Genomic DNA, 57,418 nt, shown 5'->3' on the forward strand with positions numbered 1-57,418 from the left:
TGGACTGATATCCCCGATCGACTACGAAAACACCGCCACCAACCCCGAACAGCAAGCAGCATAGTGGAGTCCTCCACGCTACGGGGGGAAGCTCAACCTGGGCAATTGGCCTGGACCCGTCCAGAACCATCTTCACGGCCTCGTCCTTGAACTCAGGCGAAAACTTCCGCCGACGCTGAGACACTCAATTCTCCGATCCAGTCTCTCCCACCTTAGTGGGCCGACTGTCCGGAAAGCGCGGGGCAACTCAGGGGTAGGTAGGAAGGTCGATGGCGTCTGAGGGTGGGTTGGTGAATCGGGTGGCGAGGCGGCTGATTTTGGGGTTGGTGGCGAGGCTTGCGATGGTGTTGAGGAGGCGGATGCCGGTGTGGGTTTTCGGGGAGGCCAGGCGGGGCGCGATCCATGGGACTTTCTGTGCTTGTGCGACGTAGGGCCGCATGATGGTTTCGTAGGCGTGGAAGGCGTCGTGGTGGTCGGTGTGTCGGCTGAGTTCGCCGGCGAGGACGTAGGCGCCGACGAGGGCGAGGCTGGTGCCCATGCCGCTGAGCGGGGAGGCGCAGTAGGCGGCGTCGCCGACGGCCGCGATCCGGCCGCGTGACCAGTGCTTGAGGTGCATCTGGCCGATGGATTCGAAGTAGAAGTCCGGTGAGTCGGCCATGGTGTCGAGGACGCGTGGGGTTTCCCAGCCGGCGTCGGCGTAGTGGCGGCGCAGGAAGTCCTGTTGTGCGGGGGCTTGCAGCCGTTCGAGTCCGGGTTGCGGGTACAGGAAGGACAGTGAGGCGCGGGTGGTGCCTTGGTTGTCGGGGCGCAGGAGGACGACGCGGCGGCCGGGGGCGTTGTACCAGCGGGCCCAGCGGCCGTCGGACTCGGCGCGGGGAATGGTGAAGTAGGCGGTGTAGAGACCGAACGAGCGGGTGCGGGCGATGTCGGCGAAGACGAGGTCGCGGGTGCGGGATCGGAGGCCGTCGGCGAGGACGACGAGGTCGAATCGCCGGTCCGCGCCGTTGCGGAAGGTGACGTCCACGCCGTCGCCGGTGTCGGTCAGCCCGGTGATCTCGTTGCCGAAGACGTAGTCGATGTCGTCGCGGGTGTGCTGGTGAAGCAGGCTGGCGAGTTCACCGCGCAGGAGTTCCAGTTCGGTGACGAACCCGTCGCCATCAAGGGAATCGGTGCCGAACGACGCTCGGATCCGGTTGCGGGCGTCGACAAAGTGCATTCCCTCCTCATGGGTGATGCGGTCGCGGGCGGCCTGTTCGAGGCCCATCCGTTCGATGACGGTGCGGCCGGCGCCGCGCAGGTCGACGGTCTGCCCGCCAGGGCGTAGTTCCGGCGCGCGTTCGATCACGGTCGCGGTCATGCCGTGCTGGTGGAGCCAGTAGGCGAGCGCGGGCCCGGCGATGCTGGCGCCGGAGATCAAGATGGTGCGGGACATGGGTGTCCTCCTTACGGAGCGGGATGCTGGGGTGCCTGATCATGGGCACCGGGCGCGGTGCCCATGATCAGCGGGAGCCGTCTGCGGTCCGGGAGGCGGGCGCGGCGCTCGCCACCGTGGTGTCCGCGTCCACGATGTCCGCCGGTGTCGTGGCGTCGGTATCGGCGGCGAGGTCCGCGTCGTCGGGGCGGGCGCGACGGGGGAACAGCGGTGAGATGAGCAGGAACAGTCCGATGACGATCGCCTGGACCACGAGGGCGTCACGGAAGCTCTCGGTGGGCTGGGTGACGTCGGCGAAGAACACGGTGCTGAACACCGCGACACCGACCGAGCCGCCGATCGCCTGGACCGCGGACAGGACGCCGGAGGCGGAGCCGACCTCGTCGTCGTCGACGGCGCCGAGCACGGTGTTGAACACCGCGGCGATCACGATGCCCGCACCGATGCCGGCGACGACGCTGCCGGGCACGATCTGCCAGATCGTGAAACCGGTGGTGTCGGCCAGAGCGATCCACAGCCAGGCGACACCCGCGAACTGGACGATGGCCCCGGCTTGCAGGACGGCCCTGCCGAGTTTGGCGGCGAGCAATCCCCCGCTGATCCCGCCGCCGACGGCGGTGCCCAGCGCGACCGGCAGATTGCCCAGCCCGGCCTCCCCTGCGGTGAAACCCTGGCCCATCTGCAGGAAGAACGTCAGCACCAGCTGGGTGCCGATCAGGCCGCCGAAGAACAGCGCGACCGCGGCCAGCCCGACGGTGAACGCGGGTTTGCCGAACAGGGCCGGGGTGACCAGCGGGTCGCGGTCCAGGCGCACGACACGGCGCTGCCACAGCGCGAATCCGACGTAGCCGAGCGCGGCGGCGGACAGCGAAAGCCAAGTCCACAACGGCCATCCCGCGGCCTGCCCCTCGTTGAGCGGCAGGACCAGCAGCGCGGACGCGGCGGCGACGAGCACCGCGCCGACGATGTCCACGCGCAGAGTCCGGACCCCGGCGCCGCGGGGCACCAGCCGCCAGGCCAACACCAGTGCGACGAGACCGACCGGGACGTTGACCAGGAACACCAGCCGCCAGCCGAGGCCGAACACATCCCAGTCGACCAGCGCACCACCCAATACCGGGCCCAGCACACCGCCGAGTCCCAGCACCGGCCCGAAGATCGCGAGGGCCTTGGTGAGATCACGGGGCGTCAGGTTGTCGCGCAGGATGCCGAGGCCCTGCGGCAGCATCATCGCCCCCGCCACGCCCTGGACCAGGCGGAAGGCGATCAACAGTCCGACACTCGGCGCGACCGCACACAGCAGCGACGCGAGGGTGAAGGCCACGAGCCCGAACAGGAACATCGGACGGCGGCCGAAGCGGTCACCGAGCCGCCCGCCCAGCACGAGGCCCGCGCCGAGCGTCAGGGCGTAGCCGCCGATCACCCACTGCAAGCCGACCGGACTCGAACCCAGGGACCGCTCGAGCGACGGGCCCGCCACGTTGACGATCGTCGAGTCGATCAGATCCATCAACTCGACGACAAGCACGGTGGCCAGCAGCCACCACACCGCCCGCGGCGATATCTTCTTCTCGGGTATAGACATGATTTTCTCCAGATTCTGGTGGTAGCGCCCGTTTCCAGGCGCGTTCGTACGCCGGAGGACATCCGCGCGGAACGAACGCCCCCGGTGGGCATGTGTGGCGGCTTGCCTGCCGCGGCGAGAAAAGTCAGCGCTTGGGGAAGGAGTCCGCTGTGTCCGTGTAGATCTGCACGACTCCGGTCAAGAAGGCCTCCACGACATCCCGGTCGCGGGGGGCCAGCGCTTCGACGAGGCCCTCCACGCCGCGCAGCAGCGGACGCAAGTGACCGAAGAGCCGGTCCGCCGACTCCGCGACCGGCTCGACCATCACCTTGCGGCGATCGGTGGGATGCGGACGGCGGACGATGTGCCCGGCCTTCTCCAGCCGGTCCACGACGTGCGTGCTCGCCGCGGTCGAGACCCGCAGCCTGTCCGCGAGCTCCTTGGCGGTCAACGGGCCGTCGGTGGTGAGGTGCTCCATTGCCGCCAGATCCGTGGCGTTGATCCCCAGAGCCCCGCTTAGGCGCTGCTCGATCACCCGCGTCAACGTCCCCACCTCTTGCAGGCGTTCCATCACCGCGTTGCCCACGCCAGGGGACTCGACCGTCCGCCGACCAGGCAGATGGTCCGGCCCGGCGGCGGGCGTCGTGTCGGCGCGACGAGAGCCGCGAGCAGAGGAAGTCATGGCCAGTAGACTACTAGATAAGTCACTAACTAGCTTAGCGAGTTTCTGTGATGGTTGCCACCAGGCCCAGGTCTTCCCCCGCAGCGGGGTCGCCTCCTACCGTCTGGTCCTCATGACGACAAGCAACACGGCCGGGCTCACCCCGGCCGGCCCTCAAATCTGGCCCACCCTGCGATGCCGTGACCTTCGCACTTTGATCGACTTCTACGAAACGGCATTCGGTTTCAAGGTCAGGGTCGCCTATCCCGACCACACCGGGCAACTCGTTCACGCCGAACTCGCCGGCCCTCGCGGCGGCGGCATCATGCTGGGCTTGGACGGCAACGACTACGTCGATCCACGACAGCGGATGCCCGTGGCGCCGGTTCGGTGCTACGTCGTCGAACCCGACCCCGACGCGCTCTTCGCCCGCGCCGTCGCCGCCGGAGCCGACGTGGTCCGCGAGCCCTACGACACGCCTCACGGGACCCGCGACTGCGAACTCCAAGACCCCGAAGGAAACCGTTGGCTCTTCGGCACCTCACCCGGCGAGCTATCCACCTCCTGAAGCAACCTCCGGGCCCTTCGGTCCCGCCACCCACAAGGTCAGGGCGGTTCGACCGGTGAGCCCAGTGCGCAACTGGTCGACCTCCCGCCCGAACAGCAGCGCCGGCCTCCGCATACCCGCGAACGTGGCCCGGTTGAGCCAGCGCGGCAGCGTTTGCGGAACATCCTGGCCGGGCCGGAGAACTCGCTCGCCGACACATACATCGGCACCCGGGAGCGCGGGCACGGCGGGAACACTGAGCTTCTCGGCCACGTACTGCCCGACAATCACGTGTCCGATGTGGACGACAACGTCGACATCGGACAGCACCGCCGCCGCCGGCAGCCGCTGCGCCAGCCCTAGCTTCGCCCGCGCCCCATCCGCTCATGTCGCATCGAGTGCGTTGCGCCCCGCTCCTAGTCCGGAAGGAATGATCACGTCACGTCCGCCACTCCGGCTGACAAGGCCAGTCCCTCAGTATTCAGGCGCGGTGACCGAGGCCGGATGGGAGTAACGCGGGCGGCGGTTTTGCTCTGTTCGGCCAAGGCAGCGTTCTCCAGACTCAGCAGGTTGAGCGACGCGGCGTAGATTGCGAGGCGTTCCTCAAGTCCTGCGGTGTAGGTCAGCAGCTCCGCGTGCTTCTTCTTGAGCAACTCGTAGTCGCCGAGTCGCTTCTCGAACGCGGCCGGGGTGTTGTCCGCTGCCTTCACACGAGCTTGGAACAGGTCCTTGAGGTCTAGGTGCTGGTGGGTGAGATACCAGCGTTTGACGCCTGCTTCGAGGGCCAGCTGGGAGATGCTGAGCCTGCCTGTGGATCTCACCGGGGTGTGAGCCGACCGACTTGATGAGGCGAAGGAGCAGGACTGGTTCGGTGAGGTCGCCGCGATCGAGACCACCCTGGCCGCCGCAACACAGAAGCTCGAGGCTATGCAGGCGTTGGCCACCCAATACACCACAGCCCTGGGTATGCCGAGTTTCCGCCCCGAAGTGGGAAGGTCAAGCTCAGACGGCTGACCCATGCAATCGCTTGCCCGTCCGCTTCTGCCGATGGGCGTGCGTCGGCTGGGCGAATCGATGTCAAGTCCGCTCTGTGATCCACCGGGTCAGGGTTTCGAGGTAGCCGGACGCCAGACCGGTGCCGCCGTCTACCTGAACGCGGTGGTTGGCGTGGGGAAACACCTCAACGGTCAGCGTGGCCCGAGGATGGCGATCGGGATGGCAGCCGGCCGCGGAGAACAGATAGATGCTGTCGGCCACCGGAACCAGTTCATCGGCGCCACCGAAGATCGCCAGGTGCGGACAGTGCAGGCGCAGCGCGTTCGGGATCGGATCGTGGTCTTGCTTGCGCTTGGTGAACTCCCAGAGACTCTCGTCCATCTCGGCCCAGTACTCGCTGAACAGATCATTGACAGCAGCAGAGATCGGCGCGGACCGGACCAGTCTCGTTGCTTCGGCGAAGTCGGCACCGTGCCGACCGGCGCCGACAAGACGGTCGTACGCGGCCAGAGCAGTATCGACGTCGTCGGACGTGACGCCGACTGTCTGCCGGAGGGCGTTAGCCAGTGCGTACCGGTCCTGAGCAGCGGGTGTCATGCCGGGGCAGCCGTTGGTGACCACCCAGGGAACATCCTCTCGGGCCGCGGCGCACAGGACGACCCAGCCGCCTTCGCTGTGCCCGAACAGTCCTGTGGTTTCGGCTTGCACTCCGGGTTGCGCACGGAGGAAGTCCAGGGCGGCGACGGCGTCGACCGCCAAGTCGTCGATGGTCGCTTCGCGCCAGTCACCGGAGGACGCGTCAACACCGCGCTTGTCGTATGACAGCACAGCGATCCCGGCTTCCACGAGGTGTCGGCGGATCGGGGGAAAGTGAGTGTCGTTGTTCCGGTCCGACGGTCCGGACCCACCTACCATGACCACCCCCGGAGCCGGAACACCGCCATCGGGAACAGCCATCGATCCCGCCAACACCACCTCGGCGCTTGAGAAAGCTACATCGCGTACGAGCTCATCGGTAGGGACAGCTGAACCAATTCAGGTCGGTCTCGGACTTTCAGTGGGTGCGCGCGACGCCGGCCAGACCACGCGACCGGGCGGCGTCCTTGCCGGCGCACGCGATGTCGGGGTGCCATTGAGGTAGCCACACCAGGCCGGGCTCGACCAGCTCCAAGTCTCCGAAGAACTCGGCGATCTGCTCACGCGACCGCATGATCGCCGTGTGATTGGTCCGGCGCCCGTACTCCTGCGCCACCTTCTTGCCCGCGTTCTGCGTCTCGACATCCTCCGGCGCGACATGAATATGCGACACCGCCAGGAAACTGCCCGGCGGCAGCATCGCGCGGTGGAACCCGAGCGCGGCGTGCGGATTCTGCCCGTCCGGCATGAAATGCAACAGGGCCACCAGCAGCAGCCCGATCGGCCGCGTCCGGTCGATCAGGCCCGTGTCGAGCACCCGATCCCACAGCAGACGCCGGTCGAAGAAATCGGCGTCCAGCGCGGCATGCCGGTTCGGGTCCGCAGTCTGCTCCAGCAGGATCTGCGCGTGCGCCCGGGCAATCGGCTCGTTGTCGATGTAGACCACCCGGCATTCACCCGGTGCCACCTCATCGGCGACCTCGTGCACATTGCCCTGCGTCGGCAATCCGGAGCCAATGTCCACGAACTGCCGGATGCCCTGCCCGACCATGAAACGGACAGCCCGGCCGAGGAACGCCCGATTCGCACGGGCGAAATCCCGGATCTCCGGCAGCACCGCAAGCTGCTGCTCGGCGAACGCCTGATCGACGGCAAAGTTGTGCGACCCGCCCAGCAGATAGTCATACACCCGCCCCACCGAGACCTTGTCCACCGACGCGGCCACACGGGCATCCTCATCCATGCTCATCGTGTACCCCAAGAGTTTTTCACAGAGGCGCATCAGTACCGGCACACTACCGGGACCGGAAACGGCTCGACGCCCACCGCCGGAGCGTCCACCACGTGCCACAGGTTCTCGTCACCCATCGACATGCCGCAGTTTGAGCAGCGGTTTCTGCACCGCGCCCAGCATCTGCCCGCACCCACGATCACGACGTCGGTTCATGCCCGGCCATCGGCGACGTCTCCCGCTCGCAAGGCATAGCGCCGCTCGGCGTAGGCGAGGTCGTCCCGCCAGAGACGCGCGGACGCACGGCGCATCAGGGGCCGCAGAGCCGGTGCGATCCGGGCGGCCTTGGCGAAACCGGGCCGGTCGGACGTGGCTATCGTCGCCTCGATCACGGCGGTACGCGGTCGTCCGTCGGGGCCGTTCCCGAGCGGCGTGGCATGGGTTTCGACCACGCTGCCCGCGCCTTCGCCGTCGACGATGGTCATCAGCACCGTGCGCGGCTCGGGGCAGGTGAACTCGGCGATCACCGGCACGCCCAGTTTCCCGGCGAGCCGGAAGGTCACTTCGACGACGAACTTGTCCTCGGCGCCGGTGACGTCGTTCCCTTGTGGAGCCGACAGGACCTTCAGCCGGGTGAACGAGTACGGATGGAACCACGCTCCGTGCCAAGGATCGAGCCGGTTCGCGACAACGTCCACCGGTTCGCAGGTCCCGGTCAGCGTCGCGACCGCGTCGATGGTGACGTCGCCTCGCGGACGGACGGGCACGATCGGCCGCTCCGTGGGGCTTTCACCACCGAAGCGGTCGAGGCGAACCCAGGCGAGCACTCCGTCGTCATGGGACGGCAGCCGTGACCAGCCCGGCCGCTCGGGCCCGATCCGCAATCCGTGCCACCGGCAGACCAACTCTCCACAATGGACACGAGCCTGGTCGAGCGGAGCACCGAGATGCGGGCAGGCACCCGGGCCGATGACCAGGTCACCATCCGGACCACGCCAGGCCACCAGTTCCCGGCCACCGGCGCGCAGACCCAGTGGCTGATCCGCGCCGATCTCACGACTGGCCGCGACGACGAACCAGTTGCCCGCCGGACGGGCGTCGGCGCGTTTGACCGCGGCGTCGATCAGCGCGGGGCGGCATTCGCGGTAGGTCGGTTCCTGCCGGGCCCAAGCCGGTTCCCGGAACGGCTGGACCGGCCACTTCGCCGGCCAGCGCTCGACCACCTGCCGCCTGAGATCCACCGGAAACCCTCCTGCCGCGCGTCCTCTGCCGGAACGATCCATACCCAGCAATCCTCAGGCACTTGAAGCGATCTCGCAACGGTTTAGGCTTTGAAGCGGGCGGCGGCGACCTCCAGCGCGGTGGTCAGATCGTTGACCCAGGGCGCGCCACGAACGTTGAGGCCCTCCCAGCCGGGACCGGCGACTACGACCTCGGACCCCTGCCGCTGCAGACGCTCACACAGCAGGACGTCGACGGTACTGGCGGACATCGACCACAGGACCACCAGCACCGGATCCATTCTGGACGCCAGACCGGCCAAGGTCTCCGCGGGCACCATTTGACCGAGGTAGACGGCGGGGACACCGATCTCCGCCAGGGACGCCCGGAGAACCTCGACCGGCAGGCTGTGCCGCTCCTCCGGGCAACAGGCGATGAGTACTCCGCGTTCAGACGGCGCGGTGGTGAATCGGGCGACGTAGCGTTGCAGTGCCAGGGAAACCTCGGTGGTGAGCGCCCATTCCGACTCGAAACACACGTCACCCCGGGACCAGCGGCCTCCGAGGCCACGCAGGATCGGCAGCAACACGTCGGCCCACGTCGCCGCCGCGCCGACCGCGTCGAGGGTCTCGTCCAGCAACGCCGCGATGGAAGCGAACTCGAGGTCTTCCGCGGCCTGCTCGAGTTCGTCGACCAGCCTGTCGACGGGTACGACCGGGACCGTCTCACCGATACCGGAGAACGCCGCCGCGGCCGCCTCGCGGGCGGGAATTCCCCGGTCGATCAGCCGCTGCATATGCTGCAACCTGCGAACATCCGCGTCCGAGTAACGGCGATGACGCCCGCCTGCACGAAGGGTGGGGCCGACCCCGTAACGCGAATCCCAGGTCCGGAGCGTGACCGGCGAGACGCCCAGCATCTCGGCGACCTTGCCGGGGGTCCACGAACCGCCGGCTCGGGGGCCGCCAAGGCCGCTCATCTCGTCGACGTCCATCCGTTCCACATTTCCGGTGCCAGTGCCCGCTCACAGGGCTATCACTGCGGGCAGCTTACGAGGTCACCGGACGTGGGCAGGCGCATACCGTCCCCGGAACGAAGAACGCCCGGCGGCGCCACGGAGGGGCCCAAGGGAAGGACCGGTCCACACCAGGCGCCGCCGGGCATCCGGAGCCAGGCGCGAGGGGCGCCGGGCTCCTGAGGGTGGCGGGGACCGGGCCACTCTCGTCCGCGAGACGGTCTTTCTTCGATCCGCGAGCGATCCGGGTTTGAGCCGGGAAATCCCGGGAAACCCACGATTTCCTTGCCCTATCAGCCGACACCGCTCGAGTTGCGGGCGTACCGCCGGATCTAGTAGACAAGGTACACCAGACGTGAAACGGTTATGAAACGAAATCACCGGATCGGCGGAGGGAAGGCGATGGCGTCGACAATGGCGGCGGGAACAGTGCCGTCGAAGGAGGCGCAGGTCGCCTGGCTGGACGCTTTGAGCGGGCGTTGTCTTGCCGAAGCCCACGGTTTCGTCGCAGCACGGGCCGCCGAGCACTTTTCCGGCCGTGGCGAGGGCGAACTCGCGGAAACCGTCCTCCCTCAGTTCCTCGCCGGAGGGAAATTCCTCCGGCCGATGTTCGCCTATGTCGGCTGGCGATGCGGAGGCCCGGAATCGGACGCCGCTCTGCGGGCCGCGTCGAGCTTGGAATTGCTCCATTGTTTCGCGCTGGCGCAGGACGACGTCATGGACGCCTCGGCGCTGCGGCGGGGCCGTCCCGCGCTGCACGTGCGGTTCGCGCGGTGGCATGCCGAACAGGGGTGGAGTGGCTCCGCCGACCGGTTCGGCGAATCCGCGGCGACGCTCGCCGGTGACCTTTTCCTGGTCTGGTCGGAGCAGCTGCTCCGGGAGTCCGGTTTGGACGCGGAAACGCTGTCGCGCGGCTGGCCCAGGTACGACGCGATGCGCGCGGAGCTGGCGGTGGGCCAACTCGCCGATCTGGTGAACGACGCCCGGACGCTTCCCGGCTGGGACGCGCTGCTCGACGTGCTGCGCCGGAAGTCCGGCAACTACACCGTCCGCAGGCCGCTGGAGTTCGGCGCGGCGCTGGCGGGCTGCGGTCCGGACGTCATGGCCGCCCTCGCCGAGTACGGCGGCCTGGTCGGCGAGGCGTTCCAGTTCAAGGACGACCTGCTCGGTGTCTTCGGTGATCCCGCGGTCACCGGCAAACCCGCCGGCCAGGACCTCCGCGATCGCAAGGCGTCCAGCGTCGTGGTGCTCGCCGTGGAGATGGCCGACCGGCGGCAGCGTGACGAACTCGGCGAACTGCTGAACCTGACCACGGTCGACGACGACGCGGTGGCCCGATGGCGCGAACTGATCACGGCGACCGGCGCACGCGAACGCCTCGGCGAACTCATCCGGGAACGTGCCGACAAGGCGCTCGCGGTCATCGACCCAGCCGTCGTCCCCCGACAGTCCGCGGACGCGCTGGCCGTCCTCGCCACCCGGTGCACGGAGCGCGACCAGTGAAAACGGTGCCCGGCCGGACGGACCGGATCGTCGTCGTGGGAGCGGGGTTGTCGGGGCTGGCGGCCGCGTTGCACCTGGCGGGTCGCGGTCGCGAGGTCACTGTCCTCGAACGCGACCCGGGCCCTGGTGGCCGCGCGGGGCGCGTCGAACGCAAGGGCTATCTGCTCGACACCGGCCCGACGGTGCTGACCATGCCGTCGATCCTGCGGGACACCTTCGGCGCCGTGGGCGCCGAACTGGACAAGGAACTGCCGCTCACCCGGCTCGACCCGGCCTACCTGGCACAGTTCGCCGACGGCAGCACCCTGCCCGTGCACACCGACGCCGCGGCGATGACGGACGCGGTACGCGAGTTCGCCGGGCCTGCCGAGGCCGCGGGCTACCTCCGGCTGCGCGACTGGCTGACCCGGCTCTACCGCACCGAGTTCGGCCGGTTCATCGACTCGAACATCGACTCACCGCTGGGCATGCTCAACCCGGATCTGGCCCGTCTGGTGGCGCTGGGCGGATTCCGGCGGCTGGACCCGAAGATCGGGTCTTTCCTGTCCGACGAGCGGCTGAAGCGGGTGTTCACCTTCCAAGCGCTCTACGCGGGCGAGTCGCCCATGCGGGCGCTCGCGCTGTACGCGGTCATCTCCTATATGGACACTGTCGGCGGCGTGTACTTCCCTCCCGGCGGGGTCGCGGCACTGCCCCAGGCGCTCGCCCGGGTCGCCGCCGAGAACGGCGTCACCTTCCACTACGGCGACCCCGTGCGCACGCTCGAACGCGACGGCAGCCGGATCCACGCGGTCCGCACGGCCGCCGGCGAACGCCATCCGTGCGACGCCGTCGTCCTCACGACCGAGCTACCCGAGAGCTACCGGTTGCTCGGCCGAGCTCCGACGCGGCCTGTTCCGCTGCGGCCCGCGCCGTCGGCGCTGATCCTGCACACCGGCGGCCCCGATACCCGGCCCGATGTCGGGCACCACACCATTTCCTTCGGACACGGGTGGCGCTCGACCTTCGACGAACTCATCACCACCGGCCGCCGCATGAGCGACCCGTCCCTGCTGATCACCCGGCCGACCGCGACCGATCCGGGCCTCGCACCGCCGGGCCGTCAGCTCTACTCGATCCTCGCGCCGGTCCCGAATCTCGACCGGGGCCCCGCGGATTGGGCCGCCGAAGCCGGACCGTACGCGGAGGAGATCCTCGCCGTCGCGCGGCAGCGGCTCCTGCCGGATTTCGAACCCGAGTTCACCGAGGTCATCAGCCCCGCCGACTGGGCCGACCGCGGGCTCGTGGCCGGAACCCCCTTCGGCTACGCCCATTCCTTCGTCCAAACCGGACCGTTCCGGCCCCGAAACCTCCCACGTGGCACCGAAAACGTCGTCCTCGCCGGAGGTGCGACGGTGCCGGGAGTGGGCGTGCCGACCGTGCTGATCTCCGGCAGGCTGGCCGCCGACCGGATCACCGGCGTGCCCGGACGCCGCTCGCGCGTCCTCGACCTGACCACGGAGGCGAGCCGATGACCCGACGCGAACTCGACGCCGCCGAAATCCACGACCCGAGCCTGCGAGCCGCGTACACCTGGTGCCGCGACATCAACGCCCGGCACGGCCGGACGTACTTTCTGGCGACCCGCATGCTGACCCCAGCGCAACGGCCCGCCGTCCACGCGCTCTACGGATTCGCGCGATGGCTGGACGACATCGTCGACGAGCCCGACGCGGACACCACCCCGGAGTCCTTGGCCACACGACTGTCCGAAGTGGAGGGTCGGTTTCTCGCCGAGCTGACCGCGGGGACCAGTGACGATCCCCTGCTGGCGGCGGTGATCGACACGGCGGCCAGGTACGAGCTGGAGGAACCGCTCTTCCGCGACTTCTTCACGTCGATGCGGATGGATCTGAGCGTCACCGACTACGCCACCAGACACGATCTCGACGATTACGTGCGCGGCTCGGCGGAGGTGATCGGCCTGCAGGTGCTCCCGATCCTCGGCGCCGTGGCTCCTCGCGAAGAGGCGGCACCGCGCGCCGCCGCGCTCGGCAAGGCCTTCCAGCTGACCAACTTCCTCCGCGACGTCGCCGAGGACTTCGCGCGCGGCCGGGTCTATCTGCCCGCCGACGAACTCAAGGAACACGACGTCGACCGCGAACGGCTCTCCTGGTGCGCCGAGCACGGCCGAGCCGACGTCCGCGTGCGGGCCGCGATCAAGGAACAGATCGCGGTGACCCGGCGCGTCTACGCCGAAGCGCGGCCGGGAATCGCGATGCTGCATCCGGTCTCACGCCCCTGCGTGGCCACCGCCGCGACCCTGTACGGGGAGATCCTCGACCGGATCGAAGACGCCGGCCACGACGTCTTCGCCGGCCGGGCGACGGTGTCCCGGCGCCGCCGGCTCGGGGTCGCCTGTGGCGCGCTCGCCCGTTCACAGTGGGCTCGGACGCGGCATCCCGCCCCCGCTCCCCCTTCGGCGGTGGGCTGAGTGGGCAAGGTCGAATACCTGGTCGTACTGGCGGCATGTGTCCTGGTGACGCTCCCGTTGGAAATCGCGGGCGCCCGCGTCTACCGGCAGCCGAAACGCCTCGCCCGCGCGCTGCTCCCGGTGGCCGTGGTCTTCCTCGTCTGGGACGCGCTGGCGATCGCCGGTGAGGTCTGGAGTTACGCGCCCGAATTCGTCACCGGCGTCCGCGCCCCGTTCTCCCTTCCGCTGGAAGAGATCCTGTTCTTCGTCGTGATCCCGATCTGCGGGGTGCTGACCTACGAAGCGGTCCAGCTCACCCTCACCGCGGTCCGGCGGCGCGGGAAACAGGCGGTCCGGCGATGATCCCTTGGGGTTACACCGTTCCGGCCGTCGTCTCGGTGATCGTGGTCGTACTGTTCGAGCTCGCCGTGCTGAAGACCGGGCTGTTCCGCAAACCCGCCTACTGGCTCACCATGGCGATCGTCACCGGCTTCCAGATCCCCGTCGACGGCTGGCTGACGAAGCTGTCCTCGCCGATCGTCCTCTACGCGCCCGAACACATCACCGGCTGGCGGTTTCCCTGGGACATCCCGGTCGAAGACTTCCTCTTCGGCTTCGCGATGGTGACCGCCGTGCTGCTGCTGTGGGAACGAGCCCGATCACGAGAGGAAGCGCGATGAACGCCATGGCGCGGGACGGTTTGCCGCGCGATACCGTGCCTTCGGCCTTCGACACCGAAGCCCGGTTCTACGACCGCCTCGTCGGCGCGAATCCCGGCTACCACGAACACTTGCGCCTTTCGGCCCGGCGGCTCGCCCTTCCCGCGGAGGCATCCGGATCGCGGGTGCTGGACGCCGGCTGCGGAACCGGCGCGTCCACGGCGGCCCTCCTGTCGGTGATGCCGAACGCCCGGATCACCGCCTTCGACGCGTCCGGCGAAATGCTGGAGCGAGCCCGGAGCAAGACCTGGCCGGACAGCGTCGAATTCGTGCACACACCGGTCGAGGAGCTGGCCGGGATCCACGGTCCGTTCGACGGCATCCTGGCGGCGTACCTGCTGCGTAATCTCATCGACCCGACCACGCAGCTGCGACGGCTTCGCGGGCTGCTCCGGCCGGGTGGGCGGATCGCGGTGCACGAGTACTCCGTCCGCGATTCCCCGCGCGCCCGCTGGGTCTGGAACGCCGTCTGCGCGGGTGTGATCATCCCGCTCGGGAAGCTCACCACCGGCGACGCCACGCTCTACCGTCATCTCCGCCGCAGTGTCCTCGAGTTCGACGGCGTCACCTCACTCGCCCGGCGCCTCACCGACGCCGGCTTCACCGGCGTCCACACCGCGACCGTCGGCGGCTGGCAGCGGGACATCGTCCACACCGTCGTCGGCACCGCGCCCTCGGAGACGGTGTGACCGGCCCCAGGGACCCCCGCCGCGTCACCCGGCCGGCCCCGCCAGGGCTGGCCGACGCCGGACTGCTCGGACGGCGTCCCACCGCCGCGATCGTGGGCGGCGGCATCGCCGGGCTCACCGCGGCTACCGGACTGGCCGAACGCGGCGTCGCCGTCACCGTCTTCGAACGCGAGGGCCATCTCGGCGGCCGGGTCGGCGGTTGGCGGGAACAGCTGGCGGACGGCACCGCGGTGACCATGAGCCGGGGTTTCCACGCGTTCTTCCGCCAGTACTACAACCTGCGCGCCCTGCTCGCGCGCACCGATCCGCGGCTGGACCGGCTCACCCCGCTGACCGACTACCCGCTGCTGGACGCACACGGCCGCATCGACACCTTCGCCGGGCTTCCGCGCACCCCGCCGTGGAACGCGGTGGCGTTCGCCTGGCGTAGCCCGACCTTCACCCGCAAGGATCTGCTGCATCTCAGCGGCCGCGAGGCGTTGCCGCTGGCGACGGTCAGCGTGCCGGAGATCTACCACCGGCTCGACCGCACCGACGCCTCGACCTTCCTCGAAGCGATCAACTTCCCGCCCGCCGCCAAGCACCTCGCGTTCGAGGTCTTCTCCCGCAGCTTCTTCGCCGACCCGCGCGACCTGTCGGCCGCCGAGCTGGCGACCATGTTCCACCTGTATTTCCTGGGCTCCAGCGAAGGTCTGGTCTTCGACGTACCGACCGAGCCGTTCCCCCAAGCGCTCTGGGACCCGCTCGCGAGCTATCTCACCGGCCGCCGCACCGACATCCGCACCGGCACGACGGTGACCGGCCTCGGCCGGACCCCGGAAGGTTTCGCCATCGAATCAGGCGGCCGGACAGAGAACTTCGACGGCGTGGTCCTCGCCTGCGACGTCTCCGGGCTGCGCGAAATCGTCGCCGCTTCACCGGGTATCGGCACCGAGGCCTGGCGAGCCGACGTCGGCGGTTCGCGTACCGCCCCGCCCTTCCTGGTCCGGCGGCTCTGGCTCGACCGCCCGGTCGAGTCACATCGTTCACCGTTCCTCGGCACCGGAAGCATCCCGCCGCTGGACAACATCAGCCTGCTCGACCGGTACGAGGGAGAAGCTCGGCGCTGGGCCGCCCGCACCGGCGGATCGGTCGTCGAACTGCACGCCTACGCGGCCACCACCGAGGACTCGAGCGGGTTGGAAAAGGCACTGGAAGGCCGCCTCCACGAGATCTACCCGGAGACCCGGGAAGCTCGCGTCGTCGGCGAAATCACGTTGTGGCGCGAAGACTGCCCGCTGTTCGGCGTCGGCGACTTCGCCCGACGGCCCACGGTGGAAACCCCGGACCCGGCCCTCGCGCTCGCGGGCGACGGCATCCGGATCGACCTCCCGGTCGCCCTCATGGAACGCGCGGCCGCCACCGGCTGGACCGCGGCGAACACCCTTCTCGGGCACTGGGGCCTTGCCGGGCACCCGATCCGGTCGGTCCCCAACCACGGCCGGATCCGTCTGCTGAACCGGCTGGCCGCCTCGAAGTCCGACTGAACGCCTATGGCGCGTCTGATAGTCCTCTGCGGTGGCGAGCGGGAATCAGTGTGGTGCCTTCGCGATGCGGAGCGAAGCCCCCGTACTGGACCGTGCTCGGGCCTTGCGACAGCGCCCCGCGGCTCTCCCGGGTGGCAGTGCCGGAGCATGACTTTCGCCGTTGACTTGGCGGAGTGATCTGGCTGCACCGCAGAGGACGCCGTGCCCTGGCTCCCTTGGCCGGGATGGGTGTCGGCGAGGCACTGACATCGGACCCCGGAGCGCCGAGGGCACGAGCCCGCGGACGTCCACGGAGGTTCGCGACCAACACAGCAGATGCGCGGTGGCACGAGTTCGTGCCCGTTCTGTCAGCCACACGACTCGAACTGCTCGGCCTCACGCTCGGCGATCGCACCACGCACGGCGGTCGCGGTGAAGGCCAACGCGGCGGCGGCGACAGCGGCCAGGGCGGCCAGGCCCAGGGCGTACGAGCCCAACGCCCCGTACAGGGCGCCCATCACCAGTGGCGGCACGAATCCGCCCAGACCACCTGCTGCGCCGACGATCCCGGTGACCGAACCGACCTTGTTCCCCGGTGCCAGCAGCGCGACGAGCGCGAAGACAGCGCCACTGCCGGCGCCGAGCGCGGCGGCCATGGACAGGAAGGTGATCGTGCCGACCGGCATCAGGGCCGGGGTGAACGCCGTGACCGCAGCCGCGGCGGTGACCACCGCGAAGACTCCGGCCAAGACCCGCACCGGTCCGATACGGTCGGACAGCCACCCGCCCACGGGGCGCATCAGCACGGCCAAGAGCACGAAGCCGGCCATCCGGTTGGCAGCGTCGGCCTGCGTAAGCCCATAGGCAGCCTTCAGATAGGCGGGCAGATAGACGGAAAACGCCACGTAGCCACCGAAGGCGACCGCGTACAGCGCCGATGCCTGCCACGTGATGGGCAGGCGAGCCGTGTCGGCCAAGCGGCGGCGGGCGGACTCGGTCGGCACCGTCCGGCCTGGTGCGTCCCGCAGCAGCAGGAACGCGGTGACGGCGTAGAGGGCCAGTACGACGGCGGTGAGTACGAACGGTGTCGCCGCTCCGCCGGCGTCCACGAGCGGCACGGTGGTCAAGGCACTGATCGCGGTACCGCCCATGCCCGCCCCGAACACGCCGATCGCCAGTCCACGTCGCTGTGGCGGGAACCAGGCGTTGACGAACGGCACCCCCACGGCGAACGCGGTACCGCCGATGCCGAGGAAGAATCCGCCGACCAGCAGGGCCGCCAGCGAGGTATCCCCCACCAGGCCGAGGAAGAGCACCGGCACGATCGTCGCCACCGAGACCAGCGGGAACATCACGCGTCCGCCGTACCGGTCGGTCAACGCACCAACGGGGATCCGCCCGACCGAGCCGACCACGACCGGGACGGCGACCAGCAGCGCCTGCTGGAACGCGCTCAGCCCGAGGTCCTCTTTGAACAGTGGGCCGAGTGGGCTCAGCAACGCCCACGCCCAGAAGTTCACCGCGAAACCCACGGTCGCGATCGCCAGCATGAGCATCCGCCGACCGGCCGGTGGTCCGCCGTCGTTCTCGTCCTTGTTGCCCATGGCCGGATCCGTACCCGGCGTTGTCACGTGCGTCGTCATGTCGCCTCGGACGTTCTCGTCGTAAGTAGTGGACAGCTCAAGGATGCGAACCGAACCGGCGGATCGACAGAGATCGACGGTCCCGTCCTCGCGGGCCGAACGTCCCTTTCGGCGGAATCGCCGTCCGGCTTTCCTCGACGGCGTGGACGAAACACCTCGGACCGACCTCGCGCCACCGACCGCGGCGCGCCCGCGAGGGCCGTTGTTCGTGTGGGCCAACGCGGTGGTGCTGGGCTGGCTGGCCGTCGCCGTCGTGCTGTCGGCCGCGCACCAAGTGCTCGGCTTGCCGGGCTGGGTCGCGCTGCACGCCCTGCTGCTGGGTGCGGTCACCAACGCCATCTTGATCTGGTCCGAACACTTTGTGGTGACGCTGTGCCGCGCACCGGCCCCACCCGTCCGACGGGTGGCGGCCGGACTGATGGCACTGAACCTTTTCGTGGTCACCGTGCTCGCCGGAGTCACCACGGACGTATCCGTGGTGACCGGTGCCGGTGCCGCGGGCGTCTGCGTGATCGCCGCCGTGCACACCGTTTTCCTGGTGCGTACCTACCGAAAGGCGCTTCAGCGCCGGTTCGGCCACCTCATCGGCTTCTACGCCTCGGCGAGCGTCGCGCTACTGGCCGGCGCCGTCACGGGTGCGGCGCTCGGCACCGGGGCCGCGACCCCGATCTGGTACTCGCGCCTGTGGGGTGCGCACGTCCACCTGACTTTGTTGAGCTGGGTGGGATTCGCGGTGCTGGGCACCCTGTTCACCCTGTGGCCGACCACACTCGGCACCCGGATCGCCGACGGCACCGCTTCGGCGGCGCGTCGCGCGCTCCCGGTGCTGGCGGTGGGACTGGTCCTCACCGTGGGCGGCATTCTCGCGGCGAGCCAATGGCTGACCCTCGCCGGTCTCGCGTGCTACGCCGCCGGTGTCACTGTTGCGATGATCCCGCTCGTTCGTGCGCTCGGCACCCGCCGTCCGCGAGGTCCGGCGGCTTGGATGCCGGCCGCCGCCATCGGCTGGACGGCCGCGTCCTGGCCGCGAAGCTGATCCTGTTCACCCTGGTCATGGCCGCGGCGACCGTGCACGGCATCGCGCAGGCCAAGCGACGGCCCGCCGCCGCACGAGCCGCGTCCATCACCGCGCTCGTCGGCTCGCTCGGCGTGATCCTGCTCGCCACCGGCCTGGTCGAACAGTAGCCCGCCGGATGGCCCGGCAGGACGGGACCGAAGGTCCCTCCGTGCGGGACGTTCGCCTGGTGATCGGCGGGCCGCTCTCGCCGAACATAGGTGATGCCTTACCGGTCACCCGCCTCGGTCCCGGTGTCCGGATCACTCGAAGGAGCCGCGTCCCCGTGTCTTCCCATCCTGCCCCTGCGAACGACCACGTTCCCGGCCACGGGCCGCTGCTCGGTGCCCGTCGTTTCCTGACCAAGGAGACGGTCGGTGACCACGGCCGGACCCTCCACCAGATCGATTCCGGTGCCTGGGAGTCGTTCTACCGCGACCGATGGAGCTACGACCGGGTCGTGCGGTCGACCCATGGCGTCAACTGCACCGGTTCGTGCTCGTGGAACGTATTCGTCAAGGACGAGCTGATCACCTGGGAGCACCAGGCGACCGACTACCCGACCACTGGCCCGGACAGCCCGGACTACGAACCCCGGGGTTGTCCGCGCGGGGCGTCTTTTTCCTGGTATGAGTACTCGCCTTCCCGAGTCCGGCACCCCTACGTACGGGGCTCGCTGATCACGATGTTCCGGGCGGGGCTGCGGCGGTTCGGCGATCCGGTCGAAGCCTGGGCCGACATCGTCGAGGACCCGCGCAAGGCAGCCGTCTACAAAGGACAGCGCGGTCGCGGCGGGTTCGTGCGCGCGTCGTGGGACGAGGTGACCACCTTGGTCGCCGCCGCGCATGTGTACACCACCAAGGCCTACGGGCCCGATCGTGTCGTCGGGTTCTCACCGATCCCGGCGATGTCCATGGCGTCCTTCGCGGCGGGCACCCGCTACCACGCGTTGCTGGGCGGCACGCTGCTGTCGTTCTACGACTGGTACGCCGATCTGCCGATCGCCTCGCCCCAGGTGTGGGGCGACCAGACCGACGTCCCCGAGGCCGGCGACTGGTGGAACTCCACCTACCTGGTCATGTGGGGCTCCAACATCCCGGTCACCCGCACCCCGGACGCCCACTTCCTCGCCGAGGCCCGCTACCGCGGCACCAAGGTCGTCGCCGTCAGCCCCGACTACGCCGACAACGTCAAGTTCGCCGACGACTGGCTCGCCCCTCGGCCCGGCACCGACGGTGCGCTGGCGATGGCCATGGGCCACGTGATGCTCACCGAGTTCTTCCGCGACCGCCAGGTCCCCTACTTCACCGACTACGTGCGGTCCTACACCGACCTGCCCTTCCTGGTGACGCTTCGCGAACAGGAACCGGGCGTCTATGTCGCGGACCGGTTCCTCACCGCCGCGGACCTCGGCGACGAAGATCCTGGCGCGCGACACAAGACCGTTTTGCTCGACGACACGTCCGGTGCCCCGGTGGTGCCGGGTGGGTCGCTGGGATTCCGCTACGGCCCTGAGGGCGAAGGCCGGTGGAACCTCGACCTCGGCGACGTCGTGCCCGCGCTCGGCGTGCTCGATCACGCCACCGGACAGGTTCCCGTGGACCTCGCCCGGTTCGACATCGGCGAGACCGAGGGCGGCGCCACCATGCGCCGCGGTGTTCCGGTCAAGCGCGTGGGCGACCACCTCGTCACCGGCGTCTTCGACCTCATCATGGCCCAGTACGGCGTCCGTCGCGGCGACCTGCCCGGCGAATGGCCGACCGGGTACGCCGACGCCGACGCCCCGCACACGCCCGCGTGGCAGGAGCGGCTCACCGGTGTTCCCGCGGCGATGGCGGCCAAGATCGGGCGCGAGTTCGCCCGCAACGCCGAGCGCAGCCGCGGCCGTTCCCTGATCGCGCTCGGCGCGGGCGCGAACCAATGGTTCCACTCGGACATGACCTATCGCGCCTTCATCGCGCTGGTCACGCTCACCGGCTGCCAGGGCGTCAACGGCGGCGGCTGGGCGCACTACGTCGGCCAAGAGAAGGCGCGGCCGATCACCGGGCAACAGCACATGAGCTTCGCCTTCGACTGGCAGCGACCGATGCGGCACCAGGCGAGCACCCCGTTCTGGTACCTGCACACCGACCAGTGGCGCTACGAGAAGGTGCCCGCCGACGAGCTCGCTTCGCCGCTGGGACAGGGACGGCTGGCGGGTATGGCGTTCGCCGACACCGTCGCGGCAGCTCAGCGCATGGGCTGGTCGCCGGGCCATCCGGCGTTCGACCGCAACCCGCTCGACCTCACCGACGAGGCCGCGGACGCGGGCGTGAGCACGAGCGAGCACATCGTCTCAGAGCTGCGCGCGGGACGGCTCAAGGCCGTCGCCGACGACCCGGACGACCCCGCCAACTTCCCCCGCTGCCTGACCTTGTGGCGGGCGAACCTGCTCGGCTCCTCCGGCAAGGGCAACGAGTTCTTCATGAAGCACCTGCTCGGCGTGGATTCGCTGGCGTCGGCCGACGAGTGCGGTCCCGAGGAGCGTCCCCGTGACGTGGTGTGGCGGGACGAAGCGCCCACCGGCAAGCTCGACCTGCTCACCGCGATCGACTTCCGGATGACCAACACCGGCCTGCATTCCGACGTCGTCCTGCCCGCCGCCACCTGGTACGAGAAGCACGACATCTCCACCACCGACATGCACCCGTTCGTGCACGCGTTCTCACCCGCCGTCGCCCCGCCGGGTGAGGTGCACACCGACTACGACGCCTTCCTCTCCATCGCCGACAAGGTCAGCGAGCTGGCGGTCACCCACCTCGGTACCCGCCGCGACGTGCTTGCCGCGCCGCTGCAGCACGACACGCCCGACGAGCTCGCGACGCCGTCCGGCCGGGTCCGGGACTGGAAGCGCGGCGAGTGCGAACCGGTGCCGGGCGTGACGATGCCGAAGCTGGTCGAGATCGAACGTGACTACACGCTCATCGGCGCGAAGATGCGTGCCGTCGGCCCGTTGCTGGACAAGCTCGGCACCACGACCAAGGGCATCACCGTCGACGTCACCACCGAGCTGGAGTACCTGCGCCACCAGAACGGCGTCGTGCCCGACGGCCCGTTCGCCGGCCGTCCGTCACTGTCCACAGCGGACCGGATGTGCGAGGCGATCCTCGCGCTGTCCGGCACGACCAACGGCCGCGTTGCCCACGAAGGCTTCCAGCAACTGGAAAAGCGGACCGGTCACCAGTTCACCGACCTGATCGAGGGCCACGAAACCGATCACGTCACGTACGCGTCCACTCAGGAGGCGCCGCAGCCGGTGTTCACCAGCCCGGAGTGGTCCGGCTCGGAAAAGGGCGGGCGCCGGTACTCGCCGTTCACCATCAATGTCGAACGGCGCAAGCCGTGGCACACTCTCACCGGCAGGCAGCACTTCTTCGTCGAGCACGACTGGGTCGCCGAACTGGGCGAGCATCTGCCCGGCTACCGGCCGCCGTTGAACATGGCCCGGCACTTCGGAAAGCCCGGCGAACTCGCCGACGGCGGCGTGACCGTCCGGTTTCTCACTCCGCACGCGAAGTGGTCGATCCACTCGATGTACCACGACAACGAACTCATGCTCGCGCTCTCCCGCGGTGGTCCGGTGATCTGGATGAGTGTCGAGGACGCCGCCAAGATCGGTGTCGCCGACAACGACTGGGTCGAGGCCGTCAACCGCAACGGCGTGATCGTGGCCCGCGCCGTCGTCAGCCACCGGATGCCCGAGGGCACGGTGTTCCAGTATCACTCCCCCGAACGCACCGTGAACGTCCCGAAGACCGAGAAAAGCGGCAAGGGCAAGGGAAAGCGCGGCGGCTACCACAACTCGATGACCCGGCTGCTCATCAAGCCGACCCATCTCGCGGGCGGCCACGCCCAGCTGACCTACGCCTTCAACTACTACGGCCCCATCGGCAGCCAGCGCGACGAGATCACCGTGATCCGCCGCCGCGGCCAGGAAGTGGAGTACTGACATGCGCATCCGCGCCCAGGTCGCGATGGTGATGAACCTCGACAAGTGCATCGGCTGTCACACCTGCTCGGTGACCTGCAAACAGACTTGGACCAACCGCGAAGGCACCGAGTACGTCTGGTTCAACAACGTCGAGACCAAACCCGGTATCGGTTACCCCAAGCACTACGAGGATCAGGAACGCTGGAAGGGCGGCTGGAAGCTCGACAAGAAGGGACGGCTGGTCCTGCGCTCCGGCGGCCGTGCGAAGCGGCTTTCGCGCATCTTCGCCAACCCCGACCTGCCGACGCTCGAGGACTACTACGAGCCCGCGACCTTCGACAAGGACGTCCTCGTCACCGCGCCCGCCGGGCTCACCGACACCCCGGTCAAGCAACCGAGGTCGGCCCTCACCGGGGAACCGATGAGCCTCGAATGGGGCGCGAACTGGGAGGACAGCCTCGGCGGCGCCCACGAGCGCGCCGGCACCGATCCCAACATCACCGCGATGGACCCCGACGCGGCGGCACGGGTGCGGTTCGAGTTCGAGAAGACCTTCATGTTCCACCTGCCGCGGATCTGCGAGCACTGTCTCAACCCCGCCTGCGTCTCGGCCTGCCCGTCGGGCGCGATGTACAAACGCGAGGAGGACGGCATCGTCCTGGTCGACCAGGACCGCTGCCGCGGTTGGCGCATGTGCGTGAGCGCCTGTCCCTACAAGAAGGTCTACGTCAATCACGCCACCGGCAAGGCCGAGAAGTGCACCTTCTGCTTCCCGCGCATCGAAGCCGGCCAGCCCACCATCTGTTCGGAGACCTGCGTCGGCAGGCTGCGCTATCTGGGCCTGGTCTTCTACGACGAGGACGCGGTGCTCGCCGCCGCCTCCGTGGAAGACGAGCGGGAGCTGCTGGCCGCGCAACGAGCGGTGTTTCTCGACCCGCACGATCCCGAGACGGTGCGTATGGCGACCGAGGCGGGCCTGCCCGAGGAGTGGGTGCTCGCCGCACAGGCCTCGCCGGTGTGGAAGCTGATCAGCGAGTACAAGATCGCTTTGCCGCTGCACCCGGAATACCGCACCCTGCCGATGGTCTGGTACGTCCCGCCGCTCTCCCCCGTGCTGGACGCCGTCAACGCCGCAGGGCGCGACGACACCGACGCCGACGACGTCTTCCACACCATCCGTGATCTGCGGATCCCCGTGGAATACCTCGCCGAACTGTTCACCGCGGGCGACGCCGACGCGGTGGCGGGCGTGCTGATGAAGCTCGCCGCGATGCGTTCCTACATGCGCGCCCGCACCCTCGACGGCACCGTCGCCGAGGAACTCTGCGAGGCCGTCGGCATGTCCGGCAAAGAGATCGAGGCGATGTACCGGCTGCTCGCGATCGCCAAGTACGACGAGCGCTACGTCATCCCCGCCGCCTACGCCAAGGACGCCGCCGCGCTCGAAGCACAGGCGGCGTCCACTTCGGACTGTTCGCTGGACTGCGCCGGCGGCCCCGGGATGACCGAACCGGCCGCGACCGCCGAGCGGTTCCACCTCGTGACCGAAGACCGGCAGGTCCGCCCGGGCCGCCGGAGCCTGTTCGCGCGCCGCGGCGACGGCAGGCTCGGCCTGACCATCGATCCCGCCGGAGGCCGCTCATGACCGCGCCCGAACAGTCCTTTGTGGAGGGTACCGACCGGACCCGGCTGTTCGAACTCGCCTCGGTGCTGCTCACCTACCCCGACGCCGCACTGATCGGGGCCGGGAAGGAACTGTCCGCCGCCGTCGGCGAGATCACCCACGACGAGGTTCGGGAACAACTCACCGCGTTCCTCGACTGGTTCCTGACCACCGACTCCCTCCAGGTCGAGACCCACTACGTCCGCACGTTCGACCTGCGTCGGCGCTCGGGGCTGTACCTGACCTACTACCTGCACGGCGACACCCGTAAGCGCGGCATCGCCCTGCTCACCCTCAAACAGCGCTACCGCGCCCACGGCCTGCGCCTGACCCCTGGCGAGCTGCCCGATCTGCTGCCGGTGGTACTCGAGTTCGCCGCGGTCGCCGGCCCGGGCGACGGCGAGGCGCCGCTGCGCCAGCACCGCCGGGGACTGGAGCTCCTGCGCTCCACTTTGGACGAATGCGGATCGCCCTACCGGCACGTGCTCGAGGCGGTCGTCGCCGCGTTGCCGCCACTGACCGAGGCCGACCGGGACACGATCCGCGCGCTCGCCGAAGACGGCCCTCCCGTGGAATCGGTCGGGCTCGCGCCGTACGGCACCGATGTCGCCACCATCGGCTTCGGTCCCGATCTCAGTACCGAAGCGTGTGCCCACGCGCACCCCTTCAACAACCGTTCGATGGAGAGTGCCCCGTGAGCACGTTCGTCTGGATCGTCGTCCCCTACGCCTGCCTGGCGGTGTTCCTCCTCGGTCACGTGTGGCGGTGGCGCCACGACCAGTTCGGCTGGACCAGCCATACCAGCCAACTGCTGGAGAGCCGCATCCTGCGGCTGGGCTCACCGTTGTTCCACCTCGGAGCGTTCGGTGTCATCGCCGGTCACGCCATGGGCCTGCTGGTGCCCGCTTCGGTGACGGCGAAGATCGGGATCTCCGAGCACTTCTACCACGCCACCGCAGTCTGGGGCGGCACCGTCACCGGTGTCATGCTCGTGGCTGGCCTCGCGTTACTGATCGCCCGCCGCTTCGTCAACCGCCGCGTCCGCCGGGTCACCACGACGATGGACAAGGTGCTCTACGTCGCGCTGGCCGCGATGGTGGTACTCGGGATGACCGCCACGGTCGGGACCAATCTCCTCGGCGAGGGTTACGACTACCGCGAGACGATCGCCGTCTGGTTCCGCGGCGTCTTCTGGTTCTCTCCCGAACCGCACCTGATGACCGGCGCGCCGCTCGTCTATCAGCTGCACGCGATCGGCGGATTCCTTTTCCTCGCGCTGTGGCCCTTCACGCGGCTGGTCCACGTGTGGTCGGCGCCGCTGGCCTACCTGTGGCGCCCCTACGTCGTCTACCGCGGCCGCCGGGGGAAGCCCGTGACTCCTGCCCCGACACCGGCCGACGTGCGGGATCGAGCCCTGCACGACACCCGGCAATGAGGCCTGGACGGGCTCGTGAGTGGCAGCGGACTCGCCAGTGAGCCCCGATTCTCCTTGAGGATCGGTACAGGCAGGAGCGGGACTTGCCGAAGAGACACTTTCCCGACTGTCCATAAGGGACATTTTTCGAGATATCAGTGCCAGAGTCGAGCGATTTGTGCGGTTGCCGAGGGGGTCGTGAGTGGCAAAGAGGGTTAGAACCCTACTTGCCACTCACGACCCCCTCGCCAAATCGGGCATATGGCCTTGAAACAGGCATTTCGTCGCTGAAAAGCGTCCCTTGTGGACAATGAAGAGCACGGCTGACTCCTGTCGGCCAGTCCGGAACCACGCCACTCACGACCAACCCGACCCACGACCAGGCCAGCGAAGGGGTCTTTCACCGCAGAGGCTCGGTCACGCCACGTTTGTCTTACCCCTCAAGTAAGGAGGACATACCGTGCCCGCTCCCGCTCAACCCGGGCTGATCGGCAAGACCGTCGGCGACGTGCTGGTGCGGCGACCCAAGACGTCACCAGTGGACATCTCCGTCGATCAGGCCCGGCCTGCTTCGCCGACGACCACGTCCACATGCTCCTGCTCACGGAGTACGGACGTCTCATCGGCGCCCTCCTCCGCACCGACCTTCCCGCGGATCTGGACGGTGCCGACCTCGCTCTGCCCCACTCGCGGATGTCGGGCCGGACGGTCACCGTGGACGTGCCCGCCGAACAGGCACGCCTGCTCCTCTTGGCACGCGGACAGCGGCGCCTCGCCGTGGTCGATCACGACGGGGCCATCGTTGGCCTGCTCTGCCTCAAACGCCGTCTGGCCGGATTTTGCAGCGACGCCGACGTCTCCGCCCGTGCCTCGGAACGCTCATCTCGGCTGGAGTAGGCCGACGGGTGTCGTGGGGGTGGGCGCGGTCCAGTGTTCCCGAACCGCCACTGTTGCCATGCCGCGAAGCCAGTCCCAGGGACACGCCAGGTTCGCCCTTATCCTCGACAAGTACATGGGCGTCAGCCCCGTTCGAGCATTCCGGGGCCGAACACCTCGTAGTGAACGCGCTCGGCGGGCAGGCCGCGCCGGATCAGTCCGGTGCGGATCCCGTGCATGAACGGCAAGGGGCCACACAGGTAGGCGGTGGTGCCCGGAGGCAACGGGAGCGCGTCGACGTCCATGAGACCGGGCCGCGAGCTGTCGTCGTGGCCGTTCTCGTACCAGTACAACTCCTCGGCCTCGCCCAACCCCTTCGCGGTCTGGGCACATTCGCGGCGAAGCGCGTGGTGAGCGGGTGAGCGATCGGCGTGGGCGAGGACGATCCGCCGCGTCGGCTGGGTGCGGGCGAGGTGATCCAGCATGGCGGCCATCGGGGTGATCCCGATGCCGGCGCTTACCAGGAGCACCGGTCCGTCACCGGTGTCGAGGGTCGTCTCGCCCGCGGGTGGCCCGAGAAGCAGGGTGCCGTCTTCGGTCACGCGGTCGTGCAGGTGGTTGGACACCGCGCCGTCCGGGGCGCTGTCGCGGCCGCGAACCCGGCGGACGGTGATCCGCAGCGAGCCCCTTCCCGGACCGTGTGACAAGGAGTACTGGCGAGGCTGGCGACGGCCGTCGGGCAGGTCGACGGCGACCGAAACGTATTGGCCGGGCAGGAAGTCCGGGACGGCCGCGCCGTCATCGGGCACCAGGGTGAACGACACCGCGTCGACGGCCTCGTCGAGGCGCTTGGCCACGCGCCAGCGGCGCCAGAGGGCGGCGGGATCGAGGTCACCACGTTCGTAGAGGCGGGCTTCGGCGGCGATCAGCCGACAGGCGAGCAGCCAGCAGACCTCGTGCCACGCCGCGGAGACCTCAGGGGTTACCGCGGCACCGAGGACCGTGCCGACGGCGGTGAGCAGATGATGACCGACGAGCGGGTACTGCTCGGCCCGGATGCCCAGCGACACGTGCTTGTGCGCGATCCGCTCGGCGACTCGCTCGAACGGCGCGGCGTCGTCGCCGTCCTCGGCGAGCAGATACTCGGCGAAGCCGGCGACAGCCGACGCCAGCGCGAGCTTCTGACGGCCGTCGGCCTGGTTGCCCTGGTTGAACAGGTCGAGCAGTTCCGGATGCGCGGCGAACATCGACGAGTAGAACTCACCGGTGATTTCCACGGCGTGCGCGCGCACGACGGGCAAGGTGACACGAACAACCGCGGCGGATGCTGGGGACAGCAAGGAATTCTCCTTCTTCGGGGAATAGGACCAGGCCTCTCGAAGGCGCCGATGCGGCCACGACCGGTCTCTTTCCCCGATCCTGCCGGGAACGGGGTGCGGCACCAAGGGATCTTCGGCGTACTCGGCCGGGGACCTTGGTCCCTACGAAACTCGGCCGATGGCACTGGGACCGGAACCCGGGGAACGGCAGGGTGGATGACGTGATCAGCACCGCCCATGGGGGCGGGACTTACTCTCCCGATTCGAGGACACGATGACCGCACCAGACGTGCGACCGGTAGTGGTGGGTGTGGACGGCTCTTCTTCGGCCCTCCAGGCGGCGCGCTGGGCCGCGGCCGAAGCGGCAAGGCGGAAGGCGCCGTTGTCGATCACGCATGCCTGCATGCTGATCCCGGTACAGATGCCGCCCGGGGTCGAGTTGCCGAGGCCCTACGCCGACGCGCTGATCGAACAAGGACGGGAAGTACTCGCGGCGGCGGCGGAGGCGGCCAGGGATGCGGCCCCCGAGGTCGACGTGACCACCGAGCTGCGCGGCGGAGCCGCGGCGGAGCACCTCATCGGGCGCTCGGCCTCGGCGGAGTTGATCGTGCTGGGCTCTCGTGGCCTGGGTGGGTTCACCGGGCTGCTGGTCGGCTCGATCGCGGTCGCGGTGGCGACCCACGGACACTGCCCGGTCATCGTCGTCCGGGGAACGGATCGGCCGCAGGACGCACCGGTCGTCGTCGGTGTGGACGGCTCGCCGACGAGTGACGCGGCTTTGGCTTTCGCCTTCGACGCCGCCGCGGCGCGCGGTACGCGTCTGGTCGCCGTGCGCGCGTGGTCGGACTTCGCCGTGAGCAACGCCTGGGAGTTCGGGTCCGCGCTGGACTGGGAGGTCATCCGGGCGGCGGAGGCGCGGTTGGTGGAACAGCGGCTCGACGCCTACCGGAGCAAGTACCCCGACGTGCCCGTTCAAGGCATCGTCGTTCGCGACCGGCCGGCGCACACCTTGCTCGAACACTCCGAGAACGCCCAACTCGTCGTTGTCGGTTCCCGAGGCCGAGGTGGTTTCCGCGGGCTGCTCCTGGGCTCCACCAGCCAGGCGCTGATCCACCACGCCGCCTCTCCGGTGGCCGTCGTCCCGCCCGCTCGGCAGTGAAAGCCGCGCCGCTGACCGGACGCGGGACACGCCAGGTGCCGGACGTCTCCGATCCGTGGTGCTTGGAGACCGGAGAGCTGGCGTCTCGCCTCGACGTCGATCCGGGGCGTGGTCTGGACTCCTCGGACGCGAGCGACCGGCTCGAGGTGACCGGGCCCAACCGGCTCGCCGAGGCGCCGAGCAGGCCGTGGTGGCGGGTACTGGTGGCACAGGTGGCCGGCCCGCTGAACCTCGTGCTCGTGGTGGCGGCCGCGTTGGCGGGCGTGGTGGAGCGGTCGTATCGGGAAGCGCTCGTCATCGGACTGGTCCTCGGCCTGAACGGTGTCCTGGGTTTCGTGCAGGAACGAAGGGCGGATCGCGCGGTCGCCGCGCTGAAGAGCCTGCTCAGCCCGTCGGCCCGGGTCCGCCGCGACGGCAGGGTGACCGAGGTGCCCGCGGCCGAGCTCGTGCCGGGTGACGTCGTCCTGGTGGACGCCGGTGACCGGGTGCCGGCGGACGGCCGGGTGCTGTCGACAGTGAACCTGGAAACCGATGAATCCGGTTTGACCGGCGAATCCGCCCCCGTCCCCAAATCCGCGGCGCCGCGGCAGGGCGAGATGGCGCTGCCCGATCGGACGTCCATGGCCCATATGACGAGCATCGTCACGAGGGGCCGTGGCGAGCTGCTGGTCACGGGCACCGGCATGCGCACGGAGATCGGCAAGGTGGCCGGGCTGCTGGAACGCACCGATTCGACACGGACCCCGCTGCAGCGGCAGCTGGACAAGCTCGGTGTCCGCCTGGCCTGCCTCGCCGGGGTGGCGGTCCTCCTCGTGGCGGTCCTGCAATTCGCGGCCGGCGGCGGTATCGGTGAGGTGATCACGCTGGCCGTCGCGCTCGGCGTAGCCGCCATCCCGGAGGGGCTGCCCGCCGTCGTCACGGTGACACTGGCACTGGGAATGCGGCGGATGGCGCGTCAGCGCGCGATCGTCAAACGGCTCCCCGCCGTGGAAACCCTGGGCGCGACGACGGTCATCTGTACCGACAAGACCGGCACACTCACGCTGAACCAGATGACCGCGCGTTCGCTGTGGTATGCCGGACGCCGTTACCTGGTGTCGGGTGAGGGCTACGGCTTCGAAGGCGCGATCACCGCCGAAGACGGCGGTGAAGTCCCCGATCTCGGTGAGCTGCTGACCAGCGCGGTGCTGTGCAACGACGCGGTGGTCCAGGACGCCGCTCTTGTCGGCGATCCGACCGAGGGCGCGCTGGTGACCCTGGCGGGCAAGGCGGGATTGGACGTCATGGCGCTGCGCGGCGCCACTCCCCGCGTCTCCGAGATCCCCTTCGACTCCGCTTTGAAGTACATGGCGACGTTCCATCGTCACGGGCCCGCGATCCGTGCGCACGTGAAGGGCGCGGCGGACGTCCTGCTCCACCTGGCCACCCATGTGCGCCGGGAACACGGTGACGTCCCGCTCGACGACGACGCACGCCGCCGGGTGCTGGCGGAACTCGATCATCTCGCCGGACGAGGTCAGCGCGTCCTGGCTGTCGCCCACGGCGACATGGACGCCGGGGCGCCCGCGCTGCCGCGCCGACTGGTCCTGACCGGGCTGATCGGCCTGCTCGATCCAGCACGACCGGAAGCCCGCACCGCGGTCGCCGAATGCCATGCCGCCGGAATCGACGTCAAGATGATCACCGGTGATCACCTGGCCACCGCTACCTCCATCGCCCGCGCGGTCGGCATCGGGGGCGACGGCATGTCGGGACCGGACATCGACCGGCTCGACGACCATGCCCTCGAACAGGCGGCGACCACTACCGGCGTGTTCGCGCGGGTGGCGCCGGAGCACAAGATCCGCATCGTCGACACGCTCAAGCGGCGAGGTGAGGTCGTCGCCATGACCGGTGACGGCGTGAACGACGCGCCGGCGCTCAAAGCCGCCCACATCGGGGTGGCCATGGGGATCACCGGCTCCGACGTGTCCAAGGAAGCCGCCGCGATGATCCTCACCGACGACAATTTCGCGACCATCGTCCGGGCCGTCCGCGCCGGCCGCACCATCTACGACAACATCGTCAAGTTCGTCCGCTTCCAGGTCGGCACCAATGTCGCCGCGATCCTCACCATGGTGATCGGCTCCCTGTTGTTCAGTACCGGAACCAGCGTTCTGACACCGCTGATGTTGTTGTGGGTCAACGTGATCGCCGACGGTCCCCCCGCATTGGCGCTCGGTCTGGAACCACCGCGGCGATCCGTCATGGATGAGCCGCCACGACGCCCGGGAGCGCAGATCCTCAGTGCGGGCCGCCTGGCGCGGATCCTGTTGTCCGGACTCGTGATGGTGGCCGGGACCCTCTACGCGTTCGCACACGGCTTGGACCGCGGCATCGAAGTGGCGCACACCCTCGCCTTCGTCACCTTCGTGGTGTTCCAGCTTTTCAACATCCTCAACGTCCGCGACGAACACTCCTCGGCGTTCGGAGGGCTCTTGTTCCGCAACAGGCGGCTCTGGGCCGCGCTGGGTTCGGTGCTCGCCCTGCAGGTCTGCGCCGTGTACCTGCCCGCCGCGCAATCCCTGTTCGGCACGACAGCCTTGACCGCCCTCGACTGGCTCGTCGCCACCGCGATCGCGTCTTCCGTCCTGTGGGCCGAGGAACTGCGCAAAGCGGTGTCACGCCGACGGCCGGCCCGGCGATGATCCGCGCAAGAAACCCCGTCGAGGCAATCGACCTGCCGCCGGGCCGGAAAACCGGCGCCGAATGCCTTCAGCTCTTCGTCAAGCCTCGGAGGGCACGCAAGCGGAACCGACCGGGTGCGATCACTCGCTTTCTCCGGGGTACTTGGCCAGGATCTCACGAAGCGCGGCGACGAACCGCAGGGATTCGTCATGTTCTCGCTGCCAGACGTTGCGGCCGAAGATCAGTCCGGTGGCGCCGGCGTCCATCGACTCGTGCGCCTTCTCCAACATGGCTTCGTCGCCCAGCTTCGCTCCGCCGGAGACCAGCACCAGCGTCCTGTTGGCGGACCGCACGACGGCGTCGATGGCCTGCTGAGTGGTGAACTCCTCGTCATAGGACGACGGCACCGCCGCACGCTTCTCCGGATGCGGAAAGTTCACCTTCACCACGTCCGCGCCGAGCTCGGAAGCCGTCCGAGCCGCGTAGTCGACGGCGTAGAAGGAATCCTTGCCGCCTTTGGCCTCGATGGCGGCACCGCGCGGGTATGCCCAGACGATCAGCGGCATGCCGAGGCGGTGAGCATCCTCCCGGACACGCCGGTACTGCTCGAAATCCGCCTCCTGCGCGGGAGTCCCGACATACAAGGTGTAACCGACGGCGTCCGCGCCGAGCCGCACGGCGTCCTCCACCGTCGCGTTGACCGGGGAGAGCGCCCGCTCGTCGGCCGGGATGTCGGTCTTGCCGTTGAGCTTCAGCACCAGCGGGACCTCACCCGCGTAGTCCCAGTAGAACTTCTCGGCGAGCCCGATCTGCGTGACGATCCCGTTGAACCCGCCTTCGAGGGCGAGTTTGACGATGAAGCGAGGGTCGCTCGCCGCCGGGTTCGCGAAGAAGTCACGCGGCCCGTGCTCGAGGCCTTGGTCGTACGGCAGGAAGAACGCGGTCCCGTTGCACAGCCCGTGCCGGAACAGGATACGGCGCAGCCTGGCCTTCTTCCCTGTGTTGAGGCCGAGTTCTCGCAGTACGGGTCGGGTCGGCATGGTGCACCTCCGGTCGGACGGGCGGATTCACCGACCACGCTTCCAGCACACGGGACTGGTCGCGCCCGCCGTTCGTCCCCGCTCGCCGGGACCTTCGGCACCAGAGCGACGAATTCAGCGGTCGAGGCGGACCACTGCCAGGCCGATTCCACCGAGGCCGAACAGAGCCGACGTCGGGACCTCCGTCCCTCCCGCCGGGGACGCCGATCGGAGATGCTCGACGGACGGCGAACGACCGACGGGAGCGGATGATGAACCACGACGAGGAAACCGAACACCACAAGCCTCCGTCCGCGGTACTGGGCTTCCTCACCGGGGTGCAGCTGACCCTCGCCGCGGTGGCGTGGACCGATCTGGCGATGCGGCCCGCCATCGAGATCCGGGGTACCAAGAAGGCATGGGCCCTCATCATCGCGATCAACTTCATCGGGCCGATCGCCTACCTCACCTACGGCAGAAGACCACTCGACCCCGGTGCCCGGCCCGCCGAGCGGGTGTGACGATGCTTCAGACGGTCGACGTCGGTGAACTGTCCATATCCGCGTACCGGACCGTGGTGCCCGACCAGATCATGGAACCGCTCGCGGAGGTCACGAACAGGCTCCGCGGCGCGCGGGTGCTGCATTTGAGCGCGACGCCGTACGGCGGTGGTGTTTCCGAGCTGCTGCGCTCGACGATCCCGCTCTACAACGATCTCGGAATCGACGCCACCTGGAAAATCATCAGTGGCAGGCCTCCGTTCTTCACCGTCACCAAGAAGCTGCACAACGCGCTGCAGGGCGCGGATGACGAACCGATCACCGAAGCCGATCGCGCGCTCTACGAACAGACCGCGGCGGACAACGCCGCGGAGCTCGCCGCCGATCCTCAGTTCCCCGGCTACGACTTCGTTTTCGTGCACGATCCGCAGCCGTCCGCAATTCTGTCCTTTGTGGACCATGGATCGGCGAAGTGGATCTGGCGCTGCCACATCGACACCTCCGCCCCCGACCCGGCCGCGTGGTCCTATCTCCGGCCCTTCCTCACACCGTACGACGCGACCGTGTTCACCATGGCCCAGTTCGCCCCGCCGGACCTCGACCGGACGGGCGTCAACATCATCCCGCCCGCGATAGACCCGCTGAGCCCGAAGAACATGTCGCTCGACGACCGCACGACGCGGGCGGTCCTCAACTGGATCGGGATCGAACCAGACCGCCCGCTCGTCACCCAGGTGTCCCGCTTCGACCCGTGGAAGGACCCCCTCGGCGTGATCGCGGCCTTCAGGACCGTCCGGCGGACGGTGCCGGACGTTCAGCTGGCACTGGTCGGCTCGATGGCACTGGATGATCCGGAGGCCTGGGCGGTCTATCGCGCCATCACAGCCGAGAGCGAGGGAGATCCGGACATTCACGTGTTCACCAACCTCACCGGTGTGGGCAACATCGAGGTCAACGCCTTCCAGCGGATGTCGACCGTCATGGTGCAGAAGTCGATCCGTGAAGGCTTCGGTCTCGTCGTGTCGGAAGCGCTCTGGAAAGGGACACCCATCGTGGCGGGCGCGGCGGGAGGGATCCCGTTGCAGGTCGCCGATGACTCGGGCGGAATACTGGTCGACTCCGTGACCGAATGCGCCGACGCGCTGAGTGCCCTGCTCACCGATCCGGCCAGGGCGGCGGCACTCGGCGCGGCAGGCCACGAAAGGGTCCGGAAACACTTCCTGCTGCCGCGTCTGCTCCTCGACGAACTGACCCTCATGGACGACGTGGCCGCCGGGCGCGGCGCCGCCGAGCTGACCACGACAGGAGACCACCGGGACCCGGTGTGCGGGATGGCCACCTATACCGCCGAACCGGGGCTGGAGACCAACCTCGGCGGCCAGACCTTCCGGTTCTGCTCACACCGGTGTCAGGAGATCTTCGCTCGAACCGAAGCAGGGGTCCCGTGATGACGACCCAGCGATGGCATGGTGGAGAACTGCGTCAGCAACGACTCACCGGCGATTGGACGATCCTCGCGCCTGGCCGGGCCGCCCGGCCGCACGGTGACAGGGATGGATGCCCGTTCTGCCCTGGCCCAGGCGAGGACACCCCGCCGGAGCGCTGGCGCCTCCCGGCGGCCGACGGTGTCGGCTGGCGCGTCCGCGCCGTCCCCAACCGCTACGCGCTGTCCGATCGGCATGAGGTGATCATCGAATCCCCTCGTCACGATTGGGATCCTGTGACCGGGAGCGACGCGGAGCTGACCGACGTGCTTTTCACCTGGCAACAACGGCACATCGCCCTTCGCGGTTACGCCGCCCAGGTCGTGATCTTTCGCAATCACGGCAGGGCGGCGGGGACCTCGCTGCCTCATCCGCATTCGCAGCTCGCCGGGCTCCCGGTGCTCGCCCCCGGCACCCGCCGCAGGCTCGAAGCGTTCCGCGAACACCATCGGCGGTTCGGACGGCCCTTCGCCTCGGACGAGCTCGCCGAGGAGTTCGCCGTGGCCGAAAGAATCGTCCACAGCGCGGAGAACACCGTCGTTTTCGCCCCTTTCGCGCCCACCGCGGCCTACGAACTGCGTTTGGTCCCCAGGCAAGCCCGTGCCGACTTCGCCATGGTGCCGAGGTCCGAACTACGGGAAATCGCGCACACGTTGCGTCTCGTTCTCGGCGCCCTTGGCGAGGAAATCGCCGATCTCGCGTACAACGTCGTCGTCGACACGGCACCGACCGGCTGGGAACAGGCACCCTTCCTGACCTGGTCGATCCACGTCCTGCCCAGGCGGACCGTGCCCGCCGGCCTGGAATCCGCCACCGGGATACCGGTGGTGACGACGACACCCGAGCGAGCCGCCGCCTGCCTCAGGGCACGCTTGACGAAGGCTGCCGGGATCGGTTGAGGGCTGGGACCACCGCGACCGGGCACCGAGCCCGATCGAGAATCGCGTGTGTGGTGATCCCCAGTATGGGTCTGCCACGCATTCGCCTCCGGCGCGACCCGACGACGATCAGCCGCGGGCCGGCCGACGCGGACAGTATCCCGTCCGCGCGATGGCGTTCGCGGACCAGCCGCGGCCGGACGATGGCGCCGGACCTTGCCCACCGCAGGTTCTTGACGCTTTCGGCCAGCATCCGGGCGCTGACGGCTTCGTCCTCACGGTCGTACCACACCCGGACCGCGACCAGCGGGCAAGCGCGGACGGCGGCCGCCGCATACGCGAAACGCAGGGCGGCCGCTCCGTCCGGTGAATCGTCCACACCGACGACCACCGGTCCGGTGTCGGGCGGCTGATCCCGCACCACGACCACCGGCGCCTTGCTCCGGGCCACCACTGCGCGGGCGACCCCACCGAGAAAGGGATTCGCGCCACGGCCGAATCCCCAGGCCCCGACCGCGATGACCGCCACCGAACCCGACCGCTCGATGAGCTTCTCCACGGCGTCGCCGGGCTGGAGCACGCGCGCTGATGGCTGCCCGGGCACGGTTTGCCGCGCTATGGCTTCTGCCCGGATCAGGCAGTTCATCCCAGCCTCGCGGGTCGGTCCATCGCCGACGGAGGGGGTGAAGACGTGGAGCAACTCGAGGGGTACGGCCCGATAGGCCGCCTCGCGGGCAGCCCAGCGGGCCGCGGCCTCACCGGCCGGCGAACCGTCGACGCCGACGAGGACCGGCGAATTTCGCGGCTCGCTCATGAATGGCTCCACCGCCGGGACACCGTCTTCCATTCGCGTTCCCACCCATCGGTGCGCGCCCGGTCGAGGAAGAACCGGCTGACTCGGTACCCCAGCCAGCTGAGGATCAGAACCGCCGCCCACAGACCCAAACCGGCTCCGAAGCCGCGGAAGGCCGCGTTCGATCGGGTCAGCGGTGCCTCGACCGGCTCGCCACCCTCGCCGAGCCACACCTGTACCCGGGCGCCCGCCGTCATCCCTCGCGTCGCGGGCACCTTCCCGGCTCGGAAGGAACCATCGGGAAGCATCCAGCGCGCCATCACGGGCGTGGTGTCCGCGGTGCCCCCGGACCGAACCGCTATGACGACCGGCGCCCCGTCCTCGATCAGTACCGCTTCGGCACGGTGCCGGACGGCGGTTTCCGCCGCCGACCTGTCTTTTCCGGCCGCGAACACCGCCGAACCCGCGGCCGCGGCGAAAGGCAGCCCCGCCGTCGCGACGAGCACCGCGAACACCAGGATCAGTCCCTCCAGCCGGTCCACGGGCCTGGCCAGCGGCTCGTGACCGGGATGAACGATCCGCCAGACTCGCAGGAAACGTGATGGGATGTTCATCGTCGACCTCCGGGGTCTTCCCTCGAAATGTGCGGTTCTCAGCGTTCTCTCACCGCGTTCGGACCACGAGGGGCGACAGTCCCGGCTCCCTGGGACCTCCAGCCTCATCGACGAGAGCGTCGGTGCCGTCTCGGGCCGTCGGCTTTCGTTTTTAGGTGCAGTACTTCGTCACCTGACGGCGTGGACTCAAGGCGTCCGGAGCCGATCCGAGAAGCAGGCGGTCATCAGTTCGACGACCGCTTCCTTGGTCAGCTCGCGGGTTCGGTGAACCCCCGCCATCCTGCCCAGGTACAGCACCGCGACACGGTCGGCCACTTCGAAGACGTCGTTCAAGTTGTGGGACACCACGACCACGCCCAAGCCCCGCTCGGCCGGCCGCCGGATCAGCCGCAGGACGACCTCGGTCTGCTGGACTCCCCATGCCGCGGTCGGCTCGTCCATGATCACCGGCTTCGAGTGCCACAGCACGGCCTTGGCGATCGCGACCGCCTGACGCTGACCGCCGGACAACGACCCGACCGGCTGACGGACGGAGGTCACGATCGGCTGAGCCGATCGGGGCGCGGGCCATCCATCCGGGCCAACACCGATCACCACACCGACGGGTGCCGCGGCCTTGCTCGATCCGTCAAGAGAGGTCCTTGGGCCGCTCCGCCCGGGACGTTCAGCCCTCCTCGCCCCACCTCGGCCTCGCTGATCATGGATCGGACCCGACGGTGGAGGTGCCATGGCGACCGGCGCACACGTGACGCAGCGTATCGAAGTGCACGGCACCGTCCAAGGCGTCGGCTTCCGCCCGCATGTCCATCGCGTCGCGACGACGCTGGGCATCGGCGGCGAAGTGCGGAATGTCGGCGGCCATGTGGTGATCACCGCGTCCGGGCGACCGGAGGTGCTCGCGGCGTTCCACCGTGACGTGCTCGAAGGTGCGCCGGCTCCTGCGAGGGTCGACCGCGTCACCGTCACCCCGCTGGCCGCCAGACCGTACGAGAACAGCTTCGCGGTCGGAGACAGTGCTGCCGGTGTGGGAACCCGCGCGATCTCTCCGGATCTGGCCACCTGTCCCGCCTGCCTGACGGAACTGTTCGATCCGGCCGATCGGCGCTACCGGTACCCGTTCGTCAACTGTTCGGCATGCGGCCCACGGGCGACGATCGTCGAGGAGCTTCCGTACGACCGGGTCCGGACGACGATGAGCCGGTTCCCGATGTGCGGCGCCTGCACCACGGAGTATCACGACCCCGGCGATCGCCGATTCCACGCCGAACCCATCGCCTGCCCGGACTGCGGGCCGGCTCTGTCCTGGGCGAACACCACCGGGCCCGCGGCGCTCGCAGCGGCGATCGAGACGATCGGGAACGGCGGCGTAGTGGCGATCAAGGGAATCGGCGGCTACCAGCTGGTGTGTGACGCGGGAAACGACCTCTCGGTCGACAGGCTGCGGACCGTCAAGGAACGGCCGGGAAAGCCGTTCGCGGTAATGGTGCGCGATCTTCGCGAAGCGGCCCTGCTGTCCTTTGTGGACAAGGAAGCGGCTCGCCTGCTCGAATCGCCGGCCCGCCCTATCGTGCTCCTCACGGCACGCCCCGACATCGCGGTGTCCGGTGTGGTGGCACCACGCCTTCCCGAGATCGGCCTGTTCCTTCCGAACAGCCCACTGCATCACCTTCTCCTGCGTGACCTCGGCCGCCCATTGGTGATGACCAGCGGGAACCGCGCCGGTGAACCGATCGTGATCTCCGATGAGCAGGTCCGGTCCGGACTCGGATCGTTGGTCGACGGCATCCTCACGCACGACCGGCCGATCCTCTCCCGCTATGACGACTCCGTGGTCCGCGCGGGACGCGTCGTGCGACGCGCCCGCGGATACGCGCCGGAACCCTTGCCCCTACCTGTCGCCTCGCCAGAGACAGTGCTGGCCTTGGGGGCGCAGCTGAAGAACACGGTCACGCTGGCGACCGGTGAGCACGCCGTGCAGGGCCCGCACATAGGTGACCTCTCCACCGTCCCCGCCTTCGAAGTCTTCGAAGACACGGCCCGCGGACTGTGCCGGTGGATGAACGTGATGCCGGAGTGCTGCGCCCACGACAAGCATCCTCGCTACCGGTCGACCGTTCACGCGGGGAACTGGCCCGCCGATCGGCGCATTCCGGTGCAGCACCATCACGCCCACGTCGCCGCGACGGCCGCCGAACACGGAGTTCGAGGGACGTTCATCGGGGTCGCGTACGACGGGCTGGGTTTCGGCGATGACGGGACCTTGTGGGGCGGCGAGATCCTGCTGGCGTCCTACACCGGCTACCGGCGGTTCGCCCGGTTCGGCCACGCCCCGCTGCCCGGTGGCGAGGTGGCCGTGCGACGTCCGGACCGGATGGCGTTGGGCTATCTGGTCGGGGCCGAGGATTTCGGAGACGGCTCCCTCCCGCCCCCACCGGAGAACCGGGAAACCGAACTGGTCCGGCGGATGATCGAGCGTGGCGTGAACTGCCCGGTCACCTCCAGCGCGGGAAGGCTGTTCGACGCTGCGGCGGCACTGCTCGGGCTCTGTAGGGTGAACACCTATGAAGGAGAAGCGGCCGTTCTGCTCGAAGCCGCCGCCGCGGGCGAGCCGGTGCGGAGGCCACTCGCATGGAAGCTGCACCGCCGCGACGGCCTGTGGGTCTACGACCCCGTACCGACACTGCGTGAACTCATCGGCTCGGCTCGGCCGGCGAACGAGCTCTCGGCTCGGTTCCACGCGACGATCACCGAGGTCACCGTCGCACTGGTGACCAAGGCCGCCGCCCTCAGCGGCACGGACACGGTGTGTCTCGGTGGTGGCGTGTTCCAGAACCGCAGGCTCACCGGCGCTGTCACGAACTCCTTAGCCGACTTGGGTTTCCGGGTGTTCACCGGAGACAGGGTCCCGGTCAACGACGGCGGGATCAGCTACGGGCAAGCGGCCATCGCGGCGGCGCTGCTGGCAGGGAGGTAAATCGATGTGTCTCGGTATACCCGGGCGGATCGTGAGCGTGGAGGAGGACTTCCCTCGCGGCGGAATCGTCGACTTCGACGGCCTGCGGAGACCGGTTTGCCTCGCCTACACACCGGAAGCCGCGGTCGGTGATCACGTGATCGTCCACGTCGGTTTCGCGATCAGTGTCGTGGACGAAGAGGAAGCGGCACGGACGCTGGAAGTGCTGCGCGCGATGCCGGACGCGATCGAGACGGAGCTGGGATCGTGAAGTATCTCGACGAGTACCGGGATCCCGCGCTGGCGCGCAGGCTGCTCGGTGAATTGCGCGCCACCGCCACCAGGCCTTGGACGGTGATGGAGGTCTGCGGCGGCCAGACGCATACGATCGTGCGGCAAGGGATCGACGAACTGCTCCCCGCGGGCATGCGAATGATCCATGGTCCCGGCTGCCCGGTCTGCGTGACGCCACTCGAGATCATCGACAAGGCGCTCGCCATCGCCGCCCGGCCGGAAGTGATCTTCACCAGCTACGGCGACATGCTCCGCGTGCCCGGTACCTCCGGAGACCTCGTCGGGCTCAAGGCACGCGGTGCGGACGTCCGGGTCGTCTACTCGCCTTTGGACGCCGTGCGGATCGCGCGGGAGAATCCGGAGCGCGAGGTGGTGTTCCTCGCCGTGGGATTCGAAACGACCGCTCCCGCCAACGCGATGGCGGTGCTGGACGCGGCCAAGACCGGTGTCACCAACTTCAGTGTCCTGGTGAGCCACGTCCTCGTGCCGCCCGCGATCACGACGCTGCTGGAGGCGCCGGACAACCAAGTCCGGGCCTTCCTCGCCGCCGGGCACGTCTGCGCCGTGATGGGCTGGACCGAGTACGAGCCGATCGCCGACCACTACGGTGTCCCGATCGTGGTGACCGGCTTCGAACCGCTCGATCTCCTGGAAGGCATCCTGATGGCGGTGCGGCAGCTCGAAACCGGCCGCGCGGTGGTGGAAAACCAGTACGTACGTGCCGTGCGCCGGACCGGCAACACCGCCGCTCGTGACGCCGTCGCCCAGGTGTTCCGGGTGACCGACCGGAAATGGCGCGGCATCGGCGAGATCCCCGCCGGCGGGCTCGCGCTCGACCCCGCGTTCGCCGACTTCGACGCGGACCGGCGGTTCGCCACCGGGGACATCGTCACCCGTGAATCCCCCGCCTGTATCGCGGGTGAGATCCTGCGCGGCACCCGTCTGCCGACCGACTGCCAGGCCTACGGAACGGCATGTACGCCCCGGACCCCGCTCGACGCGCCGATGGTGTCGAGCGAAGGAACCTGCGCGGCGTTCCACAACGCCGGACGCGGATTGGAGCTCCGATGACCAGCCCCGCCGGCCTTGCCGGTCCCGTCTGCCCGATGCCGTCCGCCGAAACCGAGCGGGTACTGCTCGGCCACGGCTCGGGTGGGCAGCTCATGACCGAACTGCTCACCGACGTGATCACCGCCGAACTCGGCACGGGCGAGCCGCTCGAGGACGCCGCCGTCGTCGGTGTCGGTGGCGTCGACACCGTGTTCACGACCGACGGATTCGTCGTGACGCCGCGCTTCTTCCCCGGTGGGGACATCGGTTCGCTCGCCGTGCACGGCACGATCAACGATCTCGCGATGCGCGGCGCCATACCGGTCGCGCTGAGCCTCGCCTACATCATCGAAGAAGGTCTTCCCATCGCCGAGCTGAGGCGGATCACCCGTTCGGCGGCGGCCGCCGCGGCCGCCGCCGGAGTCGAGATCGCCACCGGGGACACCAAGGTGGTCGGCCGTGGTGCGGCCGACGGGCTCTACGTCACGACCACCGGAATCGGCCTCCGGCCCGAAGGCGCACGGCCGTCCGCGGCCGGGGGCAGGCCGGGTGACGTGGTGGTCCTCTCCGGCCCGATCGGCCTGCACGGCACCGCGATCCTGAGTGCCCGCGAAGGGCTGGGTTTCGAAGCGGAGATCGCGTCGGACAGCCGTCCACTGCACCGGCTGGTCGCCGCGATGCTGGCGGCGGGCGGCACCGGAGTGCACACCCTCCGGGACCCCACCCGGGGTGGGCTCGCGAGCGCGCTGAACGAACTCGCTTCCGCCTCCGGCGCCGGCATCGAGATCACCGAGGCCGACGTACCGGTACCGCGGCCGGTCGCCGCGGCGTGCGAACTGCTCGGACTCGACCCGATGCACGTCGCGAACGAGGGCTGTCTGGTCGGGCTGGTCGCACCGGAATCCGCGCGGGACGTCCTCCGGGCCATGCGTGCGTTGCCGGAGGGGGTGGACGCGACCGTCATCGGCGAAGTGACGGACGGCCCGGCTGGCCGGGTCAGCGCGCGCACCCTGATCGGCGCGACCCGGATCGTCGATGTCCTGATCGGTGAACAACTTCCGAGGATCTGCTGAGAGGTGAACCCGATGGACGCCGTCCTGGATCTCGCCGGGCTCGACGCGCTGATCGGCGCGCTGATCGCGAGCGGCCGGAAGGTGATCGGCCCGGTGCTCCGCGACGAGGCGATCACACTGGCGGAACTGGACTCCGCGGCCGATCTCCCCTCCGGGTGGGGTGTGGAGACCGGTCCCGGTCATTACCGGGTGCACCGGCGTGCCGACTCGGCGGTGTTCGGCCATTCCGCCGGGCCGCAGTCGTGGAAGCGGTTCCTGCATCCGCCCCACCGTGCCCTGCTCACCAGTGGGCCCGCCGGGTTCCGACCGGTCCGTGAAGAGCCCGTCGAGTACGCCTTTTTCGGCGTCCGGCCCTGCGACCTGGCCGCGATCGGCAAGCTACGCCAGATCGTCGGCGGGCCGATGCCGTTCGTGGTCGCCGCGCAGTGCACCGAACCGGGTGCTGTCTGCTTCTGCGCTTCGATGGGCTGCGGGCCATCGGCCGACGCGGGGTACGACCTCGCGCTCACGGAACGGATCGATCGCGAAGGCCACCGGTTCCTCGCCGTCGCCGGAACCGCGGCGGGTGCCGATGTCCTCACCCGTCTGCCACGACGTCCGGCGCACGAACATGATGTCGCGCTGGCGGACACGGACGTCGCGGAGGCGGCCCGGCGGATGGGCAGGACCATGCCGGAAACCGATCTCCGTGACCTCCTCGCCGGCAGCCGCGAACACCCCCGGTGGGAGGAGGTCGCCGGACGCTGCCTCACCTGCGGCAACTGCACCATGGTGTGCCCGACATGCTTTTGTGTGTCCATAGAGGACACAACTGAACTCGACGGCGGTGCGACACGTGCGCAACGCTGGGCGTCCTGTTTCGAGATCGACTTCTCACAGTTGCACGGAGGGGCGGTGCGGACCTCGGGAGCCGCTCGTTACCGGCAATGGATGAGCCACAAACTCGGTACCTGGTATGACCAGTTCGGTACTTCCGGCTGCGTCGGCTGCGGTCGCTGCATCGCCTGGTGCCCGGCGGGAATCGACATCACCGAGGAAGCGGCAGCACTCGCGGAAGGTGCGTCACGATGACCGCCCCGCACTCCGGGACACCTTTGCTCGCCCGCCTGTCCGAAGCACAACGCCGGGCGGTCACCGCCCTCGGCCGGATCGAGGACTACACCCCCGGAACGCGGCTGTTCGACGAGAGCGGCGACGCCGACCGGTGCTGGCTGATCATCTCGGGCCAGGTCGCCGTGGACACCCACGTCCCCCACTGCGGCCCCGTGGCACTGCAAAGCGTGGGTGCGGGAGAACTGCTCGGCTGGTCGTGGCTGATCCCGCCGTATCGCTGGCATTTCGGCGCGGTGACCGTCGCCCCGACCCGCGCGTTGGTACTGGACGCCGGGCAACTGCGCGCACTCATGGAGACCGATCCGGCGCTGGGCTACCGGCTCACCCGGATTCTCCTCGAGACCTTGGTGAACAGGTTGCAGGCCAGCCGGCTCCGCCTCCTCGATCTGTACCGGAACCCGGCGTGAACTCCGATTCGTGGCTCCCCCGCCCCTACCGGGTGGCGGACCGGGTGACCGAAACGAGTGACTCGGTGACGTTGACATTGGCTCCGGCAGGCGATCGGCTGCCGGAGTTCCGCCCCGGTCAGTTCGCCATGCTCTACGCCCATGGCATCGGGGAGATACCGATCTCCGTCAGCGCGATTCCCGGCGACGGGACGCTGGTGCACACCATCCGCGCCGTCGGCCCGGTGAGCCGGGCACTGCACGATGCCGAGCCCGGCACGGTCCTGGGTGTGCGCGGCCCGTTCGGCACGGCATGGCGGCTCGACGACGACGAGGACCTTCTCCTCGTAGCAGGCGGGATCGGGCTCGCACCGCTGCGACCCGTGCTCCGGCAGGCCTTGACATGTCGATCTTCCCGCCGCGTCATCCTCATCGCCGGCGCACGGACACCCGCTGACCTTCTGTACCGGGAAGAGCTCCGTCGTCTGTCCGATACGGATGGTCCCGAAGTCGTACTCACCGTCGACCGCGGCGAGGTCGGCTGGACCGGGCGCGTCGGCTTCGTCACCGAACCGCTCGCCACGCATCCGATCGATCCCGCGCACACCACCGCGCTCCTGTGCGGGCCGGAACCGATGATGCGCTTCTGCGCCAGAGCTCTGCTCGGCCGTGGCGTGCCCGCCGAGCGGATCGAAGTTTCCCTGGAACGGAACATGCAATGCGGCAACGGCCTGTGCGGGCACTGCCAGCTCGGCCCGCTTCTCGTCTGCCGGGACGGGCCCGTCGTCGGCTACCCAGTGGCGGAACCCCTCTTCCCGGTGAAGGAGTTGTGATGCTCTCCATCGCGGTCTGGAAGTTCACCTCGTGTGACGGCTGCCAGCTGACACTGCTCGACTGCGAGGACGAACTGCTGCCCTTGACCGAAAAGGTGAAGTTCGCGCATTTCGCCGAAATGACCAGTGTCTCCGAACCGGGTCCCTACGACATCTCCCTCGTCGAAGGGTCGGTGACCACCGCCGCCGAAGCCGAGAGGATTCAGCGCATCCGCGAACAGTCCGCGGTGCTGGTCGTGATCGGTGCGTGCGCCACCGCCGGCGGGATCCAGGCCTTGCGCAACTTCGCCGACGTCGACGAGTTCCGCTCCGTGGTATACGCGCGTCCGGACTACATCGAAACCCTGGCGACATCGACGGCGATCGCGGAACACGTCAAGGTGGATTACGAACTCCGCGGTTGCCCGATCGACAAAGGTCAACTGCTGGAGCTTCTCACCGCGTTGGCTGCCGGGCGCGCGCCGGATCTGCCGGACACCAGTGTGTGCACCGAATGCAAACGCCGAGGCCTGACCTGCGTGATGGTCGCGCACGGGACTCCCTGTCTCGGACCGGTGACGCACGCGGGTTGCGGCGCCCTGTGCCCGGCGGTGAACCGCGGCTGCTACGGCTGTTTCGGCCCGATGAAACAGCCGAACGTGCCCGCGCTGGTCCCGTTGCTGCGCCGGAGTGGAATGGGCGACGACGAGCTTCACCTGGTGTTCAGTACCTTCAACACGGCGGCGGAGTGGTCATGACCCATCGCGCGAATCGCATCCTGCAGGTAGCGGGACTCGCACGGGTGGAGGGCGAAGGCTCCCTTCACGTGCGGACGAAAGGCGACCAGGTCGAGAGCGTCGAACTCGCCATTTACGAACCGCCGAGATTCTTCGAGGCCTTCCTCCGGGGCCGGGACTTCCGCGAGCCACCGGACATCACCGCCCGGGTGTGCGGAATCTGCCCGGTGGCCTATCAGTTGAGTGCTTGCCGGGCCATCGAAGACGCTTGCGGCGCCGACGTCGGCCACCGACTGCGCGCGCTGCGGCGGTTGCTGTACTGCGGTGAGTGGATCTCCAGCCACACTCTGCACATCTATCTGCTGCACGCGCCGGACTTCCTCGGCTTCCCGGATGGCATCGCGATGGCCGCCGCCCACCGGGAGACAGTGGAACAGGGTCTCGCGCTCAAAAAGGCGGGAAACCTGATCATGGAGACGATCGGAGGACGCGCGATCCATCCGGTCAACGTCCGGGTCGGCGGCTTCTACCGGGTCCCTGAGTTCCCCGAGTTGCGCGCACTGGCGGATACGCTGCGACACGCCTTGGACGACGCCCTGGAGACGGTGCGCTGGGTATCCGGATTCGACTTTCCCGACCTCGACGTACCCCATGACCTGCTCGCCTTGCGGGACACCGATGGCTATCCACTCGATCGGGGCGAACCGGTGGTCAGCACGGGCCTCCGATTCACCTCCAGCGAGTTCGGAGAGCATGTGGCGGAGCACCAGGTCCCGCATTCGACGGCACTGCACGCCCGGCTGGACGGGCGGATGTTCCTGACCGGGCCGCTCGCGCGGTACACGCTCAACTCCGACCGGCTGTCCCCGCTCGCCGTGAGCGTCGCGGCCGACGCGGGCTTGGAAACCTCATGCCGCAACCCGTTCCGCAGCATCGTGGTCCGCGCCGTCGAGGTCGTCTACGCCGTCGAGGAGGCCTTGCGGATCATCGAAACCTACGAGCGGCCGGATCGGCCGTTCGTCGAAGTGTCCCCTCGTGCGGCGGTCGGCCACGGGATCACCGAAGCTCCACGCGGCCTGCTGTACCACAGCTACGAAATCGACGCGGGCGGGCGGATCCTGAGCGCGGACATCGTGCCACCGACCGCCCAGAACCAGCCCGCCATCGAGCACGACGTGGCGAGGCTGGTCGGTCGCCACGCCGGACTCGACGACCATGCACTGGTCTCGCTTTGTGAACGCGCGATCCGCAACTACGACCCCTGCATCTCCTGCTCGGCGCATTTCCTCGATCTCACCAGGGAGCACCGGTGAACTCGGTCGTCATCGGAGTCGGCAACGAATTCCGGCGTGACGACGGCGTAGGTCCGGCTGTGGCTCGCGAAGTCGCCCGGCGCGGTGTTCCCGCGGAGATCAGTGATGGGGACACCGTGCGGCTCATGGAAACCTGGGAGTACGCGAGCCTCGTCATCCTCGTCGACGCGGTGCGATGCTCGCCCGGTGTGGACGGCCGCTGGCACCGGACCACCCTGCCCGTCCACGGCCCCGTCGCGAGTTCACACGGCTTCGGAATTCCCGAGGCCGTCGAACTCGCGGAGGCACTAGGCCGCCTCCCCGGGCATTTGGTGATCTTCGCGGTGGAGGTGACCGACGTGGGTTTCGGCCTCGGCCTGAGCCCGGCCGTCGCGGCGGCCGTCCCGGACGTCGTGAACGCGGTCCTCGCGGAGATCCGGCAGACGTCGTGAGTGGCGATTCGGTTTCGGGGCAAGAGGGTTCCAGGTATCTGCCGCGGGGACCTTCATGTACCTCACTGAACCTCCCGGCCACAGGAAGAACGCGGCAGGTGCCCAAGAGAGGACTCGCCAGAATCCCGATCGCCTGTACCAGCACCGACCGTCTTGGTCGCGGTATCCGGTGGTGAAGGCCTCCTTGCCTACGGGGTCGTGAGTGATGAAGAGGGTTCTGTTGAGGGGTAAGTCAAGGTGGCGTGACCGAGCCTCTGCGGCGAAGGAACCCTTCGCTGGGTCAAGGCAGAGAGGCGGCCTTCGCGGCGTGGTTCCGAATGGGCCGACAGGAGTCAGCCGCGCTCTTCAGCGTCCACAAGGGATGCTTTCCAGCGACGAAATGCCTGCTTCAAGGCCATATGCCCCGGTTCGGCGAGGGGGTCGTGAGTTGCAAGTAGGGTTCTATTGAGGGGAAAGGCAAAGGTGGCGTGATCGAGTCCCCGTCATGCGGGCCGTCTTCGCCTACTTCGCCGACTTCGTGATGAGATCGCCGCCCTGGACAACAGGGTTCCGGACTGACTTGCCGGCCGACTCCGGCGTGACGTGTCCACCCGGGACGCTTCACGCCGATTGCGCGCCCGATTGATGTCATGATGTCCGCTTCCCGCCGGGATCGTGAGCGGCAAAGACGGTTATTGAGGGGTAAGGCAACTGTGGCGTGTTACGAAGCCACTTTCGCACCGTCAGCCGAAGTGATCGACCCAGGTGGTGGTGAAGGCCTCCTTGCCTACCCTGAAGGTAGGGAAGGAGGCCTTCGCTACGTCGTCGACATGGCCCGGGGCGTGTGTCGAAGGCGGCCATGAGCGGACCGCCCACCGCACCCGACACGTTTGCCTCACCCCTCAATAACCCTCTTTGCCACTCACGACCCCTCGTCAAACTGCACGAATCGCTTAACTCGGACACTGACACCCGCAGAAACTGTCCCTTATGGACAGTCGGGAAGGTGTCTCTTCGGCGAGTCCGCTCCTGCCGCCAACTCCGGCACGCCACCTTTGACTTACCCCGCTATAGGGAGACCGGCCACCACCAAAGCTCGCCTGACCGGCCCGCCGCGGATAGGGGACCTCGCCGTCTTTCGCCACCAGACGGGCATCACGATGGCGCTGTTCCCGAGTGATCTCCGAGCGCCACTCAGGCCGATGCCGGCACAGGACGGATAGAGATTTCGTGCTCACCGCCTCGCCTTCCGGCTGACGCGCACGGCGAACGTCAGCGCGAACCTGATCCGCGACCGTTGGGCCTTCTCGATCATCTTCCGCGGCCGGTCATCCGCCTCGCCGTGCCGGGCAGGTGACCGCGGCCGGGAATCAGAGGACCCGATGAGACGGAGGCAGCAGGGGTGCGTACGGCGATCTCGCCGCCCAATTCGGCGCCCTCGGCCAGCCTGAGCCTGTCGCCACTCCAGAACCGCCCGGCGTCGTACCAACTCGGCCGGTGCCCGTGAGGCAGCAGGCCCATCGCGTCATAAGTGATCGCGACTATCTCAGCGCAGTAAGCGGTCTCCAGCGCGGCGTCTCCGGTGTCGCGCTTCTTGAACGGAAGCCGGCCGCCCAGCCAGCGGGCGGCGAGGCGGGCCGTCGACGGGAACGGCGTACCGTCCAGCTTGGCGATGGTGCGCAGAGCGGCATCTTCCTCCTTGTCGCCGACAGGAGGATCGAGCTGGCGCAGCCAGACCTGCTGGTGGTACTGCTCGGTCCACACGAGCACGGCTTGGCGGAGGTCGTGCAGTTGGGCGCCGCGCTGGCGAGCCCCCGTCCAGACATCCGGTAACGAACGCCCCAGCTCCGCGTGCCACAACAGCGGCGGAAGGTCTTCGATCACCACCGCCATGCCGACGTGGTTGACCGGGCTGTTCGTCACCATCCGGATGGTGCGATCGGCCGCGGCCCGGCCTCGGAAGAGCCACAGATCGCCCGTGCGTGCGACGGCGACGGCCTCGTCGAGATCGAGCTCTTTTCCCGGCACAGCGGTAGTCTAGGTAGATGCGCTGGTGGAAGGTAGTGGGTCTGGCCGGACTGGCCGGCGTCGCCGCCACCGGAGCGGTGATCGTGCGCGAGGAGCGGCGGCGGCGCGCCTACACCCCGGACGAGGTCCGCGAACGGCTGCACGCGCGTCTCTCGGAGACACCGGACGCCCCTGAAGGCTCGGGCGTCCCAACGGCCCTCGACTCGGGGTCATAGGTCACTGGCTCACCGTGGTCCGGCTACTTCATCGTGGGGGTATGACTGAGATCTGGCATCACGACTTCCGAGACGGCCTCACCATCGAGGTCCGCGTCCATCAGGACGGCAGGCTTCTGCACCGCGAGCTCTGCGAGTCGGACGAGGAGGCGGCGGCCGTGGTCGAGCGGTGGCAGGAGCTCGACGGCGTGACCTGTGAGGTCGACGATCTGACCACCCGCCACCGTGCCGGCGACATCCTCGAACCCGAGCCGAGCGACCTTCTCGACGAAGATTCCGCGCCGGACGTCATCGGATATCGAGAGTAAGGCAAACGTGGCTGGATCGGTGCGGGTGGTCGTGAGTGGCGATTCGGGCTCGAACCCGAATCGGCATTGAATGGACGACACGCGAAGCCGCCACCCGCGCGCCGCGGTGGGTACCCAAGACACCCTTGGCGCTAACCCGAACCGCCACTCACGACCATCGCCTGCGAAGACGACACGTTCGAACTCTCCTCAACAAGGGCCGAGTCAGGTTCCTGACCAAAGCAAGTCTTCGAGAGGAAGGACGCTTCGATGTCCGGAATGAACCGCCGCCCGTCCTGGAAATGGACTACGACAGGGTTGTGCCTGCTGATCGTCTTGGGCATGGCGACGGCCGAGGCGAGTGCCGTCACCCTGGGCCACGCGCCCCGCGCGGTCGATCTGGGCACCCTGCCAGGACACGTCTACAGCGAAACGGTGGCTTTGAACGACCGTGGAGAGGTCGCGGGGACTTCCCACAGCGCGGTGTTGGCGACGTCGCGGGCCGTGCGCTGGGATTCCCGCGGCCGGATCAGTGACCTCGGCGTCCTGCCCGGTACCACCCGCAGCGTGGCGAACGCGATCAACGAACGCGGCACGGTCGTCGGTTTCTCCTATACCGCGGACCTCGACGACAGCCACGCCGTGCGCTGGGAACCCGGCGGACGGATGGCCGATCTCGGAACGCTCCCGGGCGGGATCAGCAGCTGGGCGGGCGGGATCAACGACCAGGGCGCCGTCATCGGGGGTGTCCGGCTCGCCGACCGGCGCTACCGCGCGGTGATGTGGGACCGGAGCGGTCGGATCACGGATCTCGGCCCGCTCCCAGGCGACTCTCAGGCCAACTCGGCGGCCGTCAACGACAAAGGTGTCGTGGTCGGCGCCTCCTATACGGACCCGGCGAACACCCGTCCGGTGCGCTGGAGCCGAAACGGCACCATCGCGCTGGCGCTTTCACCCGGAGACACCACCGGAACTCCGTTGTGTGTCAACGAAAACGGGGTGAGTGCCGGGAATGCCTACCACGCGGATTCCGGTCCATACGCTCGCCGGTGGGACAGTCGTGGCCACGTCACCGAGCTGCTTCCTCCGCCGGGTGGCGTGCGCAGCCGGGTGAGCGGCATCAATGACGCGGGCGCCGTCGTCGGAAGCGCCGACCGCGCCGATCAACAGACCCGTGCCATCCGATGGGACCGGGCCGGGACCGTCAGGGAACTGACCGCTTTCGGCGGATCGAGCAGCGCCGTGGCGATCAACCGATGGGGCACCGTGGCAGGAAGCGCGCACCTTGCCGACGGCCGCGGCCATGCCGTCAGATGGGACGCCGCCGGCCGGATCACCGACCTCGGCACCCTGCCGGGTAGCAGTCTGCCGAGCGAGGCCATCGCGATCAACGATCGAGGCACCGTGATCGGCAACGGCTACACCGCGAACGGTGAATGGCACGCCGCGATCTGGCGCGCACCCGGGACCATTGAGGGATAAGGCAAAGCTCACCTGCCGTGGGCGGCGCCGAGGCCGAAAAGGCCGGCTGAGAGGGACCTACGACCCTCGTCGCGGGCTCGCTTCTCGGCGACGCTCAACGAAAGTCGAAGCTTGCCCGAGGTGGCTTGGAGCGCTTGCGGGACGACGCGATGAACACCTCCGGAGGCCGTCATGAAATGGGCACCCATCACGAAAACGACCGCTGCGGCGAACCTCGACGGATACGAGCGCACCTGCGCGGAATTCTCGTGGCAGGACGCCGGAACCCTCCTTTCCGGACTTCCGGACGGGCTGGGGCTGAACATCGCGTACGAAGCGGTCGACCGGCACGCCACCGGGCCGATGGCCGGAAAGACGGCCCTGCGCTGGCTGGATCGAGACGACAGAGTCCACGACCTCACCTACGCCGAACTCGCCGAACGCACGAACCGGTTCGCCAATCTCCTGGCCGGACTCGGTGTGCGCCGGGGCGTACGGGTCTTCACGCTCCTCGGCCGTGTCCCGGACCTCTACGTCGCGACCTTGGGAGCGCTCAAAGCGGGTTGCGTCCTGTCGCCGCTGTTCTCCGCTTTCGGTCCAGAACCCGTCCGGCAGCGGCTGCGACTGGGCGAGGGTGCCGTGCTGGTGACCTCGCCGGCGCTGTACCGCCGGAAGATCCGGCGGTTGCGCGCCGAACTCCCGTCCCTGCGCCACGTGCTGCTCACCGGAAGGGACGCCGAACCGGACACCACCGCACTCGAACCGGCCATGGCGGCGCAGAGTGCCACCTACGAGATCGGCGCCACGGCGCCGGAAGATCCGGCCCTGCTGCATTTCACGAGCGGTACCACCGGTACCCCGAAGGGTGCCTTGCACGTGCACGCGGCCGTACTCGCTCACCACGTCACCGCGCGATACGCGCTCGATCTTCGCGACGACGACATCTTCTGGTGCACCGCCGACCCGGGATGGGTCACCGGCATGTCCTACGGCGTCATCGCTCCGTTGACCCTCGGTGCCACGATCATCAGCGACGAAGGCGAATTCGACGCACGCCGCTGGTATCACGTTCTCGCCTCGCAGCACGTCACCAACTGGTACACCGCTCCGACCGCGCTGCGGATGCTGATGCGCGAAGGCGGCGCGCTCGCCGGCGGCTTCGATCTTTCCGCGTTGCGGTTCATCGCGAGCGTCGGGGAGCCACTCAATCCGGAAGTCGTGGTGTGGGGCCAGGAAGCGCTGAACCTGCCGGTACATGACAACTGGTGGCAGACCGAGACCGGCGCGATCATGATCGCCAATTTCGCGAGCGAGGAGATCCGGCCGGGGTCGATGGGCAGGCCGTTGCCGGGGATCGACGCGGGCCTGCTCGAACGTGGGGACGACGGGCGGGCGGAAGTGACCGGCGGGCACGTCCGCGAGATCACAGAGCCGGGAGTCGACGGGGAGCTCGCTCTCCGCCCTGGGTGGCCGTCGATGTTCCGCTCGTACTGGGGCGATCCCGCCCGTTACGGCAAGGCGTTCGCGGACGGCTGGTATCTCACCGGTGATGTCGCCCGCCGGGACGCGGACGGCTACTACTGGTTCGTGGGCCGGGCCGACGACGTCATCAAATCGGCCGGGCACCTCGTCGGCCCCTTCGAGGTGGAGAGCGCGCTGCTGGCCCACCCCGCGGTGGCCGAAGCCGGGGTGATCGGAACACCCGATCCGGTGGCGGGCGAGCTGGTCAAGGCCTACGTCTCCCTCAAACCGGGCCATGAACCCACCGAGGACCTCCGCCTCGAACTGCTCGCGTTCGGCCACAAGGCACTCGGTGCCGTGGCGCCCAAGGCGATCGTCTTCGACCAGCGACTTCCGCATACCCGGAGCGGCAAGGTCATGCGCCGCCTGATCAAGGCACGCGAACTCGGTCTCCCGGAGGGTGACGTGTCCACTTTGGAGGGTGTGTGATGAACGGGCCGCGGGCGGTACGGACGCCACGGGCGAAACAACGGCACGAGCTGCTCCGTCAGATGATCCGGATCCGGATGTTCGAAGAACGGTGCGTCGAGCTGTACAGCGCGGCCGCGATCCGCGGATTCATGCATCTCTGTATCGGCGAGGAGGCTGTCGCCGCCGGCATCATGCACGCCGCCGGCCCCGATGACCCGGTCGTGTCCACCTACCGGGAACACGGTCACGCACTGGCGAGAGGTATCCCGATGGAGGCGGTGCTGGCCGAGATGTACGGGCGCACCAACGGATGCAGCCGTGGGCGGGGTGGATCGATGCACCTGTTCGACGCCGGGCACCGGTTCTACGGCGGCAACGCGATCGTCGCCGGCGGGTTGCCGGTGGCCGTGGGACTCGCGCTCGCCGACCGGATGCGCGGCAGGCCGCAGGCCACCGTATGCCTGTTCGGCGACGGCGCCGTGGCGGAAGGCGAGTTCCACGAATGTCTCAACCTGGCCGCACTCTGGCGGCTTCCGGTGCTGTTCTGCTGTGAGAACAACCTGTACGCGATGGGCACGGCGATCGAACGCGCGCAGGCGGAGACCGATCTCGCCACCAGGGCGGCGTCCTACGGCCTGTCCTCCTGGGCGGTCGACGGGATGGACGCGGTCGCGGTCACCGAGGCGGCCGAGCGCGCGCTGCAAAGCATCCGAGCCGGTTCCGGGCCCTGCTTCCTCGAACTGCGCACCTATCGCTTCCGGGCCCATTCGATGTACGACCCGGAACGGTATCGGGACAAATCCGAGGTCCAGGAATGGAAACGACGCGACCCGATCGAGCGGATGAGCACGCTCATGCGGGACGAAGGCGAACTTGGCGACCGGGAGATCGCGACGATCGAGTCCGAAGTGGACAAGGAGATCCGGGACGCGATCGCGGCCGCCGAAGCCGGCCCGCTCGAGCCCGTGGAAGACCTGACTCGATTCGTTTACTCGGAGCGATCATGACGAAGACGACGTACCGCGAGGCTCTGCGTCAGGGACTCCGCGAGGCACTCGAAGAAGACGATCGGGTCTTCATGATGGGCGAGGACGTCGGCCGGTACGGCGGTTGCTTCGGGGTGAGCCTCGGGCTGCTGGAGGAATTCGGCCCCGACCGGATCCGTGACACGCCGTTGTCCGAGTCGGCCTTCGTCGGCGCCGGGATCGGGGCGGCGCTCGGCGGCCTGCGGCCGATCGTCGAGATCATGACGGTCAACTTCAGCCTGCTCGCCCTGGACCAGATCATGAACAACGCCGCCACCCTGCTGCACATGTCCGGTGGCGCGCTCAACGTGCCGCTCGTGATCCGGATGACGACCGGCGCCGGGCGGCAGCTCGCGGCCCAGCATTCGCACAGCCTCGAAGGCTGGTACGCGCACATCCCCGGCCTCAAGGTGATCACACCCTCGACACTGGAGGACGCGCGGGGAATGCTGCTCACCGCACTGCGCGACCCAGATCCGGTCCTGCTGTTCGAACACGGCTCTCTGTACAACGTCTCGGAGGAACTGGCCGACGACGCGGGCGCGGTGGACATCGAGCGCGCGGCGATCCGGCGCAGCGGCAAAGACCTGACGATCACCGCGTACGGAGGCACCTTGCGCACCGCGCTGGCCGCCGCGGACGATCTCGCCGCGCAGGGAATCGACGCCGAAGTCATCGACCTTCGCGTCCTCCGCCCGCTCGACGAAGCAGCCATCCTCGCCTCGGTCACCCGGACCCATCGGCTGGTGATCGTCGACGAAGGCTGGCGCAGCGGCAGTCTCTCCGCGGAGATCGCCGCCCGGGTCGCCGAGAAGGCGCTCTACGAGCTGGACACGCCGATCGAGCGGGTCTGCACGGCCGAAGTACCGATCCCCTATGCCGAACAGCTAGAGGAGGCGGCCCTCCCCCGGCCCGTGGACATCGTGGCGGCGGCGAAGCGAGCGGTGGGCTGAGATGGCCGACTTCCTGATGCCTTCTCTCGGTGCGGACATGGATTCCGGAACCATCCTCGAATGGCTGGTGGCCCCGGGAGCAAAGGTGCACCGTGGCGACATCGTCGCGGTGGTCGACACCGCCAAGGCCGCGATCGAGGTGGAGTGCTTCACCTCCGGCACGGTGGAAGAGATCCTGGTTCCACCCGGTACCTCGGTGGCGGTCGGCACCCCTCTGGCCCGGATCGGCTCCGCCGAAGCCGGGATCGAACCGGAACCGCCGACCGCCCCGGTGCCCGAACGGCCTGTTCCCGCGATACCGGAGCAGCCGCGAAGGTCCACGATCGAGCTGGCGAGCCCACCGGCGCGATCCTTCGCCGCACAGGTCGGTGTCGATCTGGAGACGGTGCGGGGAACCGGCCGTGACGGCCGCATCACGCACGCCGACGTCGAACGTGCCCGCCCGGACCGCCGCGCGATCGAGATCGGCGGCAGGCGGCTCAAGATATCGCCTTACGCCCGGCGGCTCGCCAGGGAACGTGGTGTCGACCTGAGTTCACTCGAACCCGGCTCCGCCGACGGCGCCCTGCGTGCGCGCGACCTTCCCGCCATCACACCGGCGTCCACGACACCGTCGGCCGAACCACCGCGGCACATCGCCGATCCGGTGGCACTACGGCAGACGATCGCCGCCCTGATGGCCCGCTCCAAACGCGAGATCCCGCACTACTACCTCTCCGCGACGATCGATCTGAAGGCCGCGACCGACTGGCTGCGTGAATACAACCTCGCGGTACCGGTCACCGAACGGGTCGTTCCGGCGGCCCTGCTGATCAAGGCCACCGCGCTCGCCGCCGTCAAGGTTCCCGAACTCAACGGTCACTGGAAGGACGGCGCTTTCCGTCCGTCGGCCGAAGTGCACCTTGGTGTCGCCGTGGCGCTTCGGGGTGGCGGGCTCATCGCCCCCGCGATCGCCGACGCCGACCGGCTTTCCCTGCCGGAGACGATGCGACGGCTCCGCGATCTCGTGTCAAGGACCCGGTCCGGCTCCCTGCGCGGCCGGGAGCTGACGACCGCCACCCTCACGGTGACCGATCTCGGCGACAACGGGGTCGAAGCGGTACACGGCGTCATCCACCCTCCGCAGGTGGCGCTCGTCGGCTTCGGCGCGATCACCCCGCGGCCCTGCGCGGTGGGCGACCTCATCGGCATCCGGCCGCTCGTCACCGCGACACTCGCCGGTGACCACCGCGCGACCGACGGCGCCACCGGCGCCCGCTTCCTCAAGACCGTCACAGCCTTGCTGCAGAAACCGGAGGAGCTATGACCCAGCCACTCACCCAAGACCGGGCACACGCGGCGATCCGTTCCGCGCTCCGAGGATTCGCCACCGAGGCCGATCTCGAATCCCTCGACCCCGGCGAAAGCCTTCGTGAAGCACTCGAACTCGACTCGCTCGACTTCCTGACCTTCGTGGAGCGGCTTTCCGGCACTCTCGGCAGGCGGATCGAGGAGAGTGACTACGGCAAGCTGGCCACGATGGACTCCACGACCGAGTTCCTCCTCGCGCGGGCACGCTGAGAGCACCGCGGTCAGGCGACCGGTGACGTGAACCGCGAGTCTTCCGTCAGGACGCCGCGAGGGCGTCCAGAGCCGCCCGGATGCGCTTGCCCGCTTCCTCGGCGACCGGGCGGAGTTCTTCGCGTTCCGGCACTTCGATCATGACGCGCGGGTCGAGTGCCTGGACCAGGCTGCGTTCGTCACCGTCGGCGCGGACCACGACGTTGCAGGGCAGCAACAGCCCGATCATGCGGTCGACCTCCAGCGCACGATGTGCCAGCGGCGGGTTGCAGGCGCCGAGGATCACGTACGGTTCCATGTCGGCGTCAAGCTTGTCGCGCATCGTGGCCTGGACGTCGATCTCGGTCAGTACGCCGAATCCCTGATCTTTCAGCGCCGCTCGCACTTCGGCGACGGCTTTCTCGTAGGGCAGGTCCAGGGTGAGGCTCAGGTCGTATTTCACGGTGATCATTTCCTTTCTCGATGGATGGGCGGTTCAGCCGCCGCGCAGGGCGGCTGGGGCGAACACGGCCGCGGCCGCGACTCCGGCGGCGACCACGAGGATCACGTAGGCGAACGTCCGCCGGACGGTCCGCTCCGGGAGCCGGTCGCC

The 57,418-nt window shown here is 68.7% G+C and carries 55 protein-coding genes and 1 pseudogene (1 of these 56 cut by a window edge); 39 read left to right on the forward strand and 17 right to left on the reverse strand.

What is annotated here, in order from left to right; all coding sequences use genetic code 11:
- Window positions 1–247: 247 nt before the first annotated feature.
- From AC0685_RS05545 to AC0685_RS05555, 3 genes are all read right to left on the reverse strand, one after another.
- A complete protein-coding gene (locus AC0685_RS05545) occupies window positions 248–1,432 on the reverse strand; it encodes an FAD-dependent monooxygenase (protein WP_478224472.1) in 1,185 nt (394 codons plus the stop codon).
- Window positions 1,433–1,499: 67 nt separating this feature from the next.
- Window positions 1,500–3,017, reverse strand: a complete 1,518-nt coding sequence (locus AC0685_RS05550; RefSeq protein ID WP_478224473.1) for an MFS transporter — start codon at window positions 3,015–3,017, stop codon at window positions 1,500–1,502.
- A gap of 124 nt (window positions 3,018–3,141) precedes the next feature.
- Window positions 3,142–3,678: a MarR family winged helix-turn-helix transcriptional regulator gene (locus tag AC0685_RS05555; protein WP_465510141.1), complete on the reverse strand. Its 537-nt coding sequence runs from the start codon at window positions 3,676–3,678 to the stop codon at window positions 3,142–3,144.
- A 112-nt stretch (window positions 3,679–3,790) separates the two neighbouring features.
- Here AC0685_RS05555 and AC0685_RS05560 point away from each other — a divergent pair, with 112 nt between their 5' ends.
- On the forward strand, window positions 3,791–4,225 hold the full coding sequence (locus AC0685_RS05560) for a VOC family protein (RefSeq protein ID WP_478224474.1): 435 nt from the start codon (window positions 3,791–3,793) through the stop codon (window positions 4,223–4,225).
- A gap of 153 nt (window positions 4,226–4,378) precedes the next feature.
- Window positions 4,379–4,567: a hypothetical protein gene (locus tag AC0685_RS05565; RefSeq protein WP_478224475.1), complete on the forward strand. Its 189-nt coding sequence runs from the start codon at window positions 4,379–4,381 to the stop codon at window positions 4,565–4,567.
- Between the two features lie 71 nt (window positions 4,568–4,638).
- On the opposite strand, the gene AC0685_RS05570 is transcribed toward AC0685_RS05565, so the two are convergent.
- The 5 genes from AC0685_RS05570 to AC0685_RS05590 form a co-directional block, all read right to left on the reverse strand.
- Window positions 4,639–5,148: a hypothetical protein gene (locus AC0685_RS05570; protein ID WP_478224476.1), complete on the reverse strand. Its 510-nt coding sequence runs from the start codon at window positions 5,146–5,148 to the stop codon at window positions 4,639–4,641.
- A gap of 133 nt (window positions 5,149–5,281) precedes the next feature.
- A complete protein-coding gene (locus AC0685_RS05575; RefSeq protein WP_478224477.1) occupies window positions 5,282–6,157 on the reverse strand; it encodes an alpha/beta hydrolase family protein in 876 nt (291 codons plus the stop codon).
- Between the two features lie 97 nt (window positions 6,158–6,254).
- Window positions 6,255–7,079, reverse strand: coding sequence for an SAM-dependent methyltransferase (locus AC0685_RS05580; protein ID WP_478224478.1), 825 nt, complete (start codon window positions 7,077–7,079; stop codon window positions 6,255–6,257).
- A gap of 200 nt (window positions 7,080–7,279) precedes the next feature.
- Window positions 7,280–8,308, reverse strand: coding sequence for a Rieske (2Fe-2S) protein (locus AC0685_RS05585; RefSeq protein WP_478224479.1), 1,029 nt, complete (start codon window positions 8,306–8,308; stop codon window positions 7,280–7,282).
- An 83-nt stretch (window positions 8,309–8,391) separates the two neighbouring features.
- Entirely contained in the window at window positions 8,392–9,282 is an 891-nt protein-coding gene (locus AC0685_RS05590; RefSeq protein ID WP_478224480.1) for a MerR family transcriptional regulator, read from the reverse strand.
- 423 nt (window positions 9,283–9,705) lie between these two features.
- On the opposite strand from AC0685_RS05590, the gene AC0685_RS05595 reads away from it, so the two are divergent.
- From AC0685_RS05595 to AC0685_RS05625, 7 genes are read left to right on the forward strand one after another with little or no spacing between them, the layout of a single operon-like run.
- Complete coding sequence (locus AC0685_RS05595; protein WP_478224481.1) at window positions 9,706–10,806, forward strand: polyprenyl synthetase family protein; 1,101 nt, start codon at window positions 9,706–9,708, stop codon at window positions 10,804–10,806.
- On the forward strand, window positions 10,803–12,320 hold the full coding sequence (gene crtI, locus AC0685_RS05600; protein ID WP_478224482.1) for a phytoene desaturase family protein: 1,518 nt from the start codon (window positions 10,803–10,805) through the stop codon (window positions 12,318–12,320). The genes AC0685_RS05595 and crtI overlap by 4 nt, the downstream gene beginning before the upstream one ends.
- On the forward strand, window positions 12,317–13,279 hold the full coding sequence (locus tag AC0685_RS05605; RefSeq protein ID WP_478224483.1) for a phytoene/squalene synthase family protein: 963 nt from the start codon (window positions 12,317–12,319) through the stop codon (window positions 13,277–13,279). The genes crtI and AC0685_RS05605 overlap by 4 nt, the downstream gene beginning before the upstream one ends.
- Window positions 13,280–13,621: a lycopene cyclase domain-containing protein gene (locus AC0685_RS05610; RefSeq protein WP_478224484.1), complete on the forward strand. Its 342-nt coding sequence runs from the start codon at window positions 13,280–13,282 to the stop codon at window positions 13,619–13,621.
- Window positions 13,618–13,938: a lycopene cyclase domain-containing protein gene (locus tag AC0685_RS05615; RefSeq protein ID WP_478224485.1), complete on the forward strand. Its 321-nt coding sequence runs from the start codon at window positions 13,618–13,620 to the stop codon at window positions 13,936–13,938. The genes AC0685_RS05610 and AC0685_RS05615 overlap by 4 nt, the downstream gene beginning before the upstream one ends.
- Entirely contained in the window at window positions 13,935–14,666 is a 732-nt protein-coding gene (locus AC0685_RS05620; protein ID WP_478224486.1) for a class I SAM-dependent methyltransferase, read from the forward strand. Before AC0685_RS05615 ends, AC0685_RS05620 begins: the two co-directional genes overlap by 4 nt.
- Entirely contained in the window at window positions 14,663–16,192 is a 1,530-nt protein-coding gene (locus tag AC0685_RS05625; protein ID WP_478224487.1) for an FAD-dependent oxidoreductase, read from the forward strand. Before AC0685_RS05620 ends, AC0685_RS05625 begins: the two co-directional genes overlap by 4 nt.
- Window positions 16,193–16,539: 347 nt before the next feature.
- On the opposite strand, the gene AC0685_RS05630 is transcribed toward AC0685_RS05625, so the two are convergent.
- Window positions 16,540–17,775, reverse strand: a complete 1,236-nt coding sequence (locus AC0685_RS05630; protein WP_478224888.1) for a nitrate/nitrite transporter — start codon at window positions 17,773–17,775, stop codon at window positions 16,540–16,542.
- A gap of 181 nt (window positions 17,776–17,956) precedes the next feature.
- On the opposite strand from AC0685_RS05630, the gene AC0685_RS05635 reads away from it, so the two are divergent.
- The 7 genes from AC0685_RS05635 (at window position 17,957) to AC0685_RS05665 (ending at window position 26,812) form a co-directional block, all read left to right on the forward strand.
- A complete protein-coding gene (locus AC0685_RS05635) occupies window positions 17,957–18,850 on the forward strand; it encodes a hypothetical protein (protein WP_478224488.1) in 894 nt (297 codons plus the stop codon).
- A complete protein-coding gene (locus AC0685_RS05640) occupies window positions 18,796–18,999 on the forward strand; it encodes a hypothetical protein (protein WP_478224489.1) in 204 nt (67 codons plus the stop codon). Before AC0685_RS05635 ends, AC0685_RS05640 begins: the two co-directional genes overlap by 55 nt.
- Window positions 19,000–19,154: 155 nt before the next feature.
- On the forward strand, window positions 19,155–22,856 hold the full coding sequence (locus AC0685_RS05645; protein ID WP_478224490.1) for a nitrate reductase subunit alpha: 3,702 nt from the start codon (window positions 19,155–19,157) through the stop codon (window positions 22,854–22,856).
- Between the two features lies 1 nt (window position 22,857).
- Window positions 22,858–24,483, forward strand: a complete 1,626-nt coding sequence (gene narH, locus AC0685_RS05650) for a nitrate reductase subunit beta (protein ID WP_478224491.1) — start codon at window positions 22,858–22,860, stop codon at window positions 24,481–24,483.
- Complete coding sequence (narJ, locus tag AC0685_RS05655) at window positions 24,480–25,199, forward strand: nitrate reductase molybdenum cofactor assembly chaperone (RefSeq protein WP_478224492.1); 720 nt, start codon at window positions 24,480–24,482, stop codon at window positions 25,197–25,199. Before narH ends, narJ begins: the two co-directional genes overlap by 4 nt.
- The gene (gene narI, locus AC0685_RS05660; protein WP_478224493.1) at window positions 25,196–25,936 is read left to right on the forward strand and encodes a respiratory nitrate reductase subunit gamma; all 741 of its coding nucleotides are present in this window, start codon (window positions 25,196–25,198) and stop codon (window positions 25,934–25,936) included. The genes narJ and narI overlap by 4 nt, the downstream gene beginning before the upstream one ends.
- Before the next feature lie 570 nt (window positions 25,937–26,506).
- Window positions 26,507–26,812, forward strand: a complete 306-nt coding sequence (locus tag AC0685_RS05665) for a CBS domain-containing protein (RefSeq protein ID WP_478224494.1) — start codon at window positions 26,507–26,509, stop codon at window positions 26,810–26,812.
- 122 nt (window positions 26,813–26,934) lie between these two features.
- Here the strand turns inward: AC0685_RS05665 and AC0685_RS05670 are convergent, their stop codons facing one another.
- Window positions 26,935–28,131: a globin domain-containing protein gene (locus AC0685_RS05670; RefSeq protein ID WP_478224495.1), complete on the reverse strand. Its 1,197-nt coding sequence runs from the start codon at window positions 28,129–28,131 to the stop codon at window positions 26,935–26,937.
- A 253-nt stretch (window positions 28,132–28,384) separates the two neighbouring features.
- Here AC0685_RS05670 and AC0685_RS05675 point away from each other — a divergent pair, with 253 nt between their 5' ends.
- Both AC0685_RS05675 and AC0685_RS05680 read left to right on the forward strand, forming a co-directional pair.
- Window positions 28,385–29,269 carry a universal stress protein gene (locus AC0685_RS05675; RefSeq protein ID WP_478224496.1) on the forward strand — a complete coding sequence of 295 codons (885 nt, stop codon included), beginning with the start codon at window positions 28,385–28,387 and terminating at the stop codon, window positions 29,267–29,269.
- Between the two features lie 35 nt (window positions 29,270–29,304).
- Complete coding sequence (locus AC0685_RS05680) at window positions 29,305–31,956, forward strand: cation-translocating P-type ATPase (protein ID WP_478224497.1); 2,652 nt, start codon at window positions 29,305–29,307, stop codon at window positions 31,954–31,956.
- Between the two features lie 120 nt (window positions 31,957–32,076).
- Here the strand turns inward: AC0685_RS05680 and AC0685_RS05685 are convergent, their stop codons facing one another.
- Window positions 32,077–32,976, reverse strand: a complete 900-nt coding sequence (locus tag AC0685_RS05685) for a class I fructose-bisphosphate aldolase (protein WP_340681424.1) — start codon at window positions 32,974–32,976, stop codon at window positions 32,077–32,079.
- A 248-nt stretch (window positions 32,977–33,224) separates the two neighbouring features.
- Here AC0685_RS05685 and AC0685_RS05690 point away from each other — a divergent pair, with 248 nt between their 5' ends.
- From AC0685_RS05690 to AC0685_RS05700, 3 genes are read left to right on the forward strand one after another with little or no spacing between them, the layout of a single operon-like run.
- Window positions 33,225–33,476: a PLDc N-terminal domain-containing protein gene (locus AC0685_RS05690; protein WP_478224498.1), complete on the forward strand. Its 252-nt coding sequence runs from the start codon at window positions 33,225–33,227 to the stop codon at window positions 33,474–33,476.
- 2 nt (window positions 33,477–33,478) lie between these two features.
- Window positions 33,479–34,903, forward strand: coding sequence for a glycosyltransferase (locus AC0685_RS05695; protein ID WP_478224499.1), 1,425 nt, complete (start codon window positions 33,479–33,481; stop codon window positions 34,901–34,903).
- On the forward strand, window positions 34,903–35,838 hold the full coding sequence (locus AC0685_RS05700) for a galactose-1-phosphate uridylyltransferase (protein WP_478224500.1): 936 nt from the start codon (window positions 34,903–34,905) through the stop codon (window positions 35,836–35,838). The genes AC0685_RS05695 and AC0685_RS05700 overlap by 1 nt, the downstream gene beginning before the upstream one ends.
- Here AC0685_RS05700 and AC0685_RS05705 read toward each other — a convergent pair.
- From AC0685_RS05705 to AC0685_RS05715, 3 genes and pseudogenes are all read right to left on the reverse strand, one after another.
- Complete coding sequence (locus AC0685_RS05705) at window positions 35,801–36,631, reverse strand: universal stress protein (protein WP_478224501.1); 831 nt, start codon at window positions 36,629–36,631, stop codon at window positions 35,801–35,803. The genes AC0685_RS05700 and AC0685_RS05705 overlap by 38 nt on opposite strands.
- On the reverse strand, window positions 36,628–37,224 hold the full coding sequence (locus AC0685_RS05710) for an Rv1733c family protein (RefSeq protein WP_478224502.1): 597 nt from the start codon (window positions 37,222–37,224) through the stop codon (window positions 36,628–36,630). Before AC0685_RS05710 ends, AC0685_RS05705 begins: the two co-directional genes overlap by 4 nt.
- Before the next feature lie 186 nt (window positions 37,225–37,410).
- A pseudogene (locus tag AC0685_RS05715) lies at window positions 37,411–37,764 on the reverse strand (ATP-binding cassette domain-containing protein); the annotation flags it as partial.
- A 187-nt stretch (window positions 37,765–37,951) separates the two neighbouring features.
- On the opposite strand from AC0685_RS05715, the gene hypF reads away from it, so the two are divergent.
- The 10 genes from hypF to AC0685_RS05765 are packed head-to-tail and all read left to right on the forward strand — an operon-like array spanning window position 37,952 to window position 47,386.
- Window positions 37,952–40,198, forward strand: a complete 2,247-nt coding sequence (hypF, locus tag AC0685_RS05720) for a carbamoyltransferase HypF (RefSeq protein WP_478224503.1) — start codon at window positions 37,952–37,954, stop codon at window positions 40,196–40,198.
- 4 nt (window positions 40,199–40,202) lie between these two features.
- Entirely contained in the window at window positions 40,203–40,448 is a 246-nt protein-coding gene (locus AC0685_RS05725; RefSeq protein ID WP_478224504.1) for a HypC/HybG/HupF family hydrogenase formation chaperone, read from the forward strand.
- Window positions 40,445–41,542: a hydrogenase formation protein HypD gene (hypD, locus tag AC0685_RS05730; protein ID WP_478224505.1), complete on the forward strand. Its 1,098-nt coding sequence runs from the start codon at window positions 40,445–40,447 to the stop codon at window positions 41,540–41,542. The genes AC0685_RS05725 and hypD overlap by 4 nt, the downstream gene beginning before the upstream one ends.
- Window positions 41,539–42,594: a hydrogenase expression/formation protein HypE gene (gene hypE / locus AC0685_RS05735; protein ID WP_478224506.1), complete on the forward strand. Its 1,056-nt coding sequence runs from the start codon at window positions 41,539–41,541 to the stop codon at window positions 42,592–42,594. Before hypD ends, hypE begins: the two co-directional genes overlap by 4 nt.
- A 12-nt stretch (window positions 42,595–42,606) precedes the next feature.
- Window positions 42,607–43,665, forward strand: a complete 1,059-nt coding sequence (locus AC0685_RS05740) for a 4Fe-4S dicluster domain-containing protein (RefSeq protein WP_478224507.1) — start codon at window positions 42,607–42,609, stop codon at window positions 43,663–43,665.
- Window positions 43,662–44,114, forward strand: coding sequence for a cyclic nucleotide-binding domain-containing protein (locus AC0685_RS05745; protein ID WP_478224508.1), 453 nt, complete (start codon window positions 43,662–43,664; stop codon window positions 44,112–44,114). The genes AC0685_RS05740 and AC0685_RS05745 overlap by 4 nt, the downstream gene beginning before the upstream one ends.
- The gene (locus AC0685_RS05750) at window positions 44,111–44,926 is read left to right on the forward strand and encodes an FAD/NAD(P)-binding protein (RefSeq protein ID WP_478224509.1); all 816 of its coding nucleotides are present in this window, start codon (window positions 44,111–44,113) and stop codon (window positions 44,924–44,926) included. Before AC0685_RS05745 ends, AC0685_RS05750 begins: the two co-directional genes overlap by 4 nt.
- Window positions 44,926–45,663, forward strand: coding sequence for an NADH-quinone oxidoreductase subunit B family protein (locus AC0685_RS05755; protein ID WP_478224510.1), 738 nt, complete (start codon window positions 44,926–44,928; stop codon window positions 45,661–45,663). Before AC0685_RS05750 ends, AC0685_RS05755 begins: the two co-directional genes overlap by 1 nt.
- On the forward strand, window positions 45,660–46,955 hold the full coding sequence (locus tag AC0685_RS05760; RefSeq protein ID WP_478224511.1) for a Ni/Fe hydrogenase subunit alpha: 1,296 nt from the start codon (window positions 45,660–45,662) through the stop codon (window positions 46,953–46,955). Before AC0685_RS05755 ends, AC0685_RS05760 begins: the two co-directional genes overlap by 4 nt.
- The gene (locus AC0685_RS05765; protein WP_478224512.1) at window positions 46,952–47,386 is read left to right on the forward strand and encodes a hydrogenase maturation protease; all 435 of its coding nucleotides are present in this window, start codon (window positions 46,952–46,954) and stop codon (window positions 47,384–47,386) included. The genes AC0685_RS05760 and AC0685_RS05765 overlap by 4 nt, the downstream gene beginning before the upstream one ends.
- 1,290 nt (window positions 47,387–48,676) lie before the next feature.
- Here AC0685_RS05765 and AC0685_RS05770 read toward each other — a convergent pair.
- Window positions 48,677–49,393 carry a hypothetical protein gene (locus tag AC0685_RS05770; protein ID WP_478224513.1) on the reverse strand — a complete coding sequence of 239 codons (717 nt, stop codon included), beginning with the start codon at window positions 49,391–49,393 and terminating at the stop codon, window positions 48,677–48,679.
- Window positions 49,394–49,410: 17 nt separating this feature from the next.
- On the opposite strand from AC0685_RS05770, the gene AC0685_RS05775 reads away from it, so the two are divergent.
- The 8 genes from AC0685_RS05775 to AC0685_RS05810 all read left to right on the forward strand — a co-directional run bounded on the left by AC0685_RS05775 (window position 49,411) and on the right by AC0685_RS05810 (window position 56,826).
- A complete protein-coding gene (locus tag AC0685_RS05775) occupies window positions 49,411–49,608 on the forward strand; it encodes a hypothetical protein (protein WP_340681402.1) in 198 nt (65 codons plus the stop codon).
- A 41-nt stretch (window positions 49,609–49,649) separates the two neighbouring features.
- A complete protein-coding gene (locus tag AC0685_RS05780) occupies window positions 49,650–49,916 on the forward strand; it encodes a hypothetical protein (protein WP_478224514.1) in 267 nt (88 codons plus the stop codon).
- 249 nt (window positions 49,917–50,165) lie between these two features.
- Window positions 50,166–51,377, forward strand: coding sequence for a hypothetical protein (locus AC0685_RS05785; RefSeq protein WP_478224515.1), 1,212 nt, complete (start codon window positions 50,166–50,168; stop codon window positions 51,375–51,377).
- Between the two features lie 171 nt (window positions 51,378–51,548).
- Entirely contained in the window at window positions 51,549–53,306 is a 1,758-nt protein-coding gene (gene acsA, locus AC0685_RS05790) for an acetate--CoA ligase (RefSeq protein ID WP_478224516.1), read from the forward strand.
- Window positions 53,306–54,295 (forward strand): pyruvate dehydrogenase (acetyl-transferring) E1 component subunit alpha, encoded by a 990-nt coding sequence (pdhA, locus tag AC0685_RS05795; RefSeq protein ID WP_478224517.1) that lies wholly within the window; start codon window positions 53,306–53,308, stop codon window positions 54,293–54,295. Before acsA ends, pdhA begins: the two co-directional genes overlap by 1 nt.
- Complete coding sequence (locus AC0685_RS05800) at window positions 54,292–55,266, forward strand: alpha-ketoacid dehydrogenase subunit beta (protein ID WP_478224518.1); 975 nt, start codon at window positions 54,292–54,294, stop codon at window positions 55,264–55,266. The genes pdhA and AC0685_RS05800 overlap by 4 nt, the downstream gene beginning before the upstream one ends.
- 16 nt (window positions 55,267–55,282) lie before the next feature.
- Complete coding sequence (locus AC0685_RS05805; protein ID WP_478224890.1) at window positions 55,283–56,572, forward strand: 2-oxo acid dehydrogenase subunit E2; 1,290 nt, start codon at window positions 55,283–55,285, stop codon at window positions 56,570–56,572.
- Window positions 56,569–56,826, forward strand: coding sequence for an acyl carrier protein (locus tag AC0685_RS05810; RefSeq protein ID WP_478224519.1), 258 nt, complete (start codon window positions 56,569–56,571; stop codon window positions 56,824–56,826). Before AC0685_RS05805 ends, AC0685_RS05810 begins: the two co-directional genes overlap by 4 nt.
- 46 nt (window positions 56,827–56,872) lie before the next feature.
- Here AC0685_RS05810 and AC0685_RS05815 read toward each other — a convergent pair whose 3' ends face one another.
- Complete coding sequence (locus tag AC0685_RS05815; RefSeq protein WP_478224520.1) at window positions 56,873–57,277, reverse strand: DUF302 domain-containing protein; 405 nt, start codon at window positions 57,275–57,277, stop codon at window positions 56,873–56,875.
- 24 nt (window positions 57,278–57,301) lie between these two features.
- Window positions 57,302–57,418, reverse strand: the final stretch of a protein-coding gene (locus AC0685_RS05820; RefSeq protein WP_478224521.1) for a sulfite exporter TauE/SafE family protein. Its footprint extends 675 nt past the window's final position; 117 of the gene's 792 nt are visible here — the last part of the coding sequence; the start codon falls outside the window, past its right edge — the gene reads right to left on this strand; the stop codon is at window positions 57,302–57,304.

Source organism: Amycolatopsis sp. NPDC043889, assembly GCF_056435645.1.

Bases quoted from the DNA above. Each gene is read 5' to 3' on its own strand.
- AC0685_RS05545 (WP_478224472.1), bottom strand. From the start codon at position 1,432: ATGTCCCGCACCATCTTGATCTCCGGCGCCAGCATCGCCGGGCCCGCG.
- AC0685_RS05550 (WP_478224473.1), bottom strand. From the start codon at position 3,017: ATGTCTATACCCGAGAAGAAGATATCGCCGCGGGCGGTGTGGTGGCTG.
- AC0685_RS05555 (WP_465510141.1), bottom strand. From the start codon at position 3,678: ATGACTTCCTCTGCTCGCGGCTCTCGTCGCGCCGACACGACGCCCGCC.
- AC0685_RS05560 (WP_478224474.1), top strand. From the start codon at position 3,791: ATGACGACAAGCAACACGGCCGGGCTCACCCCGGCCGGCCCTCAAATC.
- AC0685_RS05575 (WP_478224477.1), bottom strand. From the start codon at position 6,157: ATGGCTGTTCCCGATGGCGGTGTTCCGGCTCCGGGGGTGGTCATGGTA.
- AC0685_RS05580 (WP_478224478.1), bottom strand. From the start codon at position 7,079: ATGGATGAGGATGCCCGTGTGGCCGCGTCGGTGGACAAGGTCTCGGTG.
- AC0685_RS05590 (WP_478224480.1), bottom strand. From the start codon at position 9,282: ATGGACGTCGACGAGATGAGCGGCCTTGGCGGCCCCCGAGCCGGCGGT.
- AC0685_RS05595 (WP_478224481.1), top strand. From the start codon at position 9,706: ATGGCGTCGACAATGGCGGCGGGAACAGTGCCGTCGAAGGAGGCGCAG.
- AC0685_RS05605 (WP_478224483.1), top strand. From the start codon at position 12,317: ATGACCCGACGCGAACTCGACGCCGCCGAAATCCACGACCCGAGCCTG.
- AC0685_RS05615 (WP_478224485.1), top strand. From the start codon at position 13,618: ATGATCCCTTGGGGTTACACCGTTCCGGCCGTCGTCTCGGTGATCGTG.
- AC0685_RS05620 (WP_478224486.1), top strand. From the start codon at position 13,935: ATGAACGCCATGGCGCGGGACGGTTTGCCGCGCGATACCGTGCCTTCG.
- AC0685_RS05630 (WP_478224888.1), bottom strand. From the start codon at position 17,775: ATGGGCAACAAGGACGAGAACGACGGCGGACCACCGGCCGGTCGGCGG.
- narH (WP_478224491.1), top strand. From the start codon at position 22,858: ATGCGCATCCGCGCCCAGGTCGCGATGGTGATGAACCTCGACAAGTGC.
- narJ (WP_478224492.1), top strand. From the start codon at position 24,480: ATGACCGCGCCCGAACAGTCCTTTGTGGAGGGTACCGACCGGACCCGG.
- AC0685_RS05665 (WP_478224494.1), top strand. From the start codon at position 26,507: ATGCTCCTGCTCACGGAGTACGGACGTCTCATCGGCGCCCTCCTCCGC.
- AC0685_RS05675 (WP_478224496.1), top strand. From the start codon at position 28,385: ATGACCGCACCAGACGTGCGACCGGTAGTGGTGGGTGTGGACGGCTCT.
- AC0685_RS05685 (WP_340681424.1), bottom strand. From the start codon at position 32,976: ATGCCGACCCGACCCGTACTGCGAGAACTCGGCCTCAACACAGGGAAG.
- AC0685_RS05690 (WP_478224498.1), top strand. From the start codon at position 33,225: ATGATGAACCACGACGAGGAAACCGAACACCACAAGCCTCCGTCCGCG.
- AC0685_RS05695 (WP_478224499.1), top strand. From the start codon at position 33,479: ATGCTTCAGACGGTCGACGTCGGTGAACTGTCCATATCCGCGTACCGG.
- AC0685_RS05700 (WP_478224500.1), top strand. From the start codon at position 34,903: ATGACGACCCAGCGATGGCATGGTGGAGAACTGCGTCAGCAACGACTC.
- AC0685_RS05705 (WP_478224501.1), bottom strand. From the start codon at position 36,631: ATGAGCGAGCCGCGAAATTCGCCGGTCCTCGTCGGCGTCGACGGTTCG.
- AC0685_RS05710 (WP_478224502.1), bottom strand. From the start codon at position 37,224: ATGAACATCCCATCACGTTTCCTGCGAGTCTGGCGGATCGTTCATCCC.
- hypF (WP_478224503.1), top strand. From the start codon at position 37,952: ATGGCGACCGGCGCACACGTGACGCAGCGTATCGAAGTGCACGGCACC.
- AC0685_RS05725 (WP_478224504.1), top strand. From the start codon at position 40,203: ATGTGTCTCGGTATACCCGGGCGGATCGTGAGCGTGGAGGAGGACTTC.
- hypE (WP_478224506.1), top strand. From the start codon at position 41,539: ATGACCAGCCCCGCCGGCCTTGCCGGTCCCGTCTGCCCGATGCCGTCC.
- AC0685_RS05740 (WP_478224507.1), top strand. From the start codon at position 42,607: ATGGACGCCGTCCTGGATCTCGCCGGGCTCGACGCGCTGATCGGCGCG.
- AC0685_RS05745 (WP_478224508.1), top strand. From the start codon at position 43,662: ATGACCGCCCCGCACTCCGGGACACCTTTGCTCGCCCGCCTGTCCGAA.
- AC0685_RS05755 (WP_478224510.1), top strand. From the start codon at position 44,926: ATGCTCTCCATCGCGGTCTGGAAGTTCACCTCGTGTGACGGCTGCCAG.
- AC0685_RS05760 (WP_478224511.1), top strand. From the start codon at position 45,660: ATGACCCATCGCGCGAATCGCATCCTGCAGGTAGCGGGACTCGCACGG.
- AC0685_RS05775 (WP_340681402.1), top strand. From the start codon at position 49,411: ATGCGCTGGTGGAAGGTAGTGGGTCTGGCCGGACTGGCCGGCGTCGCC.
- AC0685_RS05780 (WP_478224514.1), top strand. From the start codon at position 49,650: ATGACTGAGATCTGGCATCACGACTTCCGAGACGGCCTCACCATCGAG.
- AC0685_RS05785 (WP_478224515.1), top strand. From the start codon at position 50,166: ATGTCCGGAATGAACCGCCGCCCGTCCTGGAAATGGACTACGACAGGG.
- acsA (WP_478224516.1), top strand. From the start codon at position 51,549: ATGAAATGGGCACCCATCACGAAAACGACCGCTGCGGCGAACCTCGAC.
- pdhA (WP_478224517.1), top strand. From the start codon at position 53,306: ATGAACGGGCCGCGGGCGGTACGGACGCCACGGGCGAAACAACGGCAC.
- AC0685_RS05800 (WP_478224518.1), top strand. From the start codon at position 54,292: ATGACGAAGACGACGTACCGCGAGGCTCTGCGTCAGGGACTCCGCGAG.
- AC0685_RS05805 (WP_478224890.1), top strand. From the start codon at position 55,283: ATGCCTTCTCTCGGTGCGGACATGGATTCCGGAACCATCCTCGAATGG.
- AC0685_RS05810 (WP_478224519.1), top strand. From the start codon at position 56,569: ATGACCCAGCCACTCACCCAAGACCGGGCACACGCGGCGATCCGTTCC.
- AC0685_RS05815 (WP_478224520.1), bottom strand. From the start codon at position 57,277: ATGATCACCGTGAAATACGACCTGAGCCTCACCCTGGACCTGCCCTAC.